The 40449-nt window shown below is 38.8% G+C and carries 41 protein-coding genes; 13 read left to right on the plus strand and 28 right to left on the minus strand.

Annotation, left to right across the window (positions count from 1 at the left end):
- Nucleotides 1–2: 2 nt before the first annotated feature.
- The 8 genes from tuf to AACV01_RS02025 form a co-directional block, all read right to left on the minus strand.
- Nucleotides 3–1187: an elongation factor Tu gene (tuf, locus tag AACV01_RS01990; RefSeq protein ID WP_012368508.1), complete on the minus strand. Its 1185-nt coding sequence runs from the start codon at nucleotides 1185–1187 to the stop codon at nucleotides 3–5.
- Nucleotides 1188–1254: 67 nt separating this feature from the next.
- On the minus strand, nucleotides 1255–3369 hold the full coding sequence (fusA, locus tag AACV01_RS01995; RefSeq protein WP_012368509.1) for an elongation factor G: 2115 nt from the start codon (nucleotides 3367–3369) through the stop codon (nucleotides 1255–1257).
- A 79-nt stretch (nucleotides 3370–3448) separates the two neighbouring features.
- Nucleotides 3449–3919 (minus strand): 30S ribosomal protein S7, encoded by a 471-nt coding sequence (rpsG, locus tag AACV01_RS02000; protein WP_004246897.1) that lies wholly within the window; start codon nucleotides 3917–3919, stop codon nucleotides 3449–3451.
- 99 nt (nucleotides 3920–4018) lie between these two features.
- Nucleotides 4019–4393 carry a 30S ribosomal protein S12 gene (gene rpsL, locus AACV01_RS02005; RefSeq protein WP_004246896.1) on the minus strand — a complete coding sequence of 125 codons (375 nt, stop codon included), beginning with the start codon at nucleotides 4391–4393 and terminating at the stop codon, nucleotides 4019–4021.
- A gap of 127 nt (nucleotides 4394–4520) precedes the next feature.
- Nucleotides 4521–4814 (minus strand): sulfurtransferase complex subunit TusB, encoded by a 294-nt coding sequence (gene tusB / locus AACV01_RS02010; RefSeq protein ID WP_004246894.1) that lies wholly within the window; start codon nucleotides 4812–4814, stop codon nucleotides 4521–4523.
- Nucleotides 4815–4844: 30 nt separating this feature from the next.
- Complete coding sequence (tusC, locus tag AACV01_RS02015) at nucleotides 4845–5213, minus strand: sulfurtransferase complex subunit TusC (protein ID WP_004250083.1); 369 nt, start codon at nucleotides 5211–5213, stop codon at nucleotides 4845–4847.
- On the minus strand, nucleotides 5213–5605 hold the full coding sequence (gene tusD / locus AACV01_RS02020; protein ID WP_004246892.1) for a sulfurtransferase complex subunit TusD: 393 nt from the start codon (nucleotides 5603–5605) through the stop codon (nucleotides 5213–5215). The genes tusC and tusD overlap by 1 nt, the downstream gene beginning before the upstream one ends.
- A 9-nt stretch (nucleotides 5606–5614) precedes the next feature.
- A complete protein-coding gene (locus AACV01_RS02025; protein ID WP_004246891.1) occupies nucleotides 5615–6319 on the minus strand; it encodes a helix-turn-helix transcriptional regulator in 705 nt (234 codons plus the stop codon).
- Between the two features lie 618 nt (nucleotides 6320–6937).
- Between AACV01_RS02025 and AACV01_RS02030 the strand changes: the two genes are divergently transcribed.
- Entirely contained in the window at nucleotides 6938–7819 is an 882-nt protein-coding gene (locus AACV01_RS02030; protein ID WP_161682341.1) for a DMT family transporter, read from the plus strand.
- Between the two features lie 52 nt (nucleotides 7820–7871).
- Here AACV01_RS02030 and fkpA read toward each other — a convergent pair whose 3' ends face one another.
- Complete coding sequence (fkpA, locus tag AACV01_RS02035) at nucleotides 7872–8621, minus strand: FKBP-type peptidyl-prolyl cis-trans isomerase (RefSeq protein ID WP_004246889.1); 750 nt, start codon at nucleotides 8619–8621, stop codon at nucleotides 7872–7874.
- 336 nt (nucleotides 8622–8957) lie between these two features.
- Here fkpA and AACV01_RS02040 point away from each other — a divergent pair, with 336 nt between their 5' ends.
- On the plus strand, nucleotides 8958–9176 hold the full coding sequence (locus AACV01_RS02040) for a SlyX family protein (protein ID WP_004246888.1): 219 nt from the start codon (nucleotides 8958–8960) through the stop codon (nucleotides 9174–9176).
- 71 nt (nucleotides 9177–9247) lie between these two features.
- Here the strand turns inward: AACV01_RS02040 and slyD are convergent, their stop codons facing one another.
- The 4 genes from slyD to kefG all read right to left on the minus strand — a co-directional run bounded on the left by slyD (nucleotide 9248) and on the right by kefG (nucleotide 12593).
- The gene (gene slyD, locus AACV01_RS02045) at nucleotides 9248–9883 is read right to left on the minus strand and encodes a peptidylprolyl isomerase (RefSeq protein WP_020946361.1); all 636 of its coding nucleotides are present in this window, start codon (nucleotides 9881–9883) and stop codon (nucleotides 9248–9250) included.
- A gap of 89 nt (nucleotides 9884–9972) precedes the next feature.
- Nucleotides 9973–10176, minus strand: coding sequence for a YheV family putative zinc ribbon protein (locus AACV01_RS02050; protein WP_004246886.1), 204 nt, complete (start codon nucleotides 10174–10176; stop codon nucleotides 9973–9975).
- 4 nt (nucleotides 10177–10180) lie between these two features.
- The gene (gene kefB / locus AACV01_RS02055; RefSeq protein ID WP_004249119.1) at nucleotides 10181–12043 is read right to left on the minus strand and encodes a glutathione-regulated potassium-efflux system protein KefB; all 1863 of its coding nucleotides are present in this window, start codon (nucleotides 12041–12043) and stop codon (nucleotides 10181–10183) included.
- Entirely contained in the window at nucleotides 12033–12593 is a 561-nt protein-coding gene (gene kefG, locus AACV01_RS02060) for a glutathione-regulated potassium-efflux system ancillary protein KefG (RefSeq protein WP_004246884.1), read from the minus strand. The genes kefB and kefG overlap by 11 nt, the downstream gene beginning before the upstream one ends.
- A gap of 121 nt (nucleotides 12594–12714) precedes the next feature.
- On the opposite strand from kefG, the gene AACV01_RS02065 reads away from it, so the two are divergent.
- From AACV01_RS02065 to AACV01_RS02075, 3 genes are all read left to right on the plus strand, one after another.
- Nucleotides 12715–14646 carry an ABC transporter ATP-binding protein gene (locus AACV01_RS02065; protein ID WP_049197489.1) on the plus strand — a complete coding sequence of 644 codons (1932 nt, stop codon included), beginning with the start codon at nucleotides 12715–12717 and terminating at the stop codon, nucleotides 14644–14646.
- 325 nt (nucleotides 14647–14971) lie between these two features.
- Nucleotides 14972–16663 (plus strand): methyl-accepting chemotaxis protein, encoded by a 1692-nt coding sequence (locus tag AACV01_RS02070; protein WP_046334862.1) that lies wholly within the window; start codon nucleotides 14972–14974, stop codon nucleotides 16661–16663.
- A gap of 455 nt (nucleotides 16664–17118) precedes the next feature.
- Nucleotides 17119–18852, plus strand: a complete 1734-nt coding sequence (locus tag AACV01_RS02075) for a methyl-accepting chemotaxis protein (RefSeq protein WP_161682343.1) — start codon at nucleotides 17119–17121, stop codon at nucleotides 18850–18852.
- 106 nt (nucleotides 18853–18958) lie between these two features.
- Here the strand turns inward: AACV01_RS02075 and AACV01_RS02080 are convergent, their stop codons facing one another.
- The 3 genes from AACV01_RS02080 to AACV01_RS02090 form a co-directional block, all read right to left on the minus strand.
- Nucleotides 18959–20503, minus strand: a complete 1545-nt coding sequence (locus AACV01_RS02080) for a methyl-accepting chemotaxis protein (RefSeq protein ID WP_049221040.1) — start codon at nucleotides 20501–20503, stop codon at nucleotides 18959–18961.
- Between the two features lie 148 nt (nucleotides 20504–20651).
- Nucleotides 20652–21512: an SIS domain-containing protein gene (locus AACV01_RS02085; protein WP_041701362.1), complete on the minus strand. Its 861-nt coding sequence runs from the start codon at nucleotides 21510–21512 to the stop codon at nucleotides 20652–20654.
- 712 nt (nucleotides 21513–22224) lie between these two features.
- Complete coding sequence (locus AACV01_RS02090) at nucleotides 22225–22830, minus strand: LysE family translocator (protein ID WP_004246878.1); 606 nt, start codon at nucleotides 22828–22830, stop codon at nucleotides 22225–22227.
- A gap of 99 nt (nucleotides 22831–22929) precedes the next feature.
- On the opposite strand from AACV01_RS02090, the gene AACV01_RS02095 reads away from it, so the two are divergent.
- The 3 genes from AACV01_RS02095 to AACV01_RS02105 all read left to right on the plus strand — a co-directional run bounded on the left by AACV01_RS02095 (nucleotide 22930) and on the right by AACV01_RS02105 (nucleotide 25071).
- Nucleotides 22930–23910: a hydrolase gene (locus AACV01_RS02095; RefSeq protein ID WP_004246877.1), complete on the plus strand. Its 981-nt coding sequence runs from the start codon at nucleotides 22930–22932 to the stop codon at nucleotides 23908–23910.
- Complete coding sequence (locus AACV01_RS02100; protein ID WP_004246876.1) at nucleotides 23907–24128, plus strand: YheU family protein; 222 nt, start codon at nucleotides 23907–23909, stop codon at nucleotides 24126–24128. Before AACV01_RS02095 ends, AACV01_RS02100 begins: the two co-directional genes overlap by 4 nt.
- Nucleotides 24129–24201: 73 nt before the next feature.
- Nucleotides 24202–25071: a phosphoribulokinase gene (locus AACV01_RS02105; protein ID WP_004246875.1), complete on the plus strand. Its 870-nt coding sequence runs from the start codon at nucleotides 24202–24204 to the stop codon at nucleotides 25069–25071.
- A gap of 88 nt (nucleotides 25072–25159) precedes the next feature.
- On the opposite strand, the gene AACV01_RS02110 is transcribed toward AACV01_RS02105, so the two are convergent.
- Nucleotides 25160–25567, minus strand: coding sequence for an OsmC family protein (locus AACV01_RS02110; RefSeq protein ID WP_004246873.1), 408 nt, complete (start codon nucleotides 25565–25567; stop codon nucleotides 25160–25162).
- A 311-nt stretch (nucleotides 25568–25878) separates the two neighbouring features.
- Between AACV01_RS02110 and crp the strand changes: the two genes are divergently transcribed.
- Nucleotides 25879–26511 (plus strand): cAMP-activated global transcriptional regulator CRP, encoded by a 633-nt coding sequence (gene crp / locus AACV01_RS02115; protein WP_004246872.1) that lies wholly within the window; start codon nucleotides 25879–25881, stop codon nucleotides 26509–26511.
- A gap of 87 nt (nucleotides 26512–26598) precedes the next feature.
- On the opposite strand, the gene AACV01_RS02120 is transcribed toward crp, so the two are convergent.
- From AACV01_RS02120 to ppiA, 3 genes are all read right to left on the minus strand, one after another.
- Complete coding sequence (locus AACV01_RS02120; protein ID WP_046334858.1) at nucleotides 26599–27816, minus strand: aspartate aminotransferase family protein; 1218 nt, start codon at nucleotides 27814–27816, stop codon at nucleotides 26599–26601.
- Between the two features lie 117 nt (nucleotides 27817–27933).
- Nucleotides 27934–28509: an aminodeoxychorismate synthase component II gene (locus tag AACV01_RS02125; protein ID WP_004246870.1), complete on the minus strand. Its 576-nt coding sequence runs from the start codon at nucleotides 28507–28509 to the stop codon at nucleotides 27934–27936.
- Between the two features lie 372 nt (nucleotides 28510–28881).
- Nucleotides 28882–29454 (minus strand): peptidylprolyl isomerase A, encoded by a 573-nt coding sequence (ppiA, locus tag AACV01_RS02130; protein WP_004246869.1) that lies wholly within the window; start codon nucleotides 29452–29454, stop codon nucleotides 28882–28884.
- 274 nt (nucleotides 29455–29728) lie between these two features.
- On the opposite strand from ppiA, the gene yihA reads away from it, so the two are divergent.
- Nucleotides 29729–30352, plus strand: coding sequence for a ribosome biogenesis GTP-binding protein YihA/YsxC (gene yihA, locus AACV01_RS02135; RefSeq protein ID WP_046334857.1), 624 nt, complete (start codon nucleotides 29729–29731; stop codon nucleotides 30350–30352).
- Nucleotides 30353–30476: 124 nt separating this feature from the next.
- On the opposite strand, the gene AACV01_RS17830 is transcribed toward yihA, so the two are convergent.
- Complete coding sequence (locus tag AACV01_RS17830) at nucleotides 30477–30524, minus strand: hypothetical protein (RefSeq protein ID WP_438361642.1); 48 nt, start codon at nucleotides 30522–30524, stop codon at nucleotides 30477–30479.
- Nucleotides 30525–30810: 286 nt separating this feature from the next.
- On the opposite strand from AACV01_RS17830, the gene def reads away from it, so the two are divergent.
- Nucleotides 30811–31329 (plus strand): peptide deformylase, encoded by a 519-nt coding sequence (gene def / locus AACV01_RS02140; protein WP_004246867.1) that lies wholly within the window; start codon nucleotides 30811–30813, stop codon nucleotides 31327–31329.
- A 223-nt stretch (nucleotides 31330–31552) separates the two neighbouring features.
- On the opposite strand, the gene polA is transcribed toward def, so the two are convergent.
- From polA to AACV01_RS02165, 5 genes are all read right to left on the minus strand, one after another.
- Nucleotides 31553–34351 carry a DNA polymerase I gene (gene polA / locus AACV01_RS02145; protein ID WP_049217893.1) on the minus strand — a complete coding sequence of 933 codons (2799 nt, stop codon included), beginning with the start codon at nucleotides 34349–34351 and terminating at the stop codon, nucleotides 31553–31555.
- Nucleotides 34352–34673: 322 nt separating this feature from the next.
- Nucleotides 34674–35072, minus strand: coding sequence for a SemiSWEET family transporter (locus AACV01_RS02150; RefSeq protein ID WP_004246864.1), 399 nt, complete (start codon nucleotides 35070–35072; stop codon nucleotides 34674–34676).
- A 680-nt stretch (nucleotides 35073–35752) separates the two neighbouring features.
- A complete protein-coding gene (gene dsbA / locus AACV01_RS02155; protein WP_004246863.1) occupies nucleotides 35753–36376 on the minus strand; it encodes a thiol:disulfide interchange protein DsbA in 624 nt (207 codons plus the stop codon).
- Between the two features lie 20 nt (nucleotides 36377–36396).
- The gene (locus AACV01_RS02160) at nucleotides 36397–37392 is read right to left on the minus strand and encodes a serine/threonine protein kinase (RefSeq protein ID WP_004246862.1); all 996 of its coding nucleotides are present in this window, start codon (nucleotides 37390–37392) and stop codon (nucleotides 36397–36399) included.
- A gap of 14 nt (nucleotides 37393–37406) precedes the next feature.
- Complete coding sequence (locus AACV01_RS02165) at nucleotides 37407–37676, minus strand: YihD family protein (protein ID WP_004246861.1); 270 nt, start codon at nucleotides 37674–37676, stop codon at nucleotides 37407–37409.
- Between the two features lie 218 nt (nucleotides 37677–37894).
- Between AACV01_RS02165 and mobA the strand changes: the two genes are divergently transcribed.
- Together mobA and mobB are read left to right on the plus strand one after the other, a co-directional pair.
- Nucleotides 37895–38479, plus strand: a complete 585-nt coding sequence (gene mobA / locus AACV01_RS02170; protein ID WP_161682345.1) for a molybdenum cofactor guanylyltransferase MobA — start codon at nucleotides 37895–37897, stop codon at nucleotides 38477–38479.
- An 11-nt stretch (nucleotides 38480–38490) separates the two neighbouring features.
- On the plus strand, nucleotides 38491–39009 hold the full coding sequence (mobB, locus tag AACV01_RS02175; RefSeq protein WP_020946374.1) for a molybdopterin-guanine dinucleotide biosynthesis protein MobB: 519 nt from the start codon (nucleotides 38491–38493) through the stop codon (nucleotides 39007–39009).
- Between the two features lie 89 nt (nucleotides 39010–39098).
- Here mobB and AACV01_RS02180 read toward each other — a convergent pair whose 3' ends face one another.
- Nucleotides 39099–40049: an alpha-amylase family glycosyl hydrolase gene (locus tag AACV01_RS02180; protein ID WP_237584982.1), complete on the minus strand. Its 951-nt coding sequence runs from the start codon at nucleotides 40047–40049 to the stop codon at nucleotides 39099–39101.
- A gap of 53 nt (nucleotides 40050–40102) precedes the next feature.
- A partial coding sequence (tnpA, locus tag AACV01_RS02185; protein WP_161682347.1) for an IS200/IS605 family transposase occupies nucleotides 40103–40449 on the minus strand: 347 nt, incomplete at its 5' end.

Raw genomic sequence — 40449 nt, forward strand, 5'->3', positions numbered from 1 at the left:
AATTAACCTAATACTTTAGCAACAACACCCGCACCTACTGTACGGCCACCTTCACGGATTGCGAAGCGTAAACCTTCGTCCATTGCGATTGGGTGGATCAGTTCAACGATCATGTTCACGTTGTCGCCTGGCATTACCATTTCTACGCCTTCTGGTAATTCGATAGTACCAGTTACGTCAGTTGTACGGAAGTAGAACTGTGGACGGTAGCCTTTGAAGAATGGTGTGTGACGACCACCTTCATCTTTGCTCAGAATATAAACTTCTGATTCAAATTTGTTGTGTGGGTTGATTGAGCCTGGTTTCGCCAGTACTTGTCCACGTTCGATTTCTTCACGTTTTGTACCACGCAGTAGAACACCTACGTTCTCACCTGCACGACCTTCGTCAAGTAATTTACGGAACATTTCAACGCCAGTACAAGTTGTTTTGGTGGTTTCTTTGATACCAACAATCTCAACTTCATCACCTACTTTGATGATACCACGCTCTACACGACCAGTAACTACTGTACCACGGCCTGAGATTGAGAATACATCTTCGATTGGTAACAGGAATGGTTTGTCAATTGCACGCTCTGGCTCTGGGATATAAGAATCCAGTGCTTCTGCTAATTCAACAATTTTTGCTTCCCACTCTGCTTCGCCTTCCAGTGCTTTCAGCGCTGAACCACGGATTACTGGAGTGTCATCACCTGGGAAATCGTATTGAGACAGAAGTTCACGAACTTCCATTTCAACTAATTCTAACAGCTCTTCATCATCTACCATGTCACATTTGTTCAGGAATACGATGATGTAAGGAACACCAACCTGACGACCTAACAGGATGTGCTCACGAGTTTGTGGCATTGGACCATCAGTTGCTGCTACTACCAGAATAGCTCCGTCCATTTGCGCAGCACCAGTGATCATGTTTTTAACATAGTCGGCGTGACCTGGGCAGTCTACGTGTGCGTAGTGGCGAGTTGGAGTATCGTATTCTACGTGTGAAGTAGAGATGGTGATACCACGCGCTTTTTCTTCTGGCGCATTATCGATTTGGTCGAATGCACGAGCAGCACCACCGTAAGTTTTAGCTAAAACTGTAGTGATTGCAGCAGTCAGAGTTGTTTTACCGTGGTCAACGTGGCCGATAGTACCAACGTTAACGTGCGGTTTTGAACGTTCAAATTTTTCTTTAGACACGACTATATTCCTTAATATCGCTCCCTCTCACAGAGGGAGCGTAAACTAAATTGAACTCGAAAGGATCTTATTTCGCTTTACGAGCTTCGATAATAGCCTGAGCGACGTTGCTAGGCGCTTCGTTGTACTTCAAGAACTCCATTGAGTATGAAGCACGACCCTGAGTTTGTGAACGCAGGTCAGTTGCATAACCGAACATTTCAGCCAGTGGTACTTGTGCACGAATGATCTTACCAGTAGGTAGATCGTCCATACCTTCAACCATACCACGACGACGGTTTAAGTCACCGATAACGTCGCCCATGTAATCTTCTGGCGTTTCAATCTCAACTTTCATGATTGGCTCTAACAGAATCGGTTTTGCTTTCATGAAACCTTCTTTAAAGGCCATAGATGCAGCAATTTTAAACGCGATCTCTGAGGAGTCAACATCATGGTAAGAACCGAAGTGCAGACGAGCTTTGATATCAACAACAGGATAACCGGCTAAAGGACCTGATTTCAGCTGTTCTTGGATACCTTTGTCAACAGCTGGGATGAATTCTTTAGGAATTACACCACCAACGATATCGTTGACAAACACATAGTTCTCTTCACCACCTGATGGTAATGGGCTAAGGTCAATAACAACATGACCATACTGACCACGACCACCAGATTGTTTAGCGTGTTTACCTTCAACGTCAGTAATTTCTTCGCGAATTGTTTCACGGTAAGCAACTTGTGGTTTACCTACGTTCGCTTCAACTTTAAACTCACGACGCATACGGTCAACTAACACGTCTAAGTGTAGCTCACCCATACCTGCGATGATAGTCTGTCCAGACTCTTCATCACTAGATACACGGAAAGATGGATCTTCTTGAGCCAGACGGTTCAGAGCGATACCCATTTTTTCTTGGTCAGCTTTAGTCTTAGGTTCGATAGCAACAGAGATTACTGGCTCTGGGAATTCCATACGTTCTAAGATGATTGGTGCATCAATTGCACACAGTGTATCACCTGTAGTAACGTCTTTCAGACCGATAGCAGCAGCGATGTCACCTGCACGAACTTCTTTAATTTCTTCACGTTTGTTAGCATGCATCTGAACGATACGGCCAAAACGTTCTTTTTTGTCTTTAACTGGGTTCAGAACTGTGTCACCAGAGTTTACAACACCGGAATAAACACGGAAGAACGTTAAGTTACCAACAAATGGGTCAGTTGCGATTTTAAATGCCAGTGCAGAGAATGGCTCTTCATCGCTTGAATGACGTTCTGCTGGAGTATCTTTACCATCTGGTAAAATACCTTTAATTGCAGGTACATCTGTTGGTGCTGGCAGATATTCAATAACTGCATCCAGCATCGCCTGAACACCTTTGTTCTTAAATGCAGAACCACAGGTAACCAGGATAATTTCGTTATCTAGAACGCGTTTACGCAGCGCAGATTTAATTTCTGCTTCTGACAGTTCTTCACCGCCCAGATATTTGTCCATCAGATCTTCTGATGCTTCAGCTGCAGATTCGATCAGGTTGTTGTGCCACTCTTCTGCTAGATCTTGTAAATCAGCAGGAATGTCTTCGTATTCGAAGGTGACGCCTTGATCTTCTTCATTCCAGCGAATCGCTTTCATTTTGATCAGGTCAACAACACCAGTGAAATCTTCTTCAGCGCCTACTGGGATTTGCAGTGGAACTGGGTTTGCAGCTAAACGTGTTTTGATTTGTTCAACTACACGTAAGAAGTTTGCACCCATACGGTCCATTTTGTTAACGAACGCGATACGTGGTACATGATATTTGTTAGCCTGGCGCCATACTGTTTCTGACTGAGGCTGAACACCACCAACTGCACAGTAAACCATAACCGCGCCATCAAGAACACGCATAGAACGTTCTACTTCGATAGTGAAGTCAACGTGTCCCGGGGTGTCGATGATGTTTACACGGTGAGGCTCAAACTGTTTAGCCATACCAGACCAGAATGCAGTAGTTGCAGCGGATGTGATAGTGATACCACGTTCCTGCTCTTGCTCCATCCAGTCCATTGTTGCTGAACCTTCGTGAGTTTCACCAATTTTATGGTTTACACCGGTATAAAACAGAATACGTTCACTTGTAGTGGTTTTACCGGCGTCGATGTGCGCACTAATACCGATATTACGATAGCGTGCTATGGGGGTTTGACGAGCCATTTTTTCCTCTCTCGTGGGCGTTCAATTCAGGTAAAGGACAGCATAGCTGTCCTGAAAAGAGTTGCGACTACTTCGCGGATTACCAGCGGTAGTGTGCGAACGCCTTGTTTGCATCTGCCATACGGTGAACGTCTTCACGTTTCTTAACAGCAGCGCCTTTGTTTTCAGCCGCATCAGATAATTCATTTGCCAGGCGAAGAGCCATGGATTTATCACCGCGTTTACGAGCAGCTTCAACAATCCAACGCATTGCTAATGCATTACGACGAACTGGGCGTACTTCAACTGGAACTTGGTAAGTTGAACCACCAACACGGCGGGATTTAACTTCCACAGTAGGACGTACGTTATCTAATGCGATTTCGAACGCTTCCAGTTCAGTTTTGCCTGAACGCTGAGCCAGGGTCTCTAGCGCATTATAAACAATAGATTCTGCAGTAGATTTTTTACCGTCTACCATCAGAATGTTAACAAATTTGGCCAGTAGTTCTGATCCGAACTTAGGATCTGGCAGAATTTTACGTTGACCAATTACACGACGACGTGGCATGGAAATACTCCGTTTAAAATTCAGGGTTGTCCAAAACTCGATGAGTTTATTTTGACATTAATTGTGAAAAAATGTTTGGCCTTACTTAACGGAGAACCATTAAGCCTTTGGCTTCTTCACACCGTACTTAGAGCGACCTTGTTTACGGTCTTTAACACCGGAACAGTCCAGCGCGCCGCGAACAGTGTGGTAACGCACACCTGGTAAGTCTTTAACACGACCACCACGGATAAGGATTACGGAGTGCTCCTGCAAGTTGTGGCCTTCACCACCGATGTAGGAAGAAACTTCGAAACCGTTAGTCAAACGAACACGGCATACTTTACGCAGTGCTGAGTTTGGTTTTTTAGGAGTGGTAGTATATACACGAGTACATACGCCACGTTTTTGCGGGCAAGCTTCCAGAGCTGGAACGTTGCTTTTAACAACTTTCGAGCTACGAGATTTGCGCACCAGCTGATTAATAGTTGCCATTTAAAAAAAGCTCCTGGTTTTTGCTTCGTAAACACGGATTTGAACTCTGTCTTGTCGACAAGACAAAACATGAGGACGCAGAATTTTATTGCTGACGAGCTCATGTGTCAAGAATTATACAGCAATTCTACGCGCCCCAGTGAATTTGTTGGGGGTGTTTTACCGTTAAATCGACAAAATCACCATAATTGATAAGTTTAATCTGATGAGAAACCTGATCTTTTAGGCCTCGCGCGAGAACATCATCAATTAATGCATAAACAGAAATTTGCTGAGCCAGACAATAAATTAATAAAGGATTATCTTCAAGAACGGCTAACACACCATCTTGGATTAATAAAACTTCATCATGCTTTGTCAATAAAGACAAAAATGCGTCCAAATCACTTTGGTAAATAGAGACGGAGTAAGTATACAACATAACCGTTCATCCTTCTTGACTAACTCATCATTAAAAACGTAATACCACATCATAGTGACTCAGTTTTTGAGCAATCTCTTGACCTGTTATAACCTTGGCATCAAGAATAAACATTGTTTGTGACGATAAACCACGATGAGCTAGATCTTCTTGTGATATATAGACGTTTGTCACATCATACAAGGGGAGGACTTTAAATGTAGCTGCATGATGACGAGAAAGAACGCCTTCAGGCTGTTGATTTTCCAGTAATTGGAACACTCCATCAGAAAGAAAAAAAACACCTATATTTTCGGTTAAGGCGGAAGTTGCTAATAGCGCATCTAAACCTTCACGCCCAGCACTATTACCATGAGGTGCCTGAGTAAAGATAAACGCCACAGAATTCATTTTCTTCATTAAAACTGCACCACACGATCACAAGTTAACATCGCTTGAGCGAGGGCTCCTAAGCCACTTAGCTCAAACTTTGTTGCCATATTGCTGCTCAGTAAGCCCTGCTCTTTAGCTTGTTGCTCATCAACAACACCACGCCGTAATGCTGCAGCAACACAAACCTGCAAAGGGATATTGTAGCGTGAGGCCAATGCTATCCAGGCTTTTGGCAAGTCAAATTCATCACTTGCGGGTGAGACCAATTGATTAGCATTGGACACACCTTCACGATAAAAAAATACTTGTGCGATGTGATGACCTTTTTCAAGCAACGCTTTAGCAAATAAATAAGCACTAGAAGCTTGTTCCGTACCATAATGTGGCCCAGTCACCAGCAAGCAATATGTCAGATTCATCGTATTACTCTACTCTCCATTTTTAAATTGGCGAATATAGAGATACACAGTATGTTTAGAAATATTCAGTCTATCAGCAACTTGATTTATCGCGTCTTTGATATCAAAGATCCCTTTCTCATAAAGATTTAACACTACTTGTTTATTTTTCGCATTATTAGCCACTTCACGATCGTTATTCACTTCTTCAATCGTAAACTCAAGTGTTTGTGCCACGAGATCATCGACAGAAGAAGCAAAATTCACATCAGAAGCCACTTCATGCGTTTCTTCAGGAATAAAGGTTTTAATAATCTCAGAGAATGGGACATCAAGGTTCATATTAATACATAATAAACCAATAACACGGCGCTCACGATTACGAATAGCGATCGTAATTGATTTCATCAAAGCGCCACTTTTTGCACGGGTAAAATAAGCTTTTGAAAAACTTGAATCTTCATCTGTAATATCATGCAACATTTGTAATGCTAAATCGGTAATAGGTGAACCAATCTTACGGCCTGTATGTTCCCCATTCGCAATTTTAACCGCTGAACATTTCAAATCTTCCAGAGAGTGCAATACGATTTCGCAGTGATGACCAATTAACATGGCTAAACCATCTACTGCAGCCTCATATGACTTTAAAATTTCGTGATCAGTTTGAGTAAAAGGTCGGCTATCTAATTTTTCAAACTCGTTGCTGTCACCATAGAATAACGGGCTAGACATTTGATTATATAATCCTTAAAGGCTTTAATTATGATAATGACTTGAGGTCTTATTATTTATAATGATTCATCTTCATGAATCAATTCAATATTAAAATTTAAATATAAAGTCCTGTACGATCTTGACGTTAAATCGTCAAGGGATCTACGTCAAGAGTCTTAGAATAAGAGCTTTGTCATAGGTCACAGCTTTACTTTATTTTCTTTCTATTTTTACATTACTCACGCATTTCTCTTGATAAAATTACCCTATTTCGGGGATCAAGAAAAAGATCAATGAAGCTAAGCACACCAGTTATATTTAAATATTATGCTATTTTAAGAAGTTGTTAACCCTATTAATATGCTAATTATCTAAAAATTTTAACAAATATCATAAAATATCGATCCGCTGGTGAAACCGACTATATCTACATTTTCTCTCGCTTATTTTATGCAAAAGTTGCTAGAGAAACAGTTTACCTTTAGCACTGTTATGCACTTCTATAATTTATCTGGCTAGAATATATTCATTACTATATGTATGTAGAGAGATTATTACTATTGATTCTCCTATCAGAATGACATAACCGTTATCTCGACATTACTGCTGTTTCTACACACTTTTACAGGTTTACTTATGTTTTTAGGTCAATATTGGGCAAAGTTTGCCCCTACTACGCTTTTTGTTCTACTTTGGAGTAGTGGTGCTATTTTTTCTCGTTGGGGTTTAGATAATGGCAGTTCATTTGCCATTTTGACTTGGCGTTTTGTTATTGCATTACTGTTTCTTACCCTACTTTGTCTCCAACGTCGCCAATTTCTTCCCCCTAAAGGAAGCCGTTTAAAAACAGCATGGGTTGGATTGCTCATTATCGGTGGTTACTCTATTTGTTACTTGTTAGCGCTCGCTAACAGTATTACACCAGGGATGCTCGCCACTATTATGGGTATTCAGCCGATCCTCACTTTATGGATCATTGAACGACACTTTACTGCAAGTCGGTTATTAGGACTATTTATTGCTTTGATAGGATTAGTATTAGTGGTCGCGCAGAGTTTATTTAATACTTCACTCTCATTAACAGGAATGATTTATGCACTCATTGCACTCCTCTGTATGAGCTTTGGCGCAATTTCCCAAAAGAAATTACAATTAGCGCCCATGGAGGCATTGCCGATACAATATGTGGTTAGTTTAACGCTATGCTTATTATTTATTCCATTTCAACCTATGCAGCAATCTTGGGATATTGGTTTTATTGTTCCCGTACTTTGGCTGGCAATTATTATTTCTGTCGTGGCACAATTACTACTCTACCGACTGTTAACTACAGGTAATCTGGTTAATGTGACTAGCTTATTCTATTTGGTACCGGGTGTAACTGCGTTAATGGATTATATCTTCTTAGGCAATAAAATGTCTTGGCTTAGTTTAGTGGGGATGGGTGCCATTATTATTGGCCTTATTTTTGTATTTAAAAAGTCTAACTCGATGATTGTTGAAGAAAAAATAAAATAAACAAACAAAAATGCTGGAATAGTACTCCAGCATTTTTTCATTAAGCAACTGATTATTTGTCGCTTTCAACACTCAGCAATTCAACTTCAAAGACTAATGTTGAGTTAGCTGGAATGCCACTCGTTGCACGTTGACCGTAACCTAATTCAGGTGGAATAACTAACTTAATTTTTCCGCCTTCTTTAATGTATTTCATACCTTCAGTCCAACCTGGGATAACACTTTTCAGGCTAATAGTTAAAGGCTCTTTACGATCATAAGAACTATCAAATTGTTTACCGTCAATCAGCATACCTTTATAGTTCACAGTAACGCGATCGGCATCTGTTGGTGTTTTACCTTTACCTGGATTTTCAACTAAATACAGTAGGCCTGATTTAGTTTTAACAACACCTTTTTCAGCCGCAAATTCTGTACGGAATTTATCACCAGCAGCTTTATTCTCTGCAGCTTCTTTTTCCATTTTCGCCGTTGCAACCGTACGTACTTGATCTTCAAAAGCTGCCAGCGTTAATTCAATTTCTGCATCTGATAATTTAGATTTATTATTAAAGGCATCTTGAACACCGGCTAATAATTGTTTTGAATCTAAATTAATACCGATATTTTTTTGTTCTGTTAATGCAGCTTCCATATAGCGACCCATTGACGCGCCTAAAGCATATGCATTCTGCTCATCCTGAGTTTTAAACGCGCTATTTAATGTTGGTACTTTAGCTGTCTCTTCTGCCAGTGCATGAGGTGCACTAAATGCAAATGCTAAACTTGTTGCCAACAACGTCGTTTTTAATAAAGATTTCATCCCGTTCTCCAGTTTATGTTAGTGAGTCACTACGCGTTGCAAACGATCATCTTAAATCTTAGCAAATACGTTTTGCATCACTTCTTTCTGTCGTTGCGGAGTAGATCTCATCCGCGGGTAACAATTTTATATGAATTAAAAATATTTGCCGACACCCACAACCGTTAATGTTAGGATTTTCGTCAGCACAGCGTGTTACCACATTAACAAAATAGTCTTTTAACTCAAACCAGATTTATGTCTTACTGTGTATATATCAGTAAATAATATTAAATTTTACTCAGTAATTCACTATATTAGTCATTATATGACATCACATAACAAGGAGAAAAAACCATGGACATTAAGGAAATAGAAGAGTTACTTATTCAATTAGAGAGTAAAATTGCTTTCCAAGATGCCACCATCGAAGAGTTAAATCAGGTGGTCACACAACAACAAATTGAAATTAGTCGTTTTAAAGAGGCCTTAAAAATCGTCACCGAACGGTTGAAGTCATCCCAATCGTCAATGCTCGCTCGCCCTGAAGATGAGACCCCTCCACCTCATTATTAACTTCAAGTGAGACTGCAGGCAAGAACAAAAAAGGAGCGTTATCACGCTCCTTTTTCAATGGTTTCACAAGATTAATGTTGGCAACCACAACCGCCATGACCGTGGCCGTGACCACCTTTTCCATGACCGCCACCACAACATCCACCTTCTTCACCGTGCTCGTGACCATGACCATGACCACCACCACAGCATCCGCCTTCTTCACCGTGGCCATGTCCGCCACAACACTCATGACCTTCATCTTCACCATGAACATGACCATGAGCTAATTCTTCTTCAGTGGCTTCACGGATAGCAACGATTTCTACATGAAACTTCAGGTTTTGACCCGCTAACATGTGGTTACCATCAACGATAACTTCGTCACCCTCAATACCGGTAATTTCTACTGGTACTGGGCCTTGATCTGTATCAGCTAAGAAGCGCATACCCACTTCTAACTCATCAACACCAACAAAAACATCTTTCGGTACACGTTGAACTAAGTTTTCATCGTATTGGCCATATGCGTCATCAGAAGCGACTTCAACGTCGAACTTCTCACCAACTTCACGACCCGTTAATGCATTTTCTAAACCACTGATTAAAGAACCACGGCCATGTAGATAGTCTAGCGGTGCACTCACCGGGGACTCATCAACTAAAACACCGTCTTCTGTTCTTACTTGATAAGCCAGACTAACTACCAAGTCGTTTGCTACTTTCATGACATCTCCTACATACCCGTGGGCAAAATTTTCCCGATTGTAACGAAAAATAAATCGTCTGTATCGGGTTATATCAAAAAAACCTACAATTATTGTGGTGTAAAGATCCCGATGACCTGTTCATTTTCACGCACAAGTGCACTAACCTCACCGTCTGTTTGCCTTTGCTGATGACCACATTGAGCGCATTCCACAATATCCACTTTATCTTCTCGCCACATTTTGAGTGTATCTTGGGCTTGACAGTGGGGACATACTGCGCCAGCAATAAAACGCTTACGGGTTGCAGACATGGGGTCAGTTCTCCTGTTTATCAATGGGTCTTTTTTCTCTATTTACTTGAGGGATAGCATCAGTTAACGATTCGTCCCAAATATCAGGCTGGTGGTGCTCTTGTCTCATCTCTTCATTAAACAGCTCTTCTAATTCACGACGAGCCTCTTTAACACGTGAAACATTCGAGACTTCTTCAGGTGATTCGTCCACCAACTTTCTTAATAACTGCATATCTAGACGACGAAAATGCTGTTGTGCACGATAGGCCTGATGTGGATGCATACCAAGTTCAATTAAAGTTTTACGTCCTAGCTCTAAAGCACTCGAGAAGGTTTCTCGACTAAACTCTGTCACCCCTGCTTTTAACAGCTCATGTGCTTCAACACGTCCTCTTGCTCTGGCAATAATTTGTAATTGAGGAAAATGGCGCTGACATAAATGGACAATTTCCATTGTCGCCTCAGGCTCATTACTGGTGATCACAATGGCTTTCGCGTGTTCAGCCCCCGCAGCACGTAATAAATTCAAGTCTGTCGCATCGCCATAATAAACTTTATAACCATATTTACGCATGGTACTTAAACTACCAACGTCATGCTCTAATACGGTCACATTGACTTTATTTGCCATAAGTAGGCGCCCGACTACCTGCCCCATACGACCAAAGCCCACCAGGATCACTTCTGGATGGTTATTTTCAACAAAAGGCTCTTCGTCTATCTTTGCATCATTATAACGGCGCGATAACACGGCGTCTGTCATTTGCATCACAAGTGGCGTAGTCATCATTGAAAGCGTTACGACAACCAAAAGTAATGCCATCTGTTCACTATTTAATACCCCCATCGCCATAGAGGTAGAAAAGACGACAAAAGCAAATTCACCGCCTTGGCTTAATACGGCTGAAAATTGCAAACGTGTCGAAAAGCGTAATCTCGCTAACCAAGCGATACCATAAAGTACCAACCCTTTAATCAAGACTAAAATAACAACGCCCAGTAACACTTGCGGTAAATAATGCCACAATATACCTATATCGAGGGACATGCCGACGGAGATAAAAAACAACCCTAGCAATAAGCCTTTAAAAGGTTCAATCGAGATTTCTAATTCATGACGATATTCAGAGTCAGCTAATAATACCCCTGCAATAAAAGTTCCCATCGCCATGGAAAAGCCAATCATTTCCATAAAGAGTGCTGATCCTAATACCACTAATAGCGCACCGGCGGTAAAAACTTCTCTCACACCCGATTTAACAATTAAGCGAAATAGTGGGCGCAATAAATAGCGGCCACAAATTAATAATGCAGCGAATGAGACTATTTTTAGGGCAATACGATACCAATCACTACTGGCTGTTTCGCCAGCAAGTAAAGGGATCACCGCAAGAATAGGAATAACGGCCATATCTTGAAAGAGTAAAACCGCAAAACCCAACTGCCCTCCTTCGTTATGATTCATTCCTTTTTCATTCATCAATTGTAAAGCCATCGCAGTTGATGACATGGCGATACCTAGGCCACCAATCAATGCCGCTTGCCACGAAAAAGAAGTTAAGAGTAAAAGTAGCCCTGTGATAATAGATGCAGTAAAGACAACCTGCATGGCGCCGACACCAAATATTGCTCGCCGTAACTCCCAAAGCTTAGCTGGATTTAACTCCAGCCCAATCAGGAACATTAAAAAAACAACCCCTAATTCAGAAAAGTGTAAGATGTAATCAACATCTTTAAATAATCCTAATCCCCAAGGGCCAATCGCAATACCAGCAATTAAATAGCCTAATACCGCACCAATTTTTAAGCGTTGTGCGATGGGGACCATAATCACGGCAGCACATAAGAAAAACAGCACGGCTTTTATCATCCAATTACCTTCCATCCGCGTGTTCCCCCTCTAACGGTGCTTGTAACCATTGGCGATAAGCATCACTAATATGCCCTAGTGTTGTTTTGGACTGTTGCCTTGCGGAGTAAATAATCATCGGCGATAACCAGCGCATACCACACATTTCCGCCATTAACTCGATAGGACGCAATAATTCAGATAGTGTGTAGTGATTTTTACCATTATGTTGATAAGCATGTTCAGGCTCACCAGTAGTCACCACACAACGGAATGTTTTTCCTTTAAGTTGAGCTCGTCCAACTTTATTAGCAAAAGGACGCGTGAGCACTCTATCTTGCCACTCTTTTAATAGCGCAGGACAACTATAAGTTTGTAATGGAAACTGAAATACAATGACTTGATGTTGACACAATAGTGCTTGCTCACGGTGAATATCGATAAAAAAATCAGGGTAAGTGGCATATAAATCATGAATTGTTATATTTTCCAGATCCCTCACCGCACGCAACAACGCTTTATTGGCGATAGATTGACGCGGCTCGGGATGGACATACACCAGTAAAACATTTGATGCGTTTGACATCATTCCTCCTTACAAAACGTGTCAGAAACCTTTTTTTCCGTTACCATGCACGCATTGTGACCAACTGTTACGAACAACTTACTCTATATATTAATTTACATACTCTTAATAGACGACATTTATGATTGTTTTTTCTTCTTTGCAAATTCGCCGCGGTGTCAGGGTATTACTTGATAATGCCAGCGCAACGATTAATCCAGGACAAAAGATTGGTCTTGTGGGTAAAAATGGCTGTGGCAAAACCACACTGCTCTCTTTATTAAAAGGGGATCTACAAGCTGAAGCGGGTAATGTGACGTTTCCTAGCACTTGGTCAATGGCATGGGTAAATCAAGAGACACCCGCTTTAGACGTTCCTGCCATTGATTATGTTATTGATGGTGATAGAGAATACCGCGAATTGGAGCGTCGTCTACAACAGGCGAACGACAATAACGATGGTCATGCTATTGCCCTGATCCACGGCCAACTCGATGCTATTAATGCGTGGACTATTCAATCTCGTGCGGCCACATTACTTAATGGTTTGGGATTCAGCCAACAACAACTCACTGAGCCCGTAAAATCATTTTCTGGTGGTTGGCGAATGCGCTTAAACTTAGCACAGGCACTAATTTGTCGTTCTGATCTATTACTACTTGATGAACCGACTAACCACTTAGATTTAGATGCGGTAATTTGGCTAGAAAAATGGCTAAAAAGTTATAATGGTACGTTGATTTTAATTTCCCACGACCGAGATTTTCTTGATCCGATTGTGGATAAAATCTTACATATTGAACAAGAGAAAATATTTGAATATTCAGGTAACTACTCTTCGTTTGAAATGCAACGTGCAACAAAATTGGCACAACAACAAGCACTCTTTGAAAATCAGCAAGCAAAAATTGCCCATTTACAAAGTTTTATTGACCGCTTTAAGGCGAAAGCGACTAAAGCCAAACAGGCACAAAGCCGTGTCAAAATGCTTGAACGTATGGAGCGAGTGGCCCCCGCGCACTCAGATAACCCGTTCCAGTTTAGTTTTCGCCAACCAGAAAGCTTACCAAACCCGCTTCTGTCTATGGAAAAAGTCAGTGCCGGTTACGGTGATAAGATTATCCTTAATAACATCAAACTTAACTTAATTCCCGGCTCACGAATTGGGCTCTTAGGTCGTAATGGTGCAGGTAAATCTACATTAATTAAGCTGTTAGCTGGAGAATTAGCTCCACTACAGGGAAAAGTTGCCCTTTCCAAAGGGATCAAATTAGGTTATTTCGCACAGCATCAGCTGGAATATTTACGTGCCGATGAATCTGCATTACAACATTTAACCCGTTTAGCGCCACAAGAGACTGAGCAAAAATTACGTGATTATCTAGGAGGGTTTGGTTTCCATGGTGATAAAGTCACCGATGCATGTGGCCAATTTTCTGGTGGTGAAAAAGCACGTTTAGTTTTATCGCTACTGGTTTGGCAACGCCCAAATTTACTACTAATGGATGAACCAACCAACCACCTTGATTTAGATATGCGACAAGCATTAACACAAGCGCTAATTAGCTTTGAAGGTGCTATTGTTGTGGTATCCCATGATAGGCATTTATTACGCTCAACCACAGATGATTTATATCTCGTCCATGACGGTCAAGTAGAGCCATTCGAAGGCGATCTTGATGATTACCAGCAGTGGTTAGTTGATCAAAATCGCCAAGAGACTCAAGCTAATAAAACGCAACCCGATCAAGAAACACCAAACGCCTCTAACTTAACGGCTCAAGATAAAAAAGAGCAAAAGCGTAAAGAGGCGGAGTTTAGACAACAAACTCAACCTTTGCGCAAAAAGCTCACCACATTAGAAAGTAAAATGGATAAGCTTAGCCAAGAGCTGACCGCCATCGAAACTGAGCTTTCTGATAGTCAAATTTATGAAGCGAAGAACAAGGCGACACTTACCGATTGCTTAAGCCGTCAAAGTATTGCCAAATCGGCTTTAGAAGAAGTTGAGATGGCGTGGATGGAATTACAAGAAAAACTAGAAGAGATGACCAACGCTTTTGAGTCTCAATAACTATTTTTCATTAATGCCTAAAAAGGAACTATTAAATAATATAGTTCCTTTTCATTAAAATACATTTAAAAAATTTATATAACTCATTTAACTTAACGCCTTTATTTCCTGTCACAGTAGCACGTTTTACACAAAATTATATCCTCACCTTGTACGCAATTATCCAATTTAAATAGTTATCTATCATTTATTTACCCATTATTTGTATTAAGTAAGGGAAATACTCATTTTCTAGCTAAAGTTTTTAATCTACCAGCCGAATTAATCATTCTGCTAAGTGGAGCTCCCACTGGCGAAGAAAAAGGCCAAGCTAATAGGTAGGGTTATGTTAAAACGAATTAAAATCTCTCAAGGTTTAATGTGTGTCCTGACTCTGTTTTGTATTATTCAGGTAATATCTGGAGTACAAAGCATTCACGATGCCTACCAAACTCAAAACAAATTAAAAAAAATCTCATACAGTTTCGACCAGTTACGCACTATGGATAACACCTACGCGGCGTTAAATACTTTACGTACTGATATTATTGCGCAGGCGTTTAGTTATATTGCTAATCCACAGGTGGAAGATGCCAATATTACTACATTCATACAAACGATGGATGCACGTAAGGCAGAGGTGGATACGTTGATGAATGAATATGTCGAACTATCTGCACAAACTGGATTTGATCAGCAACGCATGGCTGAGATCAAACAACTTTATCAAAAAAGTCGTTATGACTTAGATCTTCTTGTGCAATATTTAAATGAACGTAATACCAATGCAATTCGTTTGATCTTAAAAAGCCCAGCCAACGATAACTTTACTAATTCATTATATGAAGCAACAGATTTCATTACTGATGACGTTGTTAATCCGTCAGTGATTGAAGCAGAAGATAACTATCACGAGATGCTATGGATAGCCTCCCTATTCATGGGCATATTCCTGATATTTACGACATTAGTGCTCTTTTGGATCCGTAAACATATTATTGTACGCATTAACCAAATGATTGAATATCAAGAGGCGATTGCTAGTGGAGATTTAATTAGTCGCATTGACCATGATATTACAGGCCGCAATGAAATTGACCAACTTATGTTGGGTTTACAACAAATGCGAGCACGCTTAAAAGAAATGGTTAGCGCTATCCGTAACAGTAGTACAACGATTTATAGTGGTGTTCAAGAAATTGCCGCGGGTAATAACGATTTATCAAGTCGTACCGAAGAGCAAGCTAGTGCTTTAGAAGAAACAGCTTCCAGTATGGAACAGCTTACTGCAACAGTCAGAAATAATACCGAAAGCGCACGTGAAGTCACTCAATTAGTCATGAGCACAGCAGATATTGCCGTTCAAGGTGGCGAGCATAGCAATAAGATGGTGATGACCATGACAGACATTGCCGATCGTTCGCAAAAAATTGGTGAGATCACCGCAGTGATTGATGATATCGCTTTTCAAACCAATATATTAGCACTCAATGCCGCAGTAGAAGCAGCCAGAGCCGGTGAGCAAGGACGCGGTTTTTCTGTGGTAGCCAGTGAGGTACGTAATTTGGCGCAACGTAGTGCGGAGGCGGCAAAAGAGATAAAAGAACTCATTGAATCAACTATTTTACGAGTAAAACAGGGTAATGATCTTGTCGAACAAGTCAGCTTATCTATGGGAGAGATCGTCACATCGGTTAACCATGTATCAGGCTCGATGAAAGAGATTTTAGCAGCATCAGAAGAGCAAACTCGTGGCATTGCTCAGATTAGCCTTGCAGTTAATGAAATGGATAAAGCGACACAACAAAATGCCGCGATGGTGGAACAATCTACAGCGGCTTCAGCAACACTAAGTGAACAAGCCTCAATGTTAGATATGATTGTAAATACGTTCAAGGTAGAACAAGTCGCGGTTACATCACCACGATCACCAACATTCTCGGCTAAGCCAGCTGAACCGGAAATAACAAAAACAGCAACAACATCCACAATAAAATCCCATCATCATGAAGCCGATGACAATTGGGAAAGTTTTTAAGCTAAATAACCTACAATAATATTAACCTGCGACAAAGTTTAAACAACACGTTACATCTGTATTAAAGACCTTTACCGTTAATACCTTCAATCAAATAAGATTGGAGGTATTTCTTAAAATCAATTATAAATTTTCCCATTCTATATAGGTTATAAAAGTCAGACAGCACTTTGATTGCTGATACTTTTCTTTCTCATCAATCATTAGAAACTTTTAATTACTAATAATTCGCCTTGCTAATAAATCATTTTTTTCCCCTAGCACCTTACACCAATCATTAGAAAATTTTAGTTATTAGCGGTTAATTAAAGCGAAAAAAAGCAAAATAAGTCGTTTTCAGTCACAAAATAGATAAAAAAAGTAAAGTTTTCAATTATTAAGCCGAATAAATTTAACTGATGTATGTTTGTCGTTCCTTGCTCTTTATCCTACAAATTAATGAAATAGGTAAGGCTATGCTTAAACGAATAAAAATATCTAGTGGCTTAATGTTTATTTTGATCTTGTTTTGTGCCATTCAGTTGTTTTCTGGTGCTACAGGCATTCGTGATGCTTATTTAACTAATAAGCGAATTTCACAGTTAGCCGATGGTTTTGAACAGATAAAAACCATGGATTATGGTTATGCCGCATTAAATAAATTACGTGAAGATATGCTTAATGTAATGTTTGATGCTCATCTCACCCCAGATCTTGCTGAAAGCAAAATTACAGATTTCCTCTCCTCTTACCCTCAACGAAAAAAAGAAGTCTCTAGCATTATTACCCAATATTTTACCTCCGCTGAAAATGCCGATTTTGATCGCGAAAAAGTGGCGAAAATGAAAAAACTATTTCAGCGTGTCATTTACGATCTTGACCAGCTCGTTTCATGTTTAGAAATACGAGATTATTACGGTTTCCAATCTCTTTATGCTCACAATACGAATGAGCGCTTCACACAATCACTTTATGAGGCAACGGATCATCTTAGCGATAATGTCGTCAACCACGCTATAGAAGCCGCACAGGGTAATTACCAACGCGCGTTGATCTTCGCGTTTATTTTTATGTCGGTATTTATCTTATTTACGGTGTTTGTCATGTTGTGGATACGCCACCATATCGTGTTACGTATTAAACAAGTCATTGATTATATGTCAGATATCTCACAAGGGAATTTACTTGAAAATAGCACCATAAAAGCCAAAGGTAATAATGAGATAGACCAACTTATTAATGGAATACAGTATATGCGGTCTGAATTATCACTGATAGTCAATGCTATTCGCGGAACAAGTCATCATATTTATAATGGTGTACAAGAGCTCAGTGCTGGTAATAATGATCTATCTAGTCGTACTCAAGAGCAAGCGAGTGCTTTAGAAGAAACCGCTTCTAGTATGGAGCAACTAACCGCCACAGTAAAAAATAATACTGAAAGTGCTCGTGAAGTATCACACCTTATCAATCAAACCTCTAATATTGCCAGTAAAGGGGGGGATGTTACCCATAGAATGGTAAAAACCATGAACGATATTGCACAAAGCTCTCAAAAGATTGGCGAGATCACAGCGGTTATCAACAGCATTGCTTTTCAAACCAATATATTATCACTCAATGCTGCGGTAGAAGCAGCCAGAGCAGGAGAGCAAGGACGTGGTTTTTCTGTTGTTGCCACAGAAGTAAGAGAATTGGCGCAACGCAGTGCAGAGGCGGCAAAAGAGATCAAAGAGCTTATTGATGCGTCGATTAACCGCGTCAAACAAGGTAATCAACTGGTTGAACAAGTCAGTACTTCAATGGATGAGATCCTCACATCAGTTAAACATGTTGAAAGCTCAATGACTGAGATCCTATCTGCATCAGAAGAACAAACGCGAGGCATTTCTCAAGTCTCCTTAGCCGTCACTGAAATGGATAAAGCGACACAACAAAATGCCGCAATGGTGGAGCAATCTTCTGCTGTAGCAAGTTTACTAACCGAAGAGGCGGGTGATCTTGAGCAAATTGTTGAGCAATTTAAAACAGCGGAAAGTCTATTTTCGAAGAAGAGCACATTAGCAAAACCCGTTGAGAAATCAGCAAATATTGGGTTATCGCCCATAAAAGAAAATCAACAAGACTCAAGAATAAAAGAGCCAAAAAACCATAACCAATCGACATTCAAAGAAGATGAAGATGATGATGATGATTGGACAAGTTTTTAACAAGTGCTAATCTATTTATATGTATATCAACACCTCATAAAAATGAGGTGTTTTATATTATCTGTAAGATCTCTACCTATTTTCTCTCTTCTACTTTTCTTATTATTTAGTGAAATACATGAATGGCTTTTACTAAATAATTCGTTTGTTCTTTCATTTCTCCGGAAATTAACGACGCTTTAGAGACATAATCTGCATTTTCATGTGTTATTGATTCTAACTGCTCTACAGCTCGACCGAGCTCTTTTAATCCTGCACTTTGTTCTGATGATGCAAGGCTGATTTCACCAATAAGACTCGTGACATTTTTTACATGAACCACAATATTTTCCATTGTTTCCACCGTCTCATTCACTTGCTTTGAGCCAATCTTAATATTGTTACTTGATGTATTAATCAATGCTTTGATCTCTTTTGCCGCCTCTGCACTGCGTTGCGCTAAATTACGCACCTCGCTAGCTACCACAGAAAAACCGCGTCCTTGCTCTCCTGCTCTGGCCGCTTCCACCGAAGCGTTTAATGCCAATATGTTGGTTTGAAATGCAATACTGTCAATGACACCAATAATATTACTGATACGCTCAGAACTTTTCGCAATATCGTCCATCGTATGCACAATAGTATCCATTGCTGTTCCGCCTTGTATTGCTGCCTTGCAAGTCATATTAGATAAATTATTAGCCTGCCCTGCCGTTTCACTATTATTACTCACCGCTGTGGTTAATTGATTCATGGTTGACGCAGTAGTCTCAACATGACTTGCAGTTTGTTCAGTCCTCGTATAGAGATCACGATTCCCCGCAGCTAATTGATCACAAGAAAAAGCAACTTGATGGATTTGATGACTAACATCGTTCACAAGCCAACGAAACATCCGCCCTAGTTGATTTACAGAACGTTGAGTCATACCAATTTCATCAATACGATCAAGATAATCAACGTTGTGTTCATCACCTGTAGCCACCCGATTAGCGTGCTTATTAAGGATCATGATCGGCTTCACTATTTGAAAATAAAAAATTCGCTCATTGGCTATCAATAGTGAAAGTAAGATAGCGGTATGAATGAATAAACCCCAACCATTTAAACCAGCAAACCAAACACTTAATAATATAAAAGGAAATGGTAATAAGAGAAGTAAGCGTACACGCTGCTTTAGTGAGAGTGTTTGTTTCCATGAGCGCCAACTTTTCCAGCCCTTATAAATGAAAGCCCCCTTAGAAAAAGTGTGAGAGGGATATTTACCTTGGTTAAAAGCGGCATAAAGTGTTGCGGCTTGTTCTACTTCTTCTTTTTTTGCCGCCGTCCTCACTGACATAAAACTTTGAATTTTACCTTGACGAATAATAGGGGTGACATTAGCCCTTACCCAATAATGATCGCCATTTTTGCGCCTATTTTTAACTATTCCCGTCCAAACCTCCCCCTGTTTTAATGTTTTCCACATGTCTCTAAATACATCAGCAGGAATATCTGGATGTCTGACAATATTATGGGGTTGCCCCATTAACTCTTGTGCTGAAAAACCACTGACTTCAACAAAATCCTCATTAGCATAAATAATATTGCCATTAACATCGGTTGTTGACATCAGTGTTGCGTTTTCAGCTACCGGATATTCTCGCTGTGTCACCGGTTGATTGTTACGCATTAGTTACTCTCCTCGTCATTGAAATGAGATATCTCAATAAAAAAACACGTGCTAAATAACTAACGTTTCGGCTACAAAGAGAATAACTTTAGAAATAAGTGTAAATATTAACTTTTAAATATTAAAAATTTGAATCAGTTCAAATAAATTAATCATCCAGACTATTAATTAGTGCTTGAGAGCTTAATACTAAAGTCTTCGCATTTTCATCACGCTTCTTTAATAATGCCATAAAGATAAGATCGGTAATGGTGTTTTGTGCAGTGCGAGAAGAAATAGCAGCACTACGCCACTCACCTTCATCAGCAATAGTTTCTAATATATAATCGGCCATCAGACCTAGTGGTGAATGTTTTTCTCCTGTGATCGCTATAATTTTAGCACCTTGTTTTTTAGCCACAGATGCAGCGACCAGCATATCTTTTCTTTTGCCACTGTAAGAGATCACAATTTGTAAATCCCGAGGGCTTAACATCTGAGCAACAGAAATTTGTACATGGTGATCAGTTTCAATTAAAGTCGTAATACCTATTTTCTGTAATTTATAACTTAAATCTCTGGCAACTAAACCTGATCCACCAATACCTATAATTTGTACCCGAGAGGCGTCATCAATCTGTTGGATCACTTGTTCAAACTGGTGATAATTAATTTGACGTGTGGTATCCCGAATTGAATTATTTTTTTCTTGTGCTAATTTCTGCGCAATAACAACCAGGCTATCCTCTGAATCTATTTGGTTATGTAATATGCTGGAGTTTTTTTCTGAATTAGCATTCTTTCGGCCTAAATCTTCACTGATAGCCAGCTTTAAAGAAGGAAATCCTTTAAATCCTATCTTTTGACTAAATTTCACTACTGCTGATTGGCTGACTCCCATAATTTCGGCTAATTGCTGTGATGATAAAGTCACGATTTTTTCAGGGTGTTCTAAAATATAATCCGCTATTTTACGTTGATTTGTCGCCATCCCTGGTTTTATCCATGCTATCTTCGTTAATGTAGGCATAATGACATAATCCACTTAAATTATACTATTTTTATAATGATTTAATTATTAACAAATTTAATTGTATTAAATAATTAATTATTGATGGTAAAGTGAATAAAAAACATCATCTACTCAATAGAAAATGTTAATAATATTAACAATACCTTTATAATAATTCTGTTTATGATTTTATCTAAAATTTTACGTATAAGCACATCTATTTTTAAACAAATTATAAATAATGCTTAAATTTTTTTTAGTTTTTTGAAATAATTTATTCCTTAATATCACTGCAGATAAAATTCCATTAAATATCAATATATAGCATAATAAAAAATTTTTATCCCATTGATAAATAATCATAAAATTAATGTTAATAAAAATAAACAACCAATAAACACTCAACAACTATGGTCAATCAAACGGAATAAATAATTCCTTGTCACAGCTACGATTAAAATTAAAGATAAAATAATCAAGAAATACACAAAACAACACTTTAATCATACTTAATATTATTAATAGATAATCATCAACAACGGTAATAAATAATTATGTGTAATGTGTGATTAAATAACATATTTGGGTATAATAATAATCGTAGAAAATGACTCAACATAGCTAAATTATCTAATTAAATGCAATACAACAAAACAAGAGACTAACTAAACTAAAAAAAATATTATTTACAACAATAAAAAGAAATTAAATCATTTATTTTAGCCTATATTTATTCAATCCAAATCAATGGAATACACATGGCGGTTAATATCCCCATTATAATATTAAATAAGAACCATGCTCGTCTGCTTTGTAAAAAACGACTGATAAATGTTCCACCTAAAATCCATACCATACCAGCGATAAAATTTACCACCAACATCACAACACTAATTACACCAATCGATCCCAAATAACCATCACCGGCTAAACTAAAACTTCCTACGGCGCCTAGCCCCATCATCCAAGCTTTTGGATTTAAAAATTGCAATAATCCACCTTGAAACGCCGTCACTGTTTGGGGCACTTTACTTGAAATATCTAATCGTTGATAAGAAGCGGTTGCTGTTTTCCAAGCTAACCAACAAAGATAAATGCTACCAATAATCTTTAAACCGATATGCAATGCGGGATAAATAATCAATAATGTCGCAATACCAAACGCAGAGCTAAGTAATACACATTGCATTCCGACGATAATGCCTGCCATCAACGTTAAAGAGCGTTTTAAACCAACATGAGCCCCCGAAGAGGTTAATAGTAAATTATTAGGTCCGGGCGTAATGGCTGCAATAAAAAGGAAAACGCTCAACGAAACAACTAGGCTATTTGTCATAGTGAAATGCTCAAAGATGTGACAGATGTTTTATTTTCACCGAAAATAGCAGTATGTTATTTAGCAAACAAGCATTAATTCATTTTAATAAACGGAACTATGTCTCAATATTTTGATCCAATACCTTGGGCTAAGAATCCCCATTTACAGACACTTTTGCCTCGAATAGTGCGAAGAACGCCGCTATTAACGCCTTATTGGCAACGGCTTAATTTGCCTGATAATGATTTTGTCGACTTAGCATGGAGTGAAGAACCCAAAACAGCGCAACATAAGCCCCGTTTGGTTATCTTTCATGGTTTGGAAGGTAACTTTAATAGCCCTTATGTTCATGGCATGCTAGCCGCGGCGAAAGCGCGAGGATGGCTAGGCGTTGTCATGCATTTTAGAGGCTGTAGTGGCGAACCCAATCGGCAAAAACGCATTTATCATTCTGGTGAAACAGAAGATGCCCGCTATTTTCTGAATTGGTTAAAAGAGCAATTTGGCGAACAACCAACCGCAGCGGTAGGTTACTCTTTAGGAGGTAATATGCTGGCCTATTATCTTGCCGAAAGTGGTGAAAATGCGGTATTAGATGCCGCTGTTATTGTGTCCGCACCTTTGATGTTAGAACCTTGCTCAACCAAAATAGAGCGAGGATTTTCGCGCTTCTATCAATGGTATTTACTAAAAGGGTTAAAACGCAATGCGACTCGCAAATTGATCCGCTATCCCCAGTCGTTACCTATTAGTCTATTAACCATTAAATCCATTAAAAAGTTACGTCAATTTGATGATCTGATCACGGCAAAAATTCACGGTTTCAAAGACGCCCTTGATTATTATCGTCAATGTAGCGCTCTCCCTTTACTCAATCAGATCAAAAAAAATACACTTATCATTCACGCCAAAGACGATCCCTTTATGTCTACAGAAGTGATACCTGATATCACAACATTACCTAAAAATATTGAATACCAATTAACAGAATTTGGTGGGCATGTAGGTTTTGTTAGTGGAAAACTCTCTAAGCCTGTAATGTGGCTTGAAAAACGTATCCCCGACTGGCTATCGACCTATTTGGAGAAAGTAAAATGATCATCCCTTGGCAAGAACTATCAACCGAAACGCTAGATAACTTGATTGAAAGTTTCGTTTTACGAGAAGGGACTGATTATGGTATGCAAGAGAAAACGCTTGAACAGAAAGTTGCCGACGTAAAAAAACAACTCGTCTCGGGGGAGGCCGTGTTAGTGTGGTCTGAGCTTCATGAAAGCGTCAACATTATGCCAGCTGCACAGTTTCGCCCTGATTGATCTTACCTAAGTTGGCACTATCACATCACATTTAACAATAAGGTATAGCCCTTATTTTGAAAAGGAACATGATATGTCAATCAAACACCCTATTATTGCTGTTACTGGTTCAAGTGGTGCAGGTACTACTACAACCAGCCAAGCTTTTCGTAAAATATTTCAGCAACTCAACGCCCATGCAGCCTCTATTGAAGGGGATAGTTTTCACCGTTATACACGCCCTGAAATGGATATGGCCATTAGAAAAGCGAAAGAGCAAGGACGGCATATCAGCTATTTTGGCCCTGAAGCCAATGACTTTAATTTATTAAGTTCAACCCTAAGTCACTATAGCCAAACAGGGCAAGGGCAATTTCGCAAATACCTTCATTCTTATGATGAAGCAACCCCTTATAACCAATTACCTGGGACATTTACACCTTGGGAAGCATTGCCAGAAAAAACAGACATTTTATTTTATGAGGGATTGCATGGTGGTGTCGTTACCGATCAACATAATGTCGCTCAACATGTTGACCTATTAGTCGGTGTTGTACCTATTGTTAACCTTGAATGGATACAAAAATTAATTAGAGACACCACAGAGCGCGGGCACTCTCAAGAAGCGGTGAGAGATTCTGTGGTACGTTCGATGGATGATTATATCAGTTACATCATTCCACAGTTTTCTCGCACTCATATCAATTTCCAACGCGTTCCTACGGTGGATACCTCTAATCCCTTCTCAGCTAAAGCTATTCCAACACTGGATGAAAGTTTTATTGTTATTCGCTTTCGTGGCTTAACGGATATCGATTTCCCCTATCTATTGGCAATGTTGCATGGTTCATTTATGTCGACTATCAATACTATTGTTGTTCCAGGAGGGAAATTAGGCTTAGCGATGGAATTAATCATGGCACCACTGGTGAAGAAATTATTGAATGGTGAAAAAATTAGCTAAAATAGATATGTTATTTTTGACGAAAATAATATCCCCGTATTTTAGGGATATTATTTTATATATTAAAATTTATTTTAAAATATCAAATTTATTCAGGATCTTTAATTTCAAAAGAGTGCGTAATATTGGCCGCTTTCCCTAACATTAAAGAAACAGAGCAATATTTTTCTGCTGATAATTGTACAGCTCGCTCAACAATTTTATCTGTCAACGCTTTGCCGGAAACAATGAAATGTAAATTAATATCAGTAAATAAACGAGGTGCCTCTTCACGACGTTTTGATGTTAATTTCACTTCACAATCAGTGACTTGGTGGCGACCTTTACGTAAGATACTCACCACATCAATAGCACTACAACCACCCGCAGCAATTAATACCATTTCCATCGGACTAGGCGCTTTATCACCTGAATTACCATCCATCATAACTTGATGGCCGGAAGATGATTCGCCAACAAAAGATAAATCTTCAACCCATTTAACACGTGCTTCCATTTATTTTTCCCCTAAATACAACTAAGACTAAAAGAGTACATTCTCATAATTCAACTAGCAATTAGCAAATAGGTTTATTATGCTGACTGCGTAAAACGAGACTTAATGCGTTAACTGTGTTAAAAACAATATCTGCTTGATGATAGTGGTTAAGATCAATGCATTATTTTCTCATTTATTATAATCTATTCCTTATTAACTTTCCGAATTCTCAGGAAGTTAATCGGTAAAGATAGGATTTTAAGCACGCTGTATCAAAAGGGTGTCAATCCGTTTTGAAAGGCTGCATTAACGTACAGAGGATAACGCGAATGGTTCTCGGCAAGCCGCAAACAGACCCGACTCTTGAATGGTTTTTGTCACACTGCCATATTCACAAATATCCATCCAAGAGCACGCTGATCCACCAAGGTGAAAAAGCGGAAACACTTTATTATATTGTTAAAGGTTCCGTGGCTGTTCTTATTAAAGATGAAGAAGGAAAAGAGATGATCCTTTCCTACCTAAACCAAGGTGACTTCATCGGTGAACTTGGATTATTTGAAGAAGATCAAGAACGTAGTGCATGGGTTAGAGCAAAAACAGCCTGTGAAGTAGCAGAAATTTCCTATAAAAAATTCCGCCAATTAATTCAGGTCAATCCTGACATTCTGATGCGCCTTTCCGCTCAAATGGCGAATAGATTACAAACCACATCAGAAAAAGTAGGTAACCTTGCTTTCCTTGATGTAACAGGTCGTATTGCACAAACTTTATTAAATTTAGCTAAACAACCTGATGCAATGACGCATCCTGATGGCATGCAAATTAAAATTACACGTCAGGAAATCGGTCAAATTGTAGGTTGTTCACGTGAAACTGTAGGCCGTATTTTAAAAATGCTGGAAGATCAAAACCTCATTTCAGCACACGGTAAAACTATCGTTGTTTACGGTACTCGTTAAGTTGCATTGAAAACAGCCCATTTAACTGATGGACAGTGATTATTTTGTATGAAGCCCCATCGCAATGATGGGGTTTTACATTTGAATTCACTCTGCTTTTACAAACTCAGCAAGCGCTTTTCGTAACGCATTCATGCCCTCTTGTAACTCTTCGAGGGTAATAATCAGCGATGGTGTAAAGCGTATTACATCAGCCCCGGCATTTAACATCATTAAGCCATGCTTAGAGGCCAGTGCAAGTAACTCTTTTGCTTTACCTGCATACAGTGGTGCTAACTGCGCGCCAATTAATAAGCCTTGTCCACGAATTTGGGAAAATACAGCATAAGTTTGGTTTATTGCCTGCAATTCATCCACTATCCAACGATGACGCTCACTGACACCTTCTAATACCGCCTGAGTGTTGATTAAATCAAAAGCAGCATTGCCTACTGCACAGGCTAATGGGTTCCCCCCATAAGTCGTACCATGTGTTCCTACCCCCATTACCGAAGCGATATCCTCGGTGGTTAACATCGCACTGAGAGGAAAACCACTACCTAATGCTTTGGCACTGGTAATAATATCGGGCTGTATATCATAGTGCATATAAGCAAATAGTTTGCCGGTTCGCCCCATACCCGTTTGTACTTCATCAAGAATTAATAGCGCTTGATGCTTATCACATAGTGTACGTAAGCCATGCATAAACTCCGCTGTCGCCGGTGTCACTCCGCCCTCACCTTGGATAGGCTCCAGTATTACGGCACAAGTATGAGAGTCAATCACGGCTTTTACAGCATCAAGAGAGTTAAAAGGGACATGTATAATATCCGCAGGTTTAGGACCAAAACCATCCGCATATTTAGGTTGTCCCCCTACAGAGACTGTAAAAAATGTTCTACCATGAAAGGCATGGTGGAAGGCAATTATCTTAGTTTTATAAGGATTATGACGGGTAATAGCGTAATGTCGTGCTAATTTAAGTGCGGCTTCATTCGCTTCTGCCCCTGAATTGGCAAAAAAAACACGCTCAGCAAAAGTATGTTGGATTAATTTCTGAGCTAAACATAATGCCGGCTCATTAGTAAACACATTACTTACATGCCAAAGCTTCTCACTTTGCTCTTGCAGTGCTTTATTCAATAGTGGATGCGCATGCCCAAGCGCTAGAACAGCAATACCACCAGCAAAATCAATATAGGATTTTCCCTGTTGATCCCAAACACGGCTACCTTGCCCTTTAACAGGAATAAAATCTGCTGGTGAATAAATTGGCAACATTACCTGATCGTAAGTTGCCCTATTAATACGTTGATTTATCATTACCCCACCTGACCGACATTTAGCTATACAATGAAAATATAATCACTAAATATGAATAAAAAATCAAATAAGGTTTGATATAAAATTGGATAATGACGCTAAATTTTCATTATCCAATTAATATTTAAGAAAATTATTTAATAACTCATGCCCTTGTTCACTCAGAATACTTTCAGGATGAAATTGCACACCTTCAATGGGTAAAGTACGATGACGTATCCCCATAATTTCATCAACATTCCCGTCATGTTGGCTCCATGCTGTAACCTCAAAAGGGACAGGCAAGGTTGTCGCATCAATCACTAAAGAGTGATAACGGGTAACGCTTAAAGGTCGATTAAGCCCTTTAAACACCCCTTGCTGATTATGGTGTATTAATGAATTTTTGCCATGCATAACTTCACGGGCTCTGATAACGGATGCACCAAAAGCTTGCCCAATCGCCTGATGACCAAGGCAAACACCTAAAATAGGTATTTCCCCGGCAAATCGCTGTATCGCCTCAAGAGAGATCCCTGCTTCATCTGGCGTGCAAGGTCCCGGAGAGATAACAAGATGTGATGGCATCATCTTTTCTATCTCTTTAAGCCCAATCTCATCATTACGTTTAACAACAACCTCCGCCCCCAGTTCACAAAAATACTGGTAAAGGTTGTAGGTAAACGAGTCGTAATTATCAATAAGTAACAGCATATTAGCTTATCCGACTGATTTTATTATCATTATCTGTTTTAATGCTATTTTGAAACCGTTATATCCCTGACAAAATAGCTCGTTATTCAACCGACCTGGATACAACGAAGCCGATTATCATAGCACAGGTGTAAAATATAAATAGTAAGTAAGAAAAGCTGTTGATTTATTGCGCAATAACAATAATGACGGTGATTATTCATCAATTAAGAGATAAATAAAGCAAACAAGCGCGGTAATAGAAGATCATATGTCAAAAACAAAGATCAGAAATAATTTTTTTGATCGACAATATCCAGAATGTGAGAACGCATTCTGGATATCTGTTCATTGACTGACTTAGGCTAGAGAAGTGTCTAACCTAATCACCCATTATTCTTTAACCACCTCAGCGGATAAAATCGTCACGGTTTTAACGGGTACATTTTGGTAAGGACCAATATTGCGGGTTTGCACTTGTGAAATTTTATCGACAACATCCATGCCTTTCACTACTTTACCAAACACCGCATAACCAAAATCACGTTGACCGTGATCTAAAAAGGCATTATCAGCAACATTAATAAAGAATTGGCTTGTGGCACTGTCTTTATCTGATGTACGAGCCATTGCAATGGTGCCTTTTAAGTTACGTAAGCCATTATCAGCCTCATTCTTAATCGGCTCTCGTGTCTGCTTTTGTTGCAAATCTGCCGTAAATCCCCCACCTTGGATCATAAATCCGGGGATCACTCGATGAAAAGTGGTCCCGTTATAGTAACCATCTTCGACATACTGAATAAAATTTTTCGTTGTGATAGGGGCTTTTTTATTATCCAGTGACAGTTCAATATTGCCTTCAGATGTGACTAATTTAACAAAGGTCTCTCCCGTTGCAGCCATTGCAAGGCTTGTTGTTGTCAAGGTGCAAGCGGTAACGAGAGTGACAAAAAAACGTTTTAACATGCAGGGATCCTTTACTTTAATAGTCTACAACTTACTTAATATGCAGCGATTTTAATTCGCTGAGGCAAATAGTGCCAATCATTTACCTTTATTTACGCACAATAAACGCATTTACATCATAACAGGGTAAATTTTCATGTTTAATTACTGTTATAAGTCGCTAAATTACGCCAAAATAGAGGGAATAGTTAATTAATCGATTTTCGATTCTCTATGCAAAACTCATCTTAGTATGCATGAGGAAGCGCATTATTTCAGAGAGGCTTATACCATAATGACCCAATTTAATTACCAAAAAGCACATTTCATTATCAGTGCACCTGATATCCGCCATTTACCACCAGATACAGGAATTGAAATTGCCTTTGCGGGTCGTTCTAATGCGGGTAAATCCAGTGCATTAAATGCACTAACGCAACAAAATGGATTGGCAAGAACCAGTAAAACACCCGGTCGTACTCAACTTATCAATCTGTTTCAAATTGAGGAAGGACGACGTTTAGTCGATTTACCTGGCTACGGATATGCTCAAGTCCCCGAAGAGATGAAACGCAAATGGCAACGCTCTTTAGGTGAATACCTGCAAAAAAGAGAGTGCTTAAAAGGAGTTGTTATTTTAATGGATATCCGTCATCCATTAAAAGATCTCGATATGCAGATGATTGATTGGGCGGTGGATTCAGAGCTTCCGACTCTCGTCTTACTCACTAAAGCGGATAAATTAGCATCAGGGGCGCGTAAAAAGCAGTTAATGGCGGTACAAAATGCACTGTCAGAAAAATCAGGTGATATACGTGTTGAATGTTTTTCTTCTTTGAAAAAAATAGGCATTGATAAATTACGTAATACGTTAAATGAGTGGTTTACTGATACTAACGAACCAGATACAGAAGCTTAACTCGCTATCCGCTTTACTAGGGGAAAATATGGCTTCCCCTTCCATTCTTAGCATTAATCACTCGTGCAAATTTTAGATAAAAAAATGCCCCAGTCGAAATAAAGTCGACTGGGACAGCTAATATTCAGCTAAATCCGATTACGTGAAGTAAAAGGTCTGAAAGATAGAACATCTTACCTCTGTACCCTACAAGAGATAATGTACTCTATTTTTTTGGCTAATAAAAGCCCTTTTGTAATTTTTTTTCACATGCAAACACGATTCAGCTTGATGTTTATGTATTCAAACGCTCAATAAATGTAGTTTAATTACATATTTATGAGATCTAAATCACCTGTAAAAAGTGCTTAAAAATAAAACAAATCACACAAAATGTGCGGTTTATACAGACTAATTTTGTGATAGGCTTATCGCGAGACCGTAATAAATTTGTAAATTAGCGATAAAATGAGGTATTCATGGCTGTATTAACGCTACTGCATTTTCCTGATGAGCGACTACGCAAAGTTGCTACACCTGTGGAAAAAGTAGATGACGAAATACGCACATTAATCGATGACATGATTGAAACCATGTACGCAGAAAGAGGAATTGGCTTAGCGGCTCCTCAGGTTAATGTCTCTAAACGTATTGTCGTTATTGATGTTTCTGAAAATAGAGATCAACCCATTGCTCTTATTAACCCAGAAATTATCAGTACTGAAGATGAAATAATGGATATGATGGATGGTTGTCTTTCTATCCCAGACTCTTTTGCTCCCACACAACGCTTTCGCTACTTAAAAGTCAAAGCACTAGATAGAAATGGTGATGAAATCGAGCTAGAAGCAGCCGATCTCTTTGCTGGCTGTATTCAACATGAGCTAGATCACCTCAATGGTAAACTATTTATAGACCATTTATCGCCGTTAAAACGTCAACGTATCGAGAAAAAACAGAAAAAATTAAGCAAACTCAATAGCACCCAAGTTGCTTAATGGAATGTATTTAACTTTTGATATTGTTAATACTAATGACTTTTATAGTGTAAGCTCAGTCAAACAACTGGGCTTTTTATTTTTTATCCCCCCACAATTCCTATTGTTCCCCTTCCCTAGCTTTAAATATAGCAAAGCGGGAAAACCTTATAGCTATCCCGCTTAAATTCATCAGTTAAAAAACCATACTGATATCTATTATAAACAAAGTGTTATCTCGTCATTAATGGGCTTCATCCCAGTTATTACCGACTCCGACTTCGACCTTCAGTGGAATAGCAAGCTCCATGCTACTTTCCATGAGCTTATGGATCATCGCATTTGCTTTTTCTAAATATGACTCTCGTACCTCAAACACTAATTCATCGTGTACCTGCATAATCATATGTACATCATCAGGGCATTCATGACAGATCCAATTATCCACCGCAATCATTGCTTTTTTAATGATATCGGCTGCTGTTCCCTGCATAGGTGCGTTAATCGCTTCACGCTCTGATGCTTTACGTCGGATCGCATTTTTAGAATTAATCTCTGGCAGATATAAACGGCGTCCATCTAACGTTTCCACATAGCCTTGCTGTGACGCTTGTTTACGGGTACGCTCCATATAATCTAATACCCCAGGATAACGTTCAAAATAGAGATCCATATATCGCTGTGCTTCTTTTCGTTCAACACCAATTTGTTGAGATAAACCAAAAGCGCTCATACCATAAATAAGACCAAAGTTGATCGCTTTCGCACTACGACGTTGCTCAGCGGTGACTTCGTCTAAAGGTATACCAAACACTTCAGATGCAGTAGCTCGGTGAATATCTTTCCCTTGAGCAAAAGCATCAAGCAAACCTTTATCTTGCGATAAATGCGCCATAATACGTAATTCGATTTGAGAATAGTCGGCAGCAACTATTTTAAAACCATCACGGGCAATAAACGCTTGGCGAATACGACGCCCCTCTTCATTTCTTACTGGAATATTTTGCAGATTAGGATCACGAGAAGATAAACGTCCTGTCGCAGTCACCGCCTGATGATATGAAGTATGCACCCGCTTAGTTTTACTATTGACCATCAACGGCAATTTATCCGTATAAGTCGATTTTAATTTTGCCAATCCACGATGTTCTAAAATTAAACGAGGTAACTCATGACTATGCGCTAACGCTTCTAACACTTCTTCATTTGTTGAAGGGGCACCTTTTGGCGTTTTCTTGATAATAGGAAGATTTAGTTTTTCAAATAAAATCTCTTGTAATTGCTTAGGTGAAGAGAGATTAAATTCTTGCCCTGCTAACGCGAATGTCTCTTTTTCAATCTCAGCTAAACGTTGAGTGATTTCTTGGGATTGCATGGCAAGCACTTGTGCGTCAATCAATACGCCCTTACGCTCCATGCGTGAAAGCACAGGAACTAATGGCATCTCAATATCGTGATAAACGTGTTTTAGCGGTGCAATCGCCTCTATTTGAGGATAAAGCGCTTGATGCAGTAACAAGGTAATATCAGCATCTTCCGCTGCATATAAGGTCGCTTGTTCAACCTCAATCTGATTAAAGGTAAGTTGCCCCTTACCTTTACCAGCAATCTCTTCAAATGTCGTCGTTTTATGATTTAAATGCTTTTCCGCTAAGGTATCCATATCATGGCGGCTACTCACACTATTTAAGACATAAGACTCCAACATGGTATCAAAATAAATACCGTTTAATTCGATGCCTTCATTTTCCATAATGCCGCGGTCGAATTTCAGGTTTTGCCCAATTTTTAAGATGGTTTTATCTTCTAAAATCGGTTTTAAAGCAGTTAGTACCTCATCAACAGGTAATTGCTCTGGTGCATCTAGATAATCATGACGCAATGGAATATAAGCGGCCTTGCCAGGCTCTACCGCAAATGACAGACCGATTAAACGTGCATCAATATTATTCAAGCTATCTGTTTCAGTATCAAAAGCAAAGGCGGGCGCTTTTTTCAGTACCTCAACCCAGCGCATTAAGCTTTCATGAGTCAATATAGACTCATAGTTCTCTTGAGAGATAACCGGGAAATTGTCTGCAGCTGGCTGCTCTTTGGGTGTTGCGACTTCTGCACTATAGGGGACTGGCGCTTTACGGCTACTGCGTTGAGCTAACCAACCACCATTTTGTAAGTCACTTATCCAGCGTTTAAATTCATAACGCGTAAACATTTCAAGTAACTTATCTAAATTAGGTTCATTAACCACTAAGTCATCAAAGGTTTTATCAAGCGCTACATCTGTTTTAATTGTCGCTAATTGATAAGAAAGTTTGGCAACTTTCTCATGTTCAACCATTTTGGCGCCAAGTGTTTTCGCACCCCGGAAACTCAATGTGGCTATTTTATCAAGCTGTTGATAAATATCCTCTAAGCTACCAAGTCCTTGCAATAGCCCTAATGCTGTTTTTTCACCTACGCCTGGAACACCGGGAATATTATCTGATGAGTCACCCATCAGTGCGAGAAAGTCGATAATCAACTCTGGTGGCACCCCATATTTTTCTTTAACTTCATCGGGGCCTAAAATAACATTCGTCATCGTGTTGATAAGTGTGATATTGGGCGTAACTAGCTGTGCCATATCTTTATCACCGGTACTGATTAACACATTACGACCATCACTGGCTGCTTTTAATGCCAATGTGCCAATCACATCATCAGCTTCGACGCCAGTAATAGAAAGTAACGGTAAGCCCATCGCTTGAACCATTTCATGCAAAGGCTCAATCTGCTCACGCAGATCATCTGGCATTGGTGGGCGATTAGATTTATATTCCTCATACAACTCATCACGGAATGTTTTGCCTTTAGCATCAAACACAACCGCCACATGACTAGGCTTATACTGAATTATTAGGCTGCGTAGCATGTTTAACACACCATACATCGCCCCTGTGGGTTCACCTTTGCTATTAGTTAGCGGAGGAAAAGCATGATAGGCACGATAAAGGTATGAAGAGCCATCTACAAGGATAAAGGGGTTTTCTGCTATCTGGACCATAATCTGTTCATCATTGTTCTGAGGTTCATTGATATGACTAGAATGCCACATTGCAACGCAATAGACGAATATTACCTGAGATTATTGACAAACTTCTTATCACGATAGACAGATATAATTATCGGTTAGTCACCGACAATCATTGATTCGAATAAATCAAGCAGATCAATTTTATCTTAATAAAAAGACGATAAATATTATTCGTTTTTATACAAAATAATGACTAAAATAATATAGAAACACCTCAATAATATATGGTTATTTATATTCTCTATATTATTTTTAATAAAATACGGTAATAAAATGCGGTATAGTTAATTAATTAAATAATTGCAGTAAGGCAAGCAATAGTACCAAATAGAATACCGGGAGCATTAGCAATCGCAACGGGATATTCTTTACTTTTCACACCATAATAAGTCCATAATAAACAGTTTATGGCTGCAACAAAAGGCTGAAATGGGCTAGTTTTAATGCCATTAAGATTGTCCATTATTTGTGGAATATAAGAGACATACATACCACAGGCAGTGACTGTTGCTATCCAACTGACTAATGTGACAATATTAATTTCATTTAGCGTGGCGAGTTTCTGTTTAATTTTCCTCATTAATTTATTTATTGGGTTATTCGCTAATCTAATTCCACGATAAGGAACAAGGCTTGTTGAGGTAGATTCATCGAGTAAAGTAAGATTTTCAGGATCTGTTTCGTTTTGCATCACGCCTCCTACTGTTATTTATCCAATATATAAGAATGAATTTTTTATGTTGGATAATAAATATAACTATTACCAGTTCTAGCATAAGTAAAAGAATATTGTCAAATAAGCAAAATGGGAGAATAAAGCAGTTAAATTAAATGCTAAATAATCATTATTAACATAAAATCTACATTTTTCATTATTCTAAGAGGTTAGCTATTTAACATTTCCAAACACTAAGCAATTACACTTAGCAGCGAAAAATAATAAACTAAAATATAACAAGTTATTGCTTCTTTACCTAAAAAAATTAGCGCAACACAACCATAAACAAGGAACCAAAAGAGTCAGTTCGTTAATATTGATTTACAGTAATATTACAGACTATTTCCCTGACATTACATTGTTTGTATTACTCATGAATATCCTGTGGATAACTCTGTGAGTATTTTTGTAACCCTATCTATATTAAGTGATTAAGTCTATTTTCACTTTATTAACATAATTAAAAAATCAATGACTTACGATGCATTACTAATTATATTGAATTAATTAGATATACATCAATTAATGTGGATAGTTATATTATGAAGGAAATATGAAGAATAAAAAAATGGCACTCACAAACAATGGGTGCCATTTTTATCTAACATTGGTAGCTATTTCTACTTATCTATCAATTAGCAATAACTTATCAATTATTTTTTCATCAGTAATTGATTGACGACATCAGAATAAGCTTTTGCATACTCTTCTGGTGATTTAGCACTAATGCCATCATTTTTCATTTTATATTTACCATCAATAACCATTGCCGGTACACCATTAATTTGGAAATCAGTTACCGCATTTTGTTGTTGGCTTACCAATGAGTTAACCACAAAACTATTAATTGCTGCATCATAATCTTCCGCTTTTACCCCTGCATTAATAAAGGTAGTGCGAATATCATCAACAGAGCGAATAGATTGTGTTTCTTGTATTCCTTTAAATAAGGCTGGAGAGACTTGGTCTTCAACACCTAATGCAATAGCAACCGCCCATGCACGGGTCATCTCTTTACCTAACGGCCCTAAGAAGTCAACGTGGTAACGAGCCATTTTGGTGTTTTCTGGTACATTTTTTTCAACCGTGCTATTGACCTTATACACTTCAGAAAACTGATAGCAATGAGGGCAATAAAAAGAGAAAAATTCAACCACTTGTGGAGCACCTGCAACAGGCTTAGAAAGATTTGTATACTGCTTACCTTCAGAAATATCGGCAGCTGAAACACCAAATGCTAACACCATACTTGCTAACGCCAGCCAAATTTTTTTCATTTCGTATTATCTCCTAAAAATTAATACATTGGGCTAAGTTGTAAAGGTGGCTCATTTAATTGCTCCACTTGCCCTTTAAATAAAGCGAGTTGTTTAAACCAAAAGTCTTGCTCTTGAAACCAAACAAAGGTTCTTGGAAAAGCAGGATCCTTCCAGCGCTTTAATACCCATGCGATATAATGCACCATTCTCATCGCACGTAGAGGTTCAATTAATGATAGTTCTCTCACATCAAAATCTTGATATTCATTATAAGACTCAAGCAATGTATCTAGCTGTATAAGCTGATCTTGCTTTGAGCCACTTAATAACATCCAAAAATCTTGAATTGCACTTCCCATACGAGAATCATCAAAATCAACCATAACGACTTCATCACGCCACAATATATTGCCGGGATGACAATCCCCATGTAGTCGTAATTTTTTCCATGTTGAGTCTGATAATTTAGGACTCACTTCATGAATAATTTTATCAATAGCATCAATAAATTGAGATTTTAATTGCGTTGGAACTAAATCACTTTGTTCAAATTCTAATTTTGGCGCGACCAAATAGTCCGCAACAGACAGTGTCGGCCGATATTGATAGCTCTTTTTTCTACCTATTTGGTGGATACGTCCTAATGTCCGCCCCACCTCTTCAAGCTGAAATAGATTATCAGTTTCATATGCTCTTCCCCCAATACTTGGGAATAATGCAAAATAAAACCCTTCATTAGAAAGATGAACTGTTTCGCCTTTTACCTCGATAGGCGCTGCGACAGAAACCTGTGCCTCTTTTAGCGCTAAAACAAATTCATGTTCTTCTTTTATTTGTGAATAGCTCCAACGTTGAGGACGATAAAATTTCACCACATAACGTTGTTTGTGCTCATCCATAAACTGAAAAACACGATTTTCGTAGCTGTTTAATTCCGTCAGCCCTGAATCAGGATAAAACCCAATATTAATTAGCGCATCCCAAATACTATCGGGAGACAATCCTTGAAAATTAAATGAGGCAGATATGGCCATGTCCTATCCTGAAATTAATCTTTAATCACACCGCGAGCACGTAAAATAGCTGTTTTGAAATCTTCTTCATAATCTTTCTTCAGCCCAGGAATAACATCTGTAGGTGCGGTATTGCGCATTTTTAGATGATAGATCAAAATATCATCAGTTAGATCAGCAAGTTGACCTTTAAAACCTGCTTCATCCGCCAGTTTCTGTAATAATTGAACTAAGTTTAAATCAGAATGCTCTTCCCATACTGGGTGCAATAATTCCATCACTTCATTAAGACGGTGACATTTCATACAAAAAATCCTTATTATTAAAATAACAACAAAGTACCAAGTATTCTCTAAGAGAAAAAGACAACCTCTGTCAATCTGCGTAAATATTACGCTTTTTTAAAAAAATTGCTGTTGCTTTACATGTAACCAGAATAAGTTCGTGCTTTCTATTACTATATCGTCTTTACTTGATAAGTATTGTTCGCAATTTTTCGCAAACTCATTCACAAATATTGACTATGAAAAACCAGAATATCACAGGCGGTATACTCGCCGGTGGCCAAGCTACTAGAATGGGAGGCGCTGATAAAGGGCTTCAACTCTTACATGGGCTACCTTTATACCTCCATATTGCCCAAAAGTTATCACCACAGGTTGCCTCTATTCTGATTAGTGCAAACCGTAATCTAGAACGCTATCGCCAAAGCCAGTATCCTGTTATCACCGATGAAACCAGTGATTTTTCCGGTCCTTTAGCTGGAATGCTGGCATTATTAAAACAAGCTCAAACCCCTTGGGTTGTGTTTGTTCCTTGTGATGTCCCCTATTTTCCTAGCAATTTGGTTGAAACGCTCTATCGTCACAAAGGGGATGCCTTAGCCGCCTATGCCGACGATGGGCAGCGAGAGCATCCAACACTGGCACTGTTAAATCGTTGTCTTATTCCAACACTTGAGGCTTATCTCGCTCAAGGTGACCGTAAATTAATGCTATTTATGCGCCAAATCGCTGCTAAACCGGTTTTATTTGCTAATCAGGCCGCAGCCTTTATTAATTTAAACACACCTGAAGATATAGCAAACGCCAATCACATAGCAAAATAGGAGCTCATAAGATGACACAAAATCAGTTACCGCTGTTAGGGATCACCGCTTGGAGTGGTACAGGTAAAACAACCTTACTAAAAAAACTTATTCCTTTGTTGCGTAACAGAAATATTCGGGTTGGTATGATAAAACATACCCATCATGATATGGATGTCGATAAACCAGGCAAAGACAGCTATGAACTTAGAAAAGCCGGAGCCGAACAAACATTAGTCGCTAGTCAACAACGTTGGGCATTAATGACCGAAACCCCTGATTTAGCTGAGCTGGATTTGTACTATCTCGCTTCTCGTTTTGATGCAAGTAAACTCGATATGATTTTAGTGGAAGGTTTCAAAACAGAGGCTATCCCTAAAATTGCACTTTACCGCCATATCAATGAGCGAAGTGTTAATGAGTTATTGGATGAGCATGTGATTGCACTAGCTAGTGATAGTGATTTAGACACCCCCCTCCCACTGCTAGATATTAATTCGCCAGAAGCTATTGCTGAATTTATTAGTGATTGGCTACAACAGCAAAAATAGCATTTCATCTTTTTTCAATAAAGCTTAACAAGCATTATCACAAAGAAGGAAGAATATTTCCCTTCTTTGTGACCAACGAAAATAACATACTAAGAAAAAATGACAGCCTGATAGGGCTGGAGAACAAGATCACCTTGTTTATTTGTCACTATTGGACTGTTATGCAGATAAAGGTGTTCGATACTTACCGACAATACTTTTTCTTCCTGACTAAAATTACAGTAAATATTAACGGATTTTTCTTGATGAGTTCGCTTAAAGGCAATCACATTATCAGGAGCAGTAAGTGGTGTGAATATCCCATAAATTAAAATATCGCTGATTTCTGAGTGACGTCTTAATGTAATTAGTTGTTGGTAATAAGCAAAAAGAGAAGTTTTATCTTGACGTTGTTGCTCTGCATTAATTTTTTTATAATTCGGGTTTATCTTTAGCCACGGTTTTCCTACAGTAAAGCCCGCATTATTCTTATTATTCCACTGAAAAGGAGTTCTTGAATTATCCCGACTACGATCATTAAAATATGCCATCATCTGTTCATCGCTATAACCCAAATTTTTACCCCATTCATATAATTTGGCTACATGCAGATCGTTATGTTCTTCAAGCGTCATAGGACAATTTGTCATACCTATTTCTTGCCCTTGATAAATAAAGGGAGTGCCGCGTTGTGTTAATAAAAAAGTGGCTAACATTTTGGCACTGATGGGGTCAATTGCCTCTTTAGGAATAAATTTATTTAATGAACGCGGTTGATCATGATTTTCAAGATAAGGAGCTCCCCAGCCTACACGCTGGGTGTCTAATTGACTTTTGATAAAGACAGGTTTTAATTTTTCACCAGTAATAGGCGCTGTTGTGAATGGTTTTTGATGATAAATATCTAGATCAGCAATACTGAAATCGAATACCATTGAAAAATAGCCATTTTCCCCTACATAATTCTGTAGATCTTTTTCTGGTACATCAATTTCAGCAACCGTCATACAGTTAGCGGGCTTAAACGTTTTTTCTGCTAATTCAGTTAAAAATTTATCCAAAGCACCGTAAAATCCCGTCCTTCAGGTCGGGGATATAAGGCGCGGTTTTTTAACTAACTCGGTGTTTCCTGTTGCTCAATGTACTGGCGGATAATGGATATTGGTGCGCCACCACAACTCCCCGCGAAATAACTCGGCGACCAAAGAACCCCCTTGTAGTAATCACGTTGGGCAATATCAGGACGATCACGTCGAAGTAATCGACTCGATACCCCTTTAAGGCTGTTAACCAGATTAGATATCGCCAGTTTTGGCGGGTAATTAATCAGTAAATGAACGTGATCCCGTTCCCCATCCATTTCAACCAGTTCAACATCAAAATCAGCACAAACACTGACAAAGTAGCTTCGCAATTTTTCAATTGCATCCTGATCAAATATTTTTCGCCGGTATTTTGTGA

This window comes from Proteus sp. G2609 (assembly GCF_963896135.1).
GTDB classification, from domain to species: domain Bacteria; phylum Pseudomonadota; class Gammaproteobacteria; order Enterobacterales; family Enterobacteriaceae; genus Proteus; species Proteus mirabilis.

What these genes read in the sequence shown, in the direction of transcription:
- fusA (WP_012368509.1), bottom strand. Translation starts at nt 3,369, where the DNA reads ATGGCTCGTCAAACCCCCATAGCACGCTATCGTAATATCGGTATTAGT.
- rpsG (WP_004246897.1), bottom strand. Translation starts at nt 3,919, where the DNA reads ATGCCACGTCGTCGTGTAATTGGTCAACGTAAAATTCTGCCAGATCCT.
- rpsL (WP_004246896.1), bottom strand. Translation starts at nt 4,393, where the DNA reads ATGGCAACTATTAATCAGCTGGTGCGCAAATCTCGTAGCTCGAAAGTT.
- tusB (WP_004246894.1), bottom strand. Translation starts at nt 4,814, where the DNA reads ATGTTGTATACTTACTCCGTCTCTATTTACCAAAGTGATTTGGACGCA.
- tusC (WP_004250083.1), bottom strand. Translation starts at nt 5,213, where the DNA reads ATGAAGAAAATGAATTCTGTGGCGTTTATCTTTACTCAGGCACCTCAT.
- tusD (WP_004246892.1), bottom strand. Translation starts at nt 5,605, where the DNA reads ATGAATCTGACATATTGCTTGCTGGTGACTGGGCCACATTATGGTACG.
- AACV01_RS02025 (WP_004246891.1), bottom strand. Translation starts at nt 6,319, where the DNA reads ATGTCTAGCCCGTTATTCTATGGTGACAGCAACGAGTTTGAAAAATTA.
- AACV01_RS02030 (WP_161682341.1), top strand. Translation starts at nt 6,938, where the DNA reads ATGTTTTTAGGTCAATATTGGGCAAAGTTTGCCCCTACTACGCTTTTT.
- fkpA (WP_004246889.1), bottom strand. Translation starts at nt 8,621, where the DNA reads ATGAAATCTTTATTAAAAACGACGTTGTTGGCAACAAGTTTAGCATTT.
- AACV01_RS02040 (WP_004246888.1), top strand. Translation starts at nt 8,958, where the DNA reads ATGGACATTAAGGAAATAGAAGAGTTACTTATTCAATTAGAGAGTAAA.
- slyD (WP_020946361.1), bottom strand. Translation starts at nt 9,883, where the DNA reads ATGAAAGTAGCAAACGACTTGGTAGTTAGTCTGGCTTATCAAGTAAGA.
- AACV01_RS02050 (WP_004246886.1), bottom strand. Translation starts at nt 10,176, where the DNA reads ATGTCTGCAACCCGTAAGCGTTTTATTGCTGGCGCAGTATGTCCCCAC.
- kefB (WP_004249119.1), bottom strand. Translation starts at nt 12,043, where the DNA reads ATGGAAGGTAATTGGATGATAAAAGCCGTGCTGTTTTTCTTATGTGCT.
- kefG (WP_004246884.1), bottom strand. Translation starts at nt 12,593, where the DNA reads ATGTCAAACGCATCAAATGTTTTACTGGTGTATGTCCATCCCGAGCCG.
- AACV01_RS02065 (WP_049197489.1), top strand. Translation starts at nt 12,715, where the DNA reads ATGATTGTTTTTTCTTCTTTGCAAATTCGCCGCGGTGTCAGGGTATTA.
- AACV01_RS02070 (WP_046334862.1), top strand. Translation starts at nt 14,972, where the DNA reads ATGTTAAAACGAATTAAAATCTCTCAAGGTTTAATGTGTGTCCTGACT.
- AACV01_RS02075 (WP_161682343.1), top strand. Translation starts at nt 17,119, where the DNA reads ATGCTTAAACGAATAAAAATATCTAGTGGCTTAATGTTTATTTTGATC.
- AACV01_RS02080 (WP_049221040.1), bottom strand. Translation starts at nt 20,503, where the DNA reads ATGCGTAACAATCAACCGGTGACACAGCGAGAATATCCGGTAGCTGAA.
- AACV01_RS02085 (WP_041701362.1), bottom strand. Translation starts at nt 21,512, where the DNA reads ATGCCTACATTAACGAAGATAGCATGGATAAAACCAGGGATGGCGACA.
- AACV01_RS02090 (WP_004246878.1), bottom strand. Translation starts at nt 22,830, where the DNA reads ATGACAAATAGCCTAGTTGTTTCGTTGAGCGTTTTCCTTTTTATTGCA.
- AACV01_RS02095 (WP_004246877.1), top strand. Translation starts at nt 22,930, where the DNA reads ATGTCTCAATATTTTGATCCAATACCTTGGGCTAAGAATCCCCATTTA.
- AACV01_RS02100 (WP_004246876.1), top strand. Translation starts at nt 23,907, where the DNA reads ATGATCATCCCTTGGCAAGAACTATCAACCGAAACGCTAGATAACTTG.
- AACV01_RS02105 (WP_004246875.1), top strand. Translation starts at nt 24,202, where the DNA reads ATGTCAATCAAACACCCTATTATTGCTGTTACTGGTTCAAGTGGTGCA.
- AACV01_RS02110 (WP_004246873.1), bottom strand. Translation starts at nt 25,567, where the DNA reads ATGGAAGCACGTGTTAAATGGGTTGAAGATTTATCTTTTGTTGGCGAA.
- crp (WP_004246872.1), top strand. Translation starts at nt 25,879, where the DNA reads ATGGTTCTCGGCAAGCCGCAAACAGACCCGACTCTTGAATGGTTTTTG.
- AACV01_RS02120 (WP_046334858.1), bottom strand. Translation starts at nt 27,816, where the DNA reads ATGATAAATCAACGTATTAATAGGGCAACTTACGATCAGGTAATGTTG.
- AACV01_RS02125 (WP_004246870.1), bottom strand. Translation starts at nt 28,509, where the DNA reads ATGCTGTTACTTATTGATAATTACGACTCGTTTACCTACAACCTTTAC.
- ppiA (WP_004246869.1), bottom strand. Translation starts at nt 29,454, where the DNA reads ATGTTAAAACGTTTTTTTGTCACTCTCGTTACCGCTTGCACCTTGACA.
- yihA (WP_046334857.1), top strand. Translation starts at nt 29,729, where the DNA reads ATGACCCAATTTAATTACCAAAAAGCACATTTCATTATCAGTGCACCT.
- def (WP_004246867.1), top strand. Translation starts at nt 30,811, where the DNA reads ATGGCTGTATTAACGCTACTGCATTTTCCTGATGAGCGACTACGCAAA.
- polA (WP_049217893.1), bottom strand. Translation starts at nt 34,351, where the DNA reads ATGGTCCAGATAGCAGAAAACCCCTTTATCCTTGTAGATGGCTCTTCA.
- AACV01_RS02150 (WP_004246864.1), bottom strand. Translation starts at nt 35,072, where the DNA reads ATGCAAAACGAAACAGATCCTGAAAATCTTACTTTACTCGATGAATCT.
- dsbA (WP_004246863.1), bottom strand. Translation starts at nt 36,376, where the DNA reads ATGAAAAAAATTTGGCTGGCGTTAGCAAGTATGGTGTTAGCATTTGGT.
- AACV01_RS02160 (WP_004246862.1), bottom strand. Translation starts at nt 37,392, where the DNA reads ATGGCCATATCTGCCTCATTTAATTTTCAAGGATTGTCTCCCGATAGT.
- AACV01_RS02165 (WP_004246861.1), bottom strand. Translation starts at nt 37,676, where the DNA reads ATGAAATGTCACCGTCTTAATGAAGTGATGGAATTATTGCACCCAGTA.
- mobA (WP_161682345.1), top strand. Translation starts at nt 37,895, where the DNA reads ATGAAAAACCAGAATATCACAGGCGGTATACTCGCCGGTGGCCAAGCT.
- mobB (WP_020946374.1), top strand. Translation starts at nt 38,491, where the DNA reads ATGACACAAAATCAGTTACCGCTGTTAGGGATCACCGCTTGGAGTGGT.